Below are 55,569 nucleotides of genomic sequence, written 5' to 3'. Positions count from 1 at the left end.
GCTACGCCGAGGCCCGCGACCTCTCGCTCCGCACCGCCGCCACGGCTCTGGCCGTCGAGCGTGTCGCCGAGGCGCACCGCCTCCGCGGCCTGTACCCGTGATCGCGCGCCACCAGCGCACACCGAACGAAACGGACATCCCGAGCATGACCACTGCAACGCAGGAATCCGCACTCCTCGACCAGGTCGCCGACGGCCTGTACATCGGCGGCGAGTGGGTCGCCGCCGAGGGCGGGAAGACCTTCGAGGTCCGCGACCCGGCCACGGGCGACGTGATCAAGACCATCGCCGACGCGTCGGCCGCCGACGGCATCCGTGCGCTCGACGCCGCCGTCGCCGCGCAGGAGTCGTGGGCCGCGACCGCGCCGCGCGAGCGCGGCGAGATCCTCCGCCGCGCGTTCGACACGCTCATGGAGCGTGCCGAGGACTTCGCCCTCCTCATGACGCTCGAGATGGGCAAGCCGCTCGCCGAGGCGCGCGGCGAGGTCAAGTACGGCGGCGAGTTCCTCCGCTGGTTCAGCGAGGAGGCCGTGCGCATCACCGGTCGCTACGGCTGGAACCCCGAGGGCACCGGCCGCATCGTGGTCGCCCAGCGCCCCGTCGGCCCGTCGTACTTCATCACGCCGTGGAACTTCCCGCTCGCGATGGCGACCCGCAAGATCGCGCCGGCGCTCGCCGCGGGCTGCACCGTGGTCGTCAAGCCCGCCGCCCTCACGCCGCTCACGACCATCGCGTTCGTGCAGCTGCTCGAGGAGGTCGGGCTGCCGAAGGGCGTCGTGAACGTCGTCACCACGACGAGCTCGTCGAAGGTCTCGGCTCCGATCATCGCCGACCCGCGCCTGCGCAAGCTCTCGTTCACGGGCTCGACCGAGGTCGGTCGCAAGCTCATCGAGCAGTCGGCCCAGGGCATCCTCCGCACCTCGATGGAGCTCGGCGGCAACGCGCCGTTCGTCGTCTTCGAGGACGCCGACCTGGACAAGGCGGTCGAGGGCGCGATGGTCGCGAAGTTCCGCAACATCGGCCAGGCCTGCACGGCCGCGAATCGCTTCATCGTGCACGAGTCGGTCGCCGCCGAGTTCGCGCGCCGCGTGACCGAGCGCGTCACGGGCATGAACGTCGGCCGGGGCACCGACGACGACGTGCACATCGGCCCGCTCATCGACGACGACGCGGTCGCGTCGACGCACGAGCTCGTGACGGACGCCGTCTCGAAGGGCGCCACCGTCCTCGCCGGCGGTTCGGCGATCGAGGGAGACGGCTCGTTCTACGCGCCGACCGTGCTCGGCGACGTGTCGGCCGACGCCCGACTGCTCCGCGAGGAGATCTTCGGACCGGTCCTCGGCATCACCACGTTCGCCGAGGAGGACGAGGCCGTGCGCCTCGCCAACTCGACGGAGTACGGCCTCATCTCCTACGTGTTCACGCAGGACCTCGCCCGCGGACACCGCATGATCGACCGGCTCGACACGGGCATGATGGGCCTGAACACGGGCCTCGTCTCGAACGCGGCCGCCCCCTTCGGCGGCGTGAAGCAGTCGGGCATCGGCCGCGAGGGCGGCTTCGAGGGCATCCACGAGTTCCTCGACACGAAGTACACCCTGATCCCGGCCTGACCGCCGGGTCGACGGATGCCGCGGCCCGCGCCGCACGCGCGCCGCGAGCCGCGGCATCCGCCCCACTCTCCGCTCCGATCCGGAGCGCCGGCACCACGCACAGAAAGCACTCCCACCATGGAACGCATCGAGACCGACGTCGTCATCGTCGGCGCAGGCGCCTCGGGCCTCACGGCCGCCACCGAGCTCGTGAAGGCGGGGCGCGGCGTCGTCGTGCTCGAGGCCCGCGACCGCGTCGGCGGCCGGCTCTGGACGGGCGACGTCGACGGCGCAATGCTCGAGATCGGCGGCCAGTGGGTCTCGCCCGACCAGGACGCGCTCATCGAGACGCTCGACGAACTCGGGCTCGAGACCTACGAGCGCTACCGCGAGGGCCGGAACGTCTACATCGCCGAGGACGGCGAGCGCCGCCTCTTCGAGGGCGAGATCTTCCCGGTCCCCGCGAAGACCGAGGGCGAGATCGTCGGCCTCATCGAGAAGCTCGACCAGCTCGTGGCCGAGATCGACCCCGAGGCGCCGTGGGCCCACCCGCGGGCCAAGGAGCTCGACGAGATCTCGTTCGCCGAGTGGCTCGGCACGCAGACCGACGACGAGGAGGCGAAGCTCAACATCGGCATGTTCATCGCCGGTGCGATGCTCACGAAGCCGACCCACGCGTTCTCCGCGCTGCAGGCGCTGCTCATGGCGGCGTCCGCCGGCTCGTTCTCGAACCTCGTCGACGCCGACTTCATCCTCGACAAGCGCGTCGTGGGCGGCCTCCAGCAGGTGCCGCTGCGGCTCGCCGAGCGCCTCGGCGACGCGGTGAAGCTCGGGCAGCCGGTGCGCACGATCCGATGGAACCCGGAGTCGCCCGAGGCCGGCGTCACCGTCGTGAGCGACGGCTTCGAGGTGCACGCGAAGCAGGTCGTGCTCGCGCTCGCGCCGATCCTCTACGACCGCATCTCGTACGAGCCGCCGCTGCCGCGCCTGCAGCACCAGATGCACCAGCACGTCTCGATGGGCTTCGTCATCAAGGTGCACGCCGTCTACGAGACGCCGTTCTGGCGCGAGCAGGGGCTGTCGGGCACCGCGTTCAGCCCGTACGAGCTCTCGCACGAGGCGTACGACAACACCAACCACGGCGACACCCGCGGCACGCTCGTCGGCTTCGTCTCCGACGAGGCCGCGGACGAGGTCTTCCGCCTCAGCGCCGAGGAGCGCAAGGAGCGCATCCTCGAGTCGCTCTCGCACTACTACGGCGAGCAGGCGAAGCACCCGGTCGTCTACTACGAGTCCGACTGGGGCTCGGAGGAGTGGACCCGCGGCGCGTACGCCGCGAGCTTCGACATGGGCGGCCTCGCGCGGTACGGCGCCGACCTCCGCACGCCGGTCGGTCCGATCCGCTTCGCCTGCTCCGACATGGCGGGCAAGGGCTACCAGCACGTCGACGGCGCCATCCGCATGGGCCGGCTCGTCGCGTCGCAGATCCTCCAGGGGCCGGCGTGAGCCGGTCCGGCGCCGATCGTCGGGTGCTCGTCGGCTACACCGCATCCGATGCGGGTGCCGACGCGCTCGCCCTCGGCGGCCGGATCGCGGCCGCGACCGACGCGCTCGTCGAGGTCGTCATGGTGCTGCCGATCGAGGCGCGCGGCGGCGTCGTGCCCCGCGACCCCGGGTACGAGCGCCACGTGAAGGAGCGCTCGCAGGCGTGGCTCGCCGAGGCATCCGCGAAGCTCGGCGCCGGCGTCCCGCAGTCGCTGCACATCCGCTACGCCGAGTCGTTCGCCGAGGGCCTCCTCGCCGCGGCGCACGAGTTCGACGCCTCGCTCATCGTCGTCGGGGCCGCGCGCGGCGGCCTGTTCGGCCGCACCCGCATCGGGTCGGTCGCGAACGAGCTGCTCCACTCGGCCGACGTGCCCGTCGTGATCGCCCCCGTCGGCAGCCGCGAGATCGCGATCGCGCAGGGCGTCACCCGGATCACCGCGGCCGTCGGCAGCACGCCCGGCCCGGTGCTCGAGGCCTCCGTCCGCCTGGCCGGTGCGACCCGGGCGCCGCTCCGGCTGCTGTCGCTCGTGCCGGTCGACCTGCCTGCGGGGGTCGACACCTCGCTCGTCGAGCTCACCAGCGTCGTCGGTGCCCAGCAGGTGCTCGACGACGCCCAGGCGGCGCTGCCGGCCGGCATCGAGGCGACGGCGGTCGTCGCCGCGGGCGACACCATCGAGGAGTCGGTCCGTGCGCTGGAGTGGCACGACGGCGAGGTCGCCCTCGTCGGCTCGAGCCGCCTCGCCGCGCCCAACCGGCTCTTCCTCGGTTCGACGGCATCGAAGATGCTGCGCGAACTCCCGGTACCGCTCATCGTGGTGCCGAGCGAACCACGAAAGACGACGCAATGACGCACTCGCACGAGCCGCACCCGCATCCTCCGCACACCGCGCCGCACGCGCCGATCGAGCCGCAGGAGTTCCTCGACGCGCCGCTGACCACCGCGAGCGCGACCGTCGACGGCGGCCTCTCCAAGAAGGGCCTCTCGGCCGGCTCCGTCGGCCTCATCGGCGCGATCGTCATCGGCATCTCCTGCATCGCCCCGGCGTACACGCTGACCGGGTCGCTCGGTCCGACCGTCGCCGAGGTCGGGTTCCAGCTGCCGGCGATCTTCCTGCTCGGCTTCATCCCGATGCTGCTCGTCGCGTTCGGCTACCGCGAGCTCAACAGCGCGATGCCCGACTCGGGCACGTCGTTCACCTGGGCGACCCGGGCCTTCGGCCCGTGGACCGGATGGATGGCCGGCTGGGGCCTCATCGCCGCGACGGTGGTGGTGCTCTCGAACCTCGCCGGCATCGCCGTGGAGTTCTTCTACCTCGCCATCGCGCAGGCGTTCAACAACCCCCAGGTCGCCGAGCTCGTCGACAACCCGTTCGTGAACGTCGCGACCTGCCTCGTGTTCATCGCGGGCGCGACGCTCATCTCTTACCGCGACATGCAGACGACGCAGAAGGTGCAGTACTGGCTCGTCGGGTTCCAGCTGCTCGTCATGATCGGGTTCGGCGTCGCCGCGTTCTGGCACGTCGCCAACGGCACGGCGTTCGACGCGACGGAGGTCCAGCTCAGCTGGTTCAACCCGCTCGAGGTCGGCTCGTTCACGGCCATCGCCGCGGGCCTCTCGGTCTCGCTGTTCGTGTTCTGGGGCTGGGACGTCACGCTCACGATGAACGAGGAGACGAAGGGCTCGCACACGACGCCCGGTCGTGCGGCGACCCTCACGGTCACGATCGTCGTCGCGATCTACCTCTTCGTCGCGATGGGCGCGCTCGCGTTCGCGGGGATCGGCGCCGAGGGCGTCGGCCTCGGCAACTCCGACATCCAGGAGAACGCGTTCTTCTACCTCGCCGGTCCGATCCTCGGTCCGCTCGCGATCCTCATGTCGCTCGCCGTGCTGTCGAGCTCGGCGTCGTCGCTCCAGTCGACGTTCGTGTCGCCCGCCCGCACGCTCCTCGCGATGGGCCACTACGGCGCGCTGCCGGAGAAGTTCGCGCGGGTGAGCCCGCGGTTCTTCACCCCCGGATACGCGACGATCGTGTCGGCGGTCGTGGCCGCAGCGTTCTACGCGATCATGCGGTTCGTGAGCGAGGACGTGCTGTGGGACACGATCACCACGCTCGGCATCATGATCTGCTTCTACTACGGACTCACCGCGTTCGCGGCGGTCTGGTACTTCCGCAGGACCTGGTTCGCGAGCGCCCGCAACGTGTTCTTCCGCCTGATCGCGCCGCTCGTCGGCGGTCTCATCCTGACGGTGCTGTTCGTGACCACGCTGATCGACAGCATGGACCCCGACTACGGCTCGGGCTCGAACATCGGCGGCGTCGGCCTCGTGTTCATCCTCGGCGTCGTGATCCTCGGCATCGGCGTCGTGATCATGGTCTGGCAGCGGGTCGCCCGTCCGGCCTTCTTCCGCGGCGAGCGGCTCTCGCGAGCGTCCGCCGATTGAGCCCGTACGGGCGGCGGTCCTCACCCCGCGGCCCGTGCGCGAACGCGAACCGCCCCGCCGGCGACACCCGGCGGGGCGGTTCGGCCGTCCGGTCGCTACTCGCCCATCGGGGCGGGCGCGGCGCCCGTGTACATCGCGTAGACGAGGTCGGCTGCGGCCGCCGCGGTCGCGGGGTCGGCGCCGGCTGCGACATCCGCTCGCGCCCATTCGTCGGCGCTCGCCCGCATGAAGGCGAGGCCCTCGTCGGACTGCAGCCACTCGGCGGAGTCGTCGGGCCGGACCTCGCGCGTCGTGAAGTGCAGGCCGAGGCCGAGCAGCGCGCCGTCCCACCCGATGCCGGTGGGGGAGGGGCCCATCTGCGCCCACATCTCGTCGGTGACGTCGGCGGCGCGCGCGACGTGCTCGAGCTCGAAGCGCGTGTGCTCGGCGTCGACCTCGGCGAGCCGGACCGTGATCCAGGTCGTGCCGCCGCCGTACTCCCAGGTGGCGGTGAACGAGTTCGGCGCGTCGCACGCGGTGACGGTGCCGCCCGCGTTGCCCTCGAGCTGGTAGGTGCCGCCGAGGCGCAGGTCGCCGCTCACCGGCAGGAACCAGCGCGGGATGCGATCGGCCGTCGTGAGCGCGTCCCACACGTCGTCGATCGGCGACGGGTAGGTCTGGGCGAGGGTCTGCACGCGCATGCGCTCGCCGTCGCGCTCCTCGGTGACGACGCCGCGGTCGACGGCGTCGATCTGTGCTCGGATGTCCATGTCAGTGCTCCTGCTCGGGTGGGTGCGGTGCCGCGTCGGCGGCTGCCGCGAGCCGGCGGTTGCGCCGACCGCGCGCGAGTTCGGTGCCGAGCGCGTCGAGTCGCGGCGCCCAGAACCGCTCGAACGGCGTGAACCACTGCGCCGCCTCGGCGAGCGGCTCGGGATCGAGCGCGTAGAGGCGGCGGGTGCCCTCCGCTCGTACGTTCGCGAACCCGGCCTCGCGCAGCACGCGCAGGTGCTGCGAGACGCCGGGCTGGCTGATGCCGAACTCGGCCTGCACAATGCGCCCGACGTCGCCGGCGGCCAGTTCGCCGTCGGCGAGCAGCTCGAGGATCCGGCGGCGGACCGGGTCCCCGAGGATGTCGAGCGCGTGCATGCCGGCAATTATTCGCTCGTCACTTATATAAGTCAAGGGTGAACGAATACGCGGGACATTCCGCCCGATGGGCGCGCTGGGTGGGGCATCGGGCGGAATATCCCGCGAAGGCGGGCGCCGGGCGGACGCCCGGCGTGGGCCGGGCGCGACGACGACGCGCGAGGCGGCCGGACGAAGGCGGCCTGACGGGTCAGGCGACGGCGCGCGTCACGGTGTCCGTCTCCTCCGCGGGGCGCGACTCGGCCTCGTACGCGGTGCGACCCGAGACGACCGTGCGGATGACGCGTGCCTCGAGCAGCGCGTCGTCGCCGAGCTCGAACGGGTCGCGGTCGATCACGGCGAAGTTCGCCGCGAGGCCCGGCGCGATGCGCCCCCGCGTGCCGTCCTCACGGCACGAGTACGCGGCGTCGCGCGTGGCGTGGCGCACGGCGTCGACGAGCGGAACGGCGTACTCCGGGTGGTTCGCCGGGAACGAGTCGTCGAGTGCCGAGCGACGGGTCGCGGCGACGTAGAGGTTCGGCAGCGCCTCGTGCGGCGCGGTCGGCGCGTCCGTCGAGAACGCGAGGACGGCACCGGCGTCGGTGATCTCGGTCCAGGGGAAGCCCCGGTCGGCCCGTTCGTCGCCGAGCATCGCCGCCCAGTTCGCCCAGATCGCCGGATCGGCGTGCACGGGCTGCATCGACGCGACCACTCCGAGCCGCGCGAGCCGCGCGACATCCGCCCGGTCGACGAACTCGAGGTGCTCGATCCGGTGCCGGCGGTCGCGGTCGCCGTTGACGGCGTGCGCGTGCTCGAGCGCGTCGAGCGCGATGCCGCTCGCGGCGTCGCCGATCGCGTGCATCGCGACCTGGAGCCCCGCGGCGTCGGCGGCGGCGACCACGGGCTCGAGCGCTTCGAGCGGCCAGATCGGCTCGGCGTTCGTTCCGTCGACGTACGGATGCCGCATCGCGGCCGTGCATGCGTCGATCACGCCGTCCAGGACGAGCTTGATCCCGGCGACGCGGAGCCATGGGGTCGCCACCTCGCTCGCGAGTTCGACCGCACGCGCGACCTGCGCGAGGTTCGCATCGGCGTCGCCGGTGTTCGCCACGAACCAGTGCGCGACGACCCGGATCGGCAGGGTGCCGCCGCGACGATCCGCCGCACGTCGGAACGCCGCGAGCCCGAGGTCGTCGAACGCCATGTCGACGACTCCCGTGACGCCCGCCGCGAGGTAGGCGGCGATCGTCCGCTCGACGGCGGCGTCGCGGTCGGCGTCGGTCGCCTGCTCGGCGAGGTGCTCCCAGGCGTACTGCTGCGCGGCGGTCTCGTAGAGCAGGCCGTCGGGCTCGCCGTCGGCGTCGCGGCCGATGCGGCCGCCGATCGGATCGGGGGTGTCGCGCGTGATCCCGAGCTCGGCGAGCGCGGCAGAGTTCACCCAGCACGAGTGGTAGTCGTTGGCGTCGAGGTAGACCGGCACGTCGGGCAGCACTGCGTCGAGCATGGCCGCCGTGGGTGCGCCGCCGGGCACCGAGTCGAACAGCCAGCCGCGCCCGAGCACGCGCGGCGCGCCGGGGTCGGCGGCGCGCGCCGCGAGGAGCCTGGCCCGGATCTCGTCGAGCGAGCGCGCATCGGTCAGGCCGACGCGGCCGAGCGCCTCGCCCATCATGACGAGGTGCGTGTGCGCGTCGATGACACCGGGCAGGACGAGCCGCCCGTCGAGGTCGACGACCTCGACGTCGCGGTCGCCGTCGGCGACGGCGTCGGAGGTCCCGCGCGGTGCGCCGGCGGCGGCGCGCACGTCGGCCTCGGAGCCCACGGCGAGGATCGTGCCGTCCGCGACGGCGATCGCCTCGGCCCACTCGGGCTCGTCGGCGGTGAACACCCGCGCGTTCACGTACACGGTGCGGTTCATGCGCGGACCTCCTGCGCGTCGGCTGCGGTGACCCGCGCGGCCGCGGCATCCGTCGTCGTCTCCGCGGCCTGCGCCTCGCGCGAGAACCGCGCCACGAGCACGACCGGGGTGATGAGCGCGAAGCTCGCGATGCCGAGCACGATGCCGAAGCCCGTGAAGCCCAGCGCCTCGACGAGCGCGGCCCCGATCACCGGCGTGAGCGCCGATCCGACGAGGTAGACAGCCAGCAGCGGGCCCGACCACCGACCGTCGGCGTCGAGCGCCGCGGCGGTCGACACGAAGTAGAGGAACGCGACGGCGTAGATCGTGTTCCACGCGATGAACACCACGATGAACGCGGTCGGGTCGGTCACGGTCGACTCGACCATCTTCAGCACGCCACCCGCGGCCAGCAGGATCGCGAGCGGGAGTGCCCGCCCGAACCGGTCGCCGACGACCGTGATCAGGATCGCCCCGAGGATGCCGCCCGCGGTCGCGCCGCTCAGCGCGATGCCGAGGCCCTCGGCCGTCAGTGCGGCCTGCTCGGCGCCCATGACGCCGGCCATGGCCCAGAGCGAGTCCTCGCTCACGGCCCAGAGGGCGAAGCAAACGAGCAGCGCGAGCCCGGCGATGGTCACGCGTCGCGAGCCCGTCGAGGGTGCGGTGACGGATGCCGCAGCAGCGCCGGGCGCGCCCGCGTCGGCGATCGCGGCGGAGGCGACCGGGGCGAGGATCGGCGCGGCGGGCAGCCAGGCCGTCGTGGCGAGCATCGCGAGCGAGAACGCGGCGAGCACGCCGAACACGCTCGCCGGCGCGAGGCCGATCATCGGCACGATCGCGAGGATCACGGTGATCACGGCGCGGTTGGCGAGGCCGTTGATGCCCGCCACGCGCTCGGGGTTGACGAAGGCGGCGAGCGCCGCGCCCGACGAGGCGACCGCCCCGCCGGCGCCGATGCCGCCCGCGATGAGGCCGGCGACCACTGCGGCCGGCACCGGGACGAATGCGGCGACGCCGAAGCCGGCGGCCGCGATCACGAGCCCGATGCGGGCGACGGCGAGTCGGCGGGGCCCGGCGCAGAGGCGGGCGACGACGAGGCCGGTGATCGCGGTGGCGAGGAGCGTGGCGGTGACGATCCAGCTGGCGGTGAGGACGTCGGTGCCGAGCGCGGCCTGCAGCGCCGCGATCATGTACGGCGAGAGGTTCACGCCGAGGTAGCCGGCGATGCCGATGCCGAAGGTCGCGACGGCGCCCGGCAGTCGGAGCGGCACGCGCGTGGTTGGGGTGTGGTCGGTCACGGGATGTCTCCAGTCGAGGGAGTGCACGTCAGTGTGCGAGGGAGGGGAATTCGAGGTTCGCCGGGTGCGGCATCCGCTCTAACGAATGGTGTTCGTTTATTATTCACCCCCACCCGTCGGTTGGGAAGGGGTGATTCGGAATCCGCTCCGACGTCGCCCTAGGCTGGGCGCGACGAGGAGGTGCGCATGCCGAGGCCGAAGGTCCCGCTGCTGTCGGCCGACCGCATCGCCGACGCCGCGCTCGAACTCGTCGACTCGGGCGAGCCCTTCGGGGTCAACGCGCTCGCCCGCTCGCTCGGCGTCACGCCGTCGTCGCTCTACAACCACGTGCGCGGGCGCGACGAGATCGTCGAACTCATCCGCGGTCGCATCGCCGCGCAGTACCTTCCCGAACCGCCCGCGGGCACCTGGGACGAGATCGTCGCGGCGACCCTGCGCGCCCAGCGGCGCATGTACGCCGAGCACCCCAACGCGATCCCGCTCATCGTCGGCAAGACGATCACCGACCCGCTTGTGATCGCCAGCTACGACAACCTCGCCACGGGCCTGCTCGACGCCGGCTTCCCCGACGACGAGGTGCTCACGGTCGTCGCGATCCTCGACTCGTTCGCGCTGGGCTTCGGGCTCGACCTCGCCTCACCCGACGACATCTGGCAGCCGCCGGGGCCGACGCGCACGCTCGGGAGACTGCTCGCAGGAGCCGAGCGGGGCGCCGCCCGGTCCGACCGCGCGTTCGAGGAGGGGCTCGAGTTGCTGCTCGACTCGCTGCGCCTGCGGCTCGCGCGGCTCCGCGAAGCCGACTGACGCCAGCGGGCCGGGGTTCCGCGCGCCGCCGCCGACGGCTAGCGTGAACGAGGGCGCCCGAGGGCGGGTGCGCCGGGGGGAAGGACGGCCCGTGGCCTCGTACGACGACATCATCGCGAACATCCCGATCGCCGACCTCGCTGCACGCCTCGGCGTCGACGAGGCCAGCGCGCGAGCGGCGGTCGACCAGGCGCTGCCGGCCCTGCTCGGGGGAATGGGGGCGAATGCGCAGGATGCCGCGGGCGCGGCTTCGCTCGAGCGCGCCGTGCAGCACCATCCGCCGCAGCTGTTCGAGGGCGGCGTGAACCTCGACGAGGTCGACGAGGGCGACGGCGAGAAGATCGTGCACAACGTCTTCGGCGCGAACACCGACCAGGTCGTTCAGAAGCTCGGATCGAGCGGCGGGAAGGCCGAGCCCGGGCTGGTCCAGAAGCTCCTGCCGATCCTCGCGCCGATCGTGCTGAGCTTCCTGGCGGGGCAGTTCGCCAAGCGCCAGCAGGGGTCGTCCTCCGACGCATCGACCGGCGGTGGCGGCGGCATCGGCGACCTGCTCGGCGGGCTGCTCGGCGGCGCGGCCGGCGGTGGGGCATCCGGCGGATCGGCCGGCGGGCTCGGCGGACTCGGGGGCCTCGGCGACCTGCTCGGCGGGCTTCTCGGCGGCGGCAAGCGCTGACGTCCGGGCCGCGAGGCGTGCTGCGTAGACTGGCACGGTGCCAGTGAACCCCGAGCTGCAGGGGCGCGAGTTCGCGCCGACCGCGCCGTACCTCGTCGGCCGTGAGAAGGTGCGCGAGTTCGCGCGCGCCGTGTTCGCGACCAACCCGATCAACCACGACGTCGACGCGGCGCGGGCGGCGGGCCACGCCGACATCGTCGCGCCGCCCACGTTCGCCGTCGTCGTGCAGGAGCACACGCTCGCGCAGCTGCTCGCCGAGCCCGACGCGGGCATCGACTTCACGCGCGTGGTCCACGGCGACCAGCGGTTCACCTCGACGCGCGCGATCGTGGCCGGCGACGAACTCACCGCGACCCTCACCGTCTCGAGCGTCAAGACCCTCGGTGCACACTCGATGGTCACCGCCGAGTCCGTGATCACCGATGCGGAAGGCGCCCACGTCGTCACCGCGATCTCCACCCTCGTCGTACGAGGAGACGACTGATGCCCGAGACCGTCGCCGCCCCCGCGGCCCCCGACTTCGACGCGCTCGCCGTCGGCGACGTGGTCGCCGAGCGCGAATTCCACCTGACCCGCGACTCGCTCGTCCGCTACGCGGGCGCCTCGGGCGACTTCAACCCGATCCACTACCGCGACGACGTCGCCGCATCGGTGGGCCTCCCGGGCGTGCTCGCGCACGGCATGCTCACCATGGGCCTCGCCGTGCAGCCCGTCGTCGACTGGGCGGGCGACCCCGCACGCGTCCTCGACTACCAGGTGCGCTTCACCCGGCCGGTCGTCGTCGACCCCGAGGCGGGGGCGGACGTCTCGGTCTCGGCGAAGGTCGGCCAGCTCGACGCCGAGGCACGCGCCGTCCGCGTCGACCTCACCGTGGCCTTCGAGGGTGCGACCGTGCTCGGCAAGGCGCAGGTGCGCGTGGTGCTCGCCTGACATGAGCGAGTCAGGCACCTCCGACGGCCGCGCCGGGCACGCGGCGTCCGGCGCTCCGGCCGGCACCGCCGAGCAGCACGGCGTCCCGTTCGCCGACCTCACGACCCTGCGCGTCGGCGGCCCGATCGATCGGCTCGTCACGGCGAACCGGCAGGGCGAGCTCGTCGAGCTCGTCCGCGAGGCCGACGAATCGGGCGAACGGTGGATGGTCCTCGGCGGCGGCTCGAACCTGCTCGTCGGAGACGACGGCTTCCACGGCACCGTGATCCGGATCGCGACGAAGGGCATCGAGGTGCTGCCGGGCACCCAGCCCGGGAGCGTGCACCTGCGCGTGCAGGCCGGCGAGGTCTGGGACGAGCTCGTGGCCTTCACCGTCGACCGCGGCTTCTCGGGTCTGGAGGCGCTGAGCGGCATCCCCGGCTCGGTCGGCGCGGCACCCGTGCAGAACATCGGCGCGTACGGCCAGGAGCTCTCCGACGTGCTCGTCGCGATCGAGTTCCTCGACGAGGGCGCCGAGCATCCCCGCCGCATGTCGGCCGACGAGCTCGAGCTCGGCTACCGCACGTCGGTGCTGAAGCAGGGCCTCGCGGGCGTCGTGGTCTCGATCGAGGTGGCACTCCACGACACGACCGCCGAGCGCGAGGTGCTCGGCCAGGCGCTCGGCACGCCCGTCGCGTACGCGCAGCTCGCGGGCGCGCTCGGCGTGCAGCTCGGCGACCGCGTGCCGATCGCCGACGTGCGCGAGGCGGTGCTCGCCCTCCGCTCGGGCAAGGGCATGGTGCTCGACCCCGACGACCCCGACTCGGTGAGCGCCGGGTCGTTCTTCACGAACCCGATCGTGACCGAGCGCGTCGCGCGGACGCTGCCCGGCGACGCCCCGCGCTGGTACGTCGAGCCCGACGAACCCGACGAGGTCGTCCTGCTCGCCGAGCTCGAGGCGCAGTCGCCGCTCGACGCGTTCCTCGCCCACCAGGCGGAGGTCGAGGCGGCCGAGGTGCGTGCGCACGCCGAGCCGGGTGCGCCGCTCGTCAAGCTGTCGGCCGCGTGGCTCATCGAGCACAGCGGCATCCGTCGCGGTTTCGCCCTGCCGGGCTCGCGCGCGGCGATCTCGTCGAAGCACACGCTCGCCCTCACGAACCGGGGCGGCGCGACCGCCGATGAGCTCGCGCAGCTCGCGCGCTTCGTGCAGGGTCGGGTGCAGGCCGAGTTCGGGATCGTGATGCACCCGGAGCCCGTCCTCGTGGGCGTCGAGCTCTAGCGTGCGGTGACGGATGCCGCGGCCCGGGCCTCGGCCCGCGGTCGCATCGGCGGTCGTCGCGGTGCTTCAGCGCGTCGCGTCCGACGCGGAAAGCGCCGCGGGACGGTAGACGTCGATCGCACCCGGTACCACCCGGATGCGCGTGCGATAGCCAGGCGCCGACAGGTGGGCGGATGCCGCGGCCGGCGCCTCCAGCGCGACCTCGCCGTCGTGCACGAACCCGGGCGGCTGTCCGTTCCGCGGTCGCACGTCGACCTCGAGCTCGGTGGTCGTGAAGGCCTCGACGCGCTCCGGCACGAGCCGGAACCGACGCAGCACCGCCGCCGTGCGCTGGCCGAACGCCAGGGCCGCGATCGCGCCCGTCCGCGAGCCGCGGTGCAGCACCCGCACGTCGAGCACGCCGTCGTCGAGCTCGCGCCGCTGGAGCGGCGCGTGGATGCCGCGGTCGTTGCGGCCGACTCCGACGAAGAGCGCCCAGACCTCGGCCCGGCGTCCGCTGATCACGACCGCGACCGGCTCGGAGCGTCGCAGCACGCGTTCGGCGGCGAAGAACCCGGCGAGCCACTTGCCGAGTCGGGGCCGCACGCGCTCGCGCAGCGCGATGACGTCGGGGTAGACGCCGACCGACGCGGCGTTCATGACCGTGATCGGCGGCGCGTCGCCGAAGGCGAGCTCGGCGACATCCGCCCGCACGCCCTCGCCCGCCTGCAGCGCGTCGACCGCGTCGTCGGCGGAACCCAGGCCCGCCGTGCGCGCGAAGTGGTTGAAGGTTCCGCCCGGCACGACGAGGAGCGGCACCCCGGCGGCCCGCGCCACGTGGGCGGCCGCGGCGACCGATCCGTCGCCGCCGCTGACGCCGACGATCCGCGGCGGCACCGGCCGCGCGAGGGCCTCGGCGAGGGCGGTCGCCGGGTCCTCGCCCGGATCGAGGACGTGCAGCTCCGCGCGCGGGAGCCGGGTGCGCAGGACGTTCGCGGGGTCTGAGCGGACGACGCTCGTGCCGGCCGTCCGGTTCAGGACGACGAATACGCCCTCGCCGTCGGGGGAGGCGGGGAGGGCCCGATCGCGGCCCGCCGCAGCGTCGGCAGCCGCACGCGGACGCGAACGTACGATGCGCTGCGAACGTGTCGCCGTTCGACCGGATCCCATCGGCCCAGCGTACGGGGGTATCCGGGCTCGGAACCACGCCTCGCGGAACCCCACGTCGCCGGACACGCGCGGACCCGCTTCCCCGAATGGGGGATACCGGAAACGGAGGAAAGATCACTATCTTTCCAAGAGAACGGGAACGCGAGGGCCGTCGCGGAGCACCCGGGGATTTGGGGTCATCGATGTTCCCGCTCCGCCGGCGCGCGATCGCGCTCGCAGTGTCCACCACGCTGGCCGCAGCGTCACTCGTCGTCGCAGGCCTTGGCGCCTCGCCTCCGCCGGCATCCGCGACGCACTTGCCGGGTGCGTCTGTGGACTGCTACAACGGCGGGTACGACGGATGGCTCGGAAACGCGAACATCGGGGCCATCGGCGACGTCTACGACCGGGACGTCGAAGCCGGCCAGCTCTCGTCGGGCCCGCTCTACAACTCCCTCGACTTCACCTCCTTCAGCCGTGGCGTGCTCGGAAACGACTACCTGGCCGACATCGACGGCGACAAGCCGCTCAGCTCCGAGTTCTACCGTGCCATCCTGTGGAGGGCACCGGACCACGCCAAGACCTTCACGCTCCGGGCGGACGGAACCTTCGCATACGTCCCCCAGGACGGGTACTACGGCGCGGACAGCTTCCAGTACGTCTACTCGAAGACCGCCATCGGCAGCCCGTGTTCCAACGTCGCCACCGTCCACATCGCCGGCATCGACCGCATCCGAGTGCGGAACGACTCATACACCGCGTACAAGGACACGCCGCTCGACGTCGGCAAGTTCGTCTGCGGATCCACGTGCGGGGTCCTCGAGAACGACCTTTTCGCGAATGCCGCGTCCGTGGTCGAATCGCTCTATTACACCGGCGTCCAGTTCTCCTACTCCACGCCGGTCGGTGCGTTCACCGCATTCCCGACGAACAAGGGCGGGTTGCTGACCCAGGTGGGCAGCAACGGCTCGTTCGTCTACACCCCGCCCGCCGGCTACACCGGGTCGGACTTCTTCGACTATCGCGCCCAAGGCGCATCGTCGGGTGGGGCCCAGTTGTCCCTCGGCCCACTGCGGGACAACTATGCCCGCGTCACGATCGACGTCGTCGATCCGCCCGCCCCCGACGTTCCGAAGGGTGCGCCCGACCGCGTCGACGTCACCGAGGACACGCCGATCACGATCGCCGCGAGCACCCTGCTCGCCAACGACCCGAACGGGTCGTACATCACGTACGTCAGCGGCGCCCAGATCGACGGGCAGTTCTTCGTCCGCACCGCTCACGGAACGCTCGAGATTCCGTGGACCGGCTTCATCCCCGGTGTTCCGTTGAACTACATCACGAACAGCATCACGTACAAGCCCGATCCGGACTTCGCCGGAGTCGACCGGTTCAGCTATTACGTCGCCAACAACGCCATCGATGGCCCGTCGACGCCGGTCGAGGTGTTCCTCGTCGTCGCACCGGTGGCCGACCCGCCGGCGCCGCAGGACGACGTCGCGACGAGCCCGGAGGACACGCCGATCACGATCGACGCGGCGGCGAACGACTACGATGGCGACGGCGACCTCGCTCCGGTCTCGCTCGTGAAGGATCCGTGCACCGCGGCTCCCTGCGATCCGGCCACCGTCGAGCAGGAGCTGCACGGCGTTTGGGTCGTGAACGGCGACGGCACGGTGACGTACACGCCGGAGGCCGACTTCGTCGGCGACGCGACGTTCCCCTACGAGATCGCCGATGCGCTCGGAGCGGCGGGGCACGCGCGCATCACCGTCACCGTCGTATCCGACGACGCCGTGGACGACCGCTTCGACGCCGTCGAGGACCAGACGCTCGAGGTGCCGGCGCCGGGCGTGCTCGGCAACGACGACGCTCCGGCAGCCGTCGACCAGCCGACCGTCATCGAGGAACCCGAGCACGGCACGCTGGACCTCGCCGACGATGGCTCCTTCACCTACGTGCCCGAAGCGGACTTCACCGGCACCGACTCGTTCACCTACGAGGCGGGAGGCGATGCGGCAGGCGTGACGCTCGACGTCGGCGAGGTCAACGATGCCCCGGTGGTATACCTGCTGCCGTACTGCGACTCGTCGATCCTGTTCGTCATCTGCCTGGGTGCCCACGACGATCGCGATCTCGTCGAGGGAGAGACCGCGCAGCTCCGCGGCAACATCACCGATGTCGAGTTCGACGGCGGCACGTTCGTCATCGACTGGGGCGACGGCACGGAGACGACCGGATCGTACCCCTGCGACGGCGAGGAGTGTCCGTTCACCCTCGAGCCGACGTGGACCGACTGGCTCTGCGTCGGGCCGGACTGCGGGCTCGGTCCGCTGTACTTCGAGTTCGAGCACGCGTACCGCGACGATCCGGACGGCTCCGGGAACTACTTCCCGATCACGATGACCCTCACCGAGGCGGACGGCACGGCCGGCAGCGAGTCGACGACGGCGCGCGTGCTGAACTCGCCGCCGACCCTGGCGCTCGCACCGAACTGCGCGGCACCGGCCGGCGGCGTGTGCATCGGCAACTCCTCCACCCTGTCCGGCGAGCCCGGTGACCTCTTCCGCATCGGCGGCAGGCTGGTGGATGCGGGCCTCGACGAGGGGACGATCTCGATCGACTGGGGCGACGGAACCGATGCCACGATCCTGGACTTCGGTTGCGGAGGCGGGACGACCTGCCCGACGCCGTCGGAGCAGGGGTTCCTGTGCCCGCTCGACATCTTCGCGTCGCCCGCGTGCGGGTACTTCGCCGCGACGCACGTCTATGCGTCGGGCGGCGCCCGCACCATCACGGTCAGCATCGACGACGGCGACGGCGGAACCGTCGAACGGACCGCCGTGGCGACGGTCGCGTACGTGAACGGGCCGCCCGAGGTATCCGACGGCACCGCCCAGACCGGCGAGGACACGGCGATCGACATCGACCTCGCGGAGTTCGTACAGGATGCGGAGACCGCCGACGGCGACCTGACGTTCGAGCTGATCGGCGAGCCGTCAGCGGGCTCGGCCGTGCTCGACGGCTCGATCGTGACCTACACGCCGGACGCCGACGCCAACGGCGTCGACGCCTTCGAATACCGCGTCACCGATCGCGGCGAACCGGACGACTGCGGCGAGCCCGGTGCCGACTGCGCGGCGCCGGTCGATGCGATGGGATCGGTCGAGGTCACGGTCACCGCAGTGAACGACGAACCGGCCTTCAGCGGTGGCGTCGACGTCGAGGCGATCCCCGACGGCGTACCGGTGACGGTTCCGGCATGGGCCACGGCGATCTCTCCGGGTCCGGCCGACGAGGCGGGGCAGGCCATCGCGTTCCAGCTCGAGGTCGACGACCCGTCGCTCTTCGCGGAGGACGGCCTGCCGACGGTCTCGGCGGATGGAACGCTCACGTTCACCCCGGTGCGCGGGGGCGTCGCCCACGTCACGGCGGTCGCGGTCGACGATGGGGGCGGCGACGCGCCCGATGACGACACGAGCGCCTCGTTCGCGTTCGTCATCACGATCGACCTCCCGCCGGTCGTGACCGCGCCGGGGCACGTGACCGGGACGTACTCCGATCCCCTCTCGTTCGAGGTGTCGGCCCTCGACCCCGAGGACGGCAGCGACGGCGTGACGCTCGAGGTCGACGGCCTGCCGGCCGGGCTCGTCGCGAGCGGCGACGCCACCGGCATGACGATCGCCGGTTTGCTCACGGCGGAGCCCGGCACGTACCCCGTCGGCCTCCACGCGTGCGACGCGCACGGAGCATGCGCCGACGTCGTGGTCGAGGTCGTCGTCGAACCCGAGGCAGCGATCGTGAAGATCGCGGCATCGACCCCGTGGGTCGTCCCGGCCGACGCGACCGGCGCGGCGCCCGTGATCGCGCTCTCGGCGAAGGTCACCGAGGACGGCGACCGTCGATGGGGCGATCCGACCCTGGTGGATCCCGACGACCTGAGCGCCAGGCTGGTGTCGAGCACGACCGGTTACGAGGCGACCTGCGCCCCGCGGATCGTCAAGACGACCGCCGCCCGTGGGAACGCGGCCGGAACGCTCGACATCGCGTGCGACCTGGCCGCGGGTGTCCCGGTCGGCGTGTACGACCTCACCGTGTCGATCGGCGGGTGGTTCGCGGGCAGTGCGAGCGCGGTGCTCACGGTGTCCGGCGGCTCGGCGTCGACCACGACGAACACGGGGTCGGGCACCGTGGCCCTGCCCGGGGGCGGCATCGGCGAATTCGCGTTCTCGGTCGCGGCGAGCGGGCGCAAGGGCGTCGACGGCTCGTGGAGCTACGTCGAGCGCGACGCGAACGGTGCCGTGATCCGCTCGATGGCGTCCACGTCGATCACGGCGTTCGCCGTCACCGAATCCGGTGGCGTGCGCACGATCGAGATCTCGGGCAAGGCCGACCTCGACGGCGTCGGCGGGTTCGCCTTCCGTGCGACCGCGGTCGACGGCCCGACGGATGCCTACGGGCAGGCGATCACGAGCACGAAGCGCACCGTGCCGCCGTCGCTCAGCTTCACGAGCCTCGAGCTGACCGGAGGTACGATCACGCTGCCCTAGCGTCCCGGCATCAGAGCAGCCCGAGTTCCATGGCCCGGGTCACCGCACGCGTGCGGTCGCTCACCTCGAGCTTCTCGAAGACGTGGATGAGGTGCGTCTTCACGGTGGCCTCGCCGATGTGCAGCGCCCGCCCGATCTCGGGATTCGATCGGCCCCCGGCGACGAGGCGGAGCACCTCGAGCTCGCGCGGCGAGAGCGTGGGGCCCGGTGCCGCGGTCGCCGCCGCCCCCGAGCGCACGCGCGCGACGAGCTTCGCCGCGATCGACGGTGCGAGCACGGTCTCGCCCGCGGCGACCGAGCGGATGCCGGCGAGGATCTCCTCCTGCGGCGCAGCCTTCAGCAGGTACCCGCTCGCACCCGCCTCGATCGCGGCGAGGATGTGGTCGTCGGTCTCGTAGGTCGTCAGCACGAGCACGCGCGTGACGGCGGCGTCGGCGGAGGCCAGGATGCGCTCGGTCGCGGCGGCGCCGTCGAGCACGGGCATCCGGAGGTCCATCAGCACGAGGTCGGGCCGCAGCTCGGTCGCGAGGGCGACGGCCTCGGCGCCGTCGACGGCCTCGCCGACGACCTCGATCCCCGGCTCGGATTCGAGGAGCCCGACGATGCCCGCCCGGACGATGGGGTGGTCGTCGGCGACGACGACGCGGATCGGTTCGCTCGCACCGGCGCTCATGCCTCCGCTCCCGTCGGCTCGTCGCGTCGTGCGTCGTCGCGGGTCGCCGGGACGACCACGCGCAGCACGGTCCCTCCGTCGCGGCCGGGTGCGAACTCGAGGCGCCCGCCCACGAGCGCCACGCGGTCGCGCATGCCGGCGAGCCCGAAGCCGTTCTCTCCCGGGGCGGCATCGCCGGGTCCGACGCCGTCGTCGCGCACCGCGAGCACGATCTCCGGCGGCGTCCCGGCCGCCGTGACCACGATCTCGGCCGCGCTCGCGTTCGCGTGCTTGCGCACGTTCGCGAGCGCCTCCTGCGCGCTGCGCAGCAGCACGACCTCGAGTTCGCGGTCGAGCCCCGAGGCATCCGCCCGCACCGTCACTCGCACGCCGGTCTCGCGTTCGAACGAGTTCGCGAGCCGACGCAGCGCCTCGCCGAGCCCGGCCTCGGGATCGACCGGCGCGAGCGACGCGACGAGCCCGCGCGCCTCGGTGAGCGCGTCGCGCGCCATCTGCTCCATGAGTTCGACGTCACGACGAGCGGATGCCGCGTCTGCGCCCTCGACCGCGGCCAGACGTCGTCCGGTGCGCTGCGCGACCATGACCATGCCCGTGAGGCTCTGCGCGATCGTGTCGTGGATCTCGCGCGCGAGCCGAGCCCGTTCGTCGGCGACGCCCGCGTCGCGGTGCATCGCCGCGAGCTGCCCCTGCGCGGCCTGCAGTTCCTCGAGCAGGCGGGCCCGCTCCTCGCCGAACTGCGCGATCCGGGTGATCCAGAGGCCGAGCGCGATGCTGAACCCGACCGACAGCGCGGCGACCGCGGTGCCGACCACGAGGCCGGCCGGCCACTCCCGCACCGCGTAGCCGAGCACGATGGCGACGGCGATGGCGAGGTTCGCGACGATCGCACTGCGGGTGGTCGGCGAGGTCGACCAGACGAACGGGTACAGGAACGCCTGGAGGATCGCGAACGACGGCTCGATCGCCGTGCCGACCGCGAGGAGCACGGCGTAGGCGATCGAGATCGCCAGATGCGTGCGGGTCGTCGCGACCGGCACGCAACGGCGACCCCAGATCAGGTGGATGAGGAGGAACGCCCCCGCGACCGCCCAGACACCGACGTCGTCGGCGCCGAACGGCGGGTCGAGCAGTGAGATCGCGGCGATCACGACCGCGACCGCGACGGCCGCGGCATCCCACCACCGCACGTTCTGCATGGACTCAGGCTCCCACAGGGCTCGCGTGCCGCGCAGTGCTCACGCGTCGCGCCGGATCCACCGGAACGTGAGGCGGCTGAGGACGAGGCCGATCACGAGCCAGGCGAGGAGCGCGACGGCGACCCAGCCGAGGTCCCACGCCTCGTTCTGCTCGAGCACCGCGAAGTCCTCGGGCAGGAACACGGCACGCATGCCCTGCGCCATCCACTTCAGCGGGAACAGGCTCGCGACGTTCTGCATCCACTCGGGCAGTTGGTAGAACTGCAGGTAGACGCCCGAGATGAACTGCAGCACGAGCAGGATCGGGATGACGACCGCGGCCGCCGACTTGCCCGACCGCGGCACCGACGAGAGCGCGATGCCGAGCAGGGCCGAGGTCCCGACGCCCAGCACGAACACCCAGGCGAAGGTCACCCACTTCTCGGGCTCGGTGGGCAGCGCGATGCCGAAGATCGTCGCGGCGGCCACGAGCAGCAGGGCGGCCTGCAGCACGCCGGTGACGAACACCTGCCCGATCTTGCCGATGAAGTACGACACCGGCGAGAGCGGTGTCCCGCCGAGGCGCTTCAGCGTGCCGTCGCTCTTCTCGATCGCGATGTCGATCGCGAGGTTCTGGACGCCCGAGAGCAGCATGCCGGCGGCGAGCAGCCCCGGCAGGTAGTAGGCGCCGACCGAGATCCCCTCGGTGCCCGGGCCGGGCTGGATGTCGCCCGCCGAGCTGAACGCGGCGGTGAAGATGCCGAGCATGATGAATGGGAAGAGGAAGGTGAAGAACACGGCGTCGGGCGAGCGGAAGTAGCTCTTCACCTCGTAGCCGATGCGGGAGGCGCCGACGGCGAGGCGCCCGGGGCGACGGATGCCGGCCGCCGAGCCGACCTTCGTGCTGGGGTCGGTGGAGCTCAGGTCGGTGGCGCTCATGCTCGGGCCTCCTCGGTCTCGCGGGTCTCGGCGCCGGCGGCGCGGACCAGTTCCAGGTAGATGTCCTCGAGGCTCGGACGGATGACCTCGAGTTCGGCGGGCTCGGTGCCCAGGTCGCGGGCGACGGATGCCACGATCTCCGCCGGTCGTTCGGTGCGGATCTCGCGCGCGGCACCGTCGCGGTCGCGCCAGCGGACGATGGGTACGCGCGCCTCGGCGCCGCCCAGCTCGTGCACCGGGCCGACGTCGACCAGCTTGCCGCCGATGATGATGCCGGCCCGGTCGCCGAGCTGTGCGGCCTCGTCGAGGTAGTGGGTCGTGAGCAGGATGGTCGTCCCCTCGCGCTTCAGCGAGCGGATCAGGTCCCAGAACTCGCGTCGGGCCTCGGGGTCGAAGCCCGTCGTGGGCTCGTCGAGGAACAGCAGCTCGGGCCGGCCGATGATGCCGAGGGCGACGTCGAGGCGTCGGCGCTGTCCGCCCGAGAGCTTCGCGATGCGCGTGCGCGCCTTCTCGTCGAGCCCGACCGCGGCGATCACCTCGTCGACGTCGCGGGGGTGCCGATAGAGTCCGGCGAAGTGGGCGAGCTGCTCCCGCACGGTCATCGCGCCGCTCTCGGTGCCCGACTGGAGCACGATGCCGATGCGCGACTTCCACTCGAGGTCGCCGCGCGCGGGGTCGACGCCGAGCACGCTCGCGTCGCCGCCGGTGCGCAGGCGGTAGCCCTCGAGGATCTCGATCGTGGTCGACTTGCCCGCGCCGTTCGGCCCGAGGAGCGCGAACGTCTCGCCGCGGGCGATCTCGAGGTCGATGCCGTCGACCGCGGCGACGTCGCCGTACTGCTTGCGGAGCCCGCGGATGCTGACTGCTGGGGAGGTGTCCATACCTCGAGCCTCCTCTTCGACGGGGCCGACCGGAAGCCGTGGAGCGGTCGATTCCGCCATCCACCGATCGGTGGATGCCACGGACCTCACCGCGCTCGCACTTCCGGATCGGTCCCGGTGGAGTCAGGAGGACGCGAGTTCGGCGAGGCGCCGCTCGAGGAAGCGACGCTCGGGCGCAGTGCGCGCGAGCGCGATCGCCTCGCGGTAGCGGGCGGCCGCGGCATCCGTCCGGCCCTGCCGGCTCAGCAGGTCGGCCTGGGCGGCGGGCAGCAGGTGATAGCCGTCGAGCCGGCCGGATGCCTCGAGCAGCGCGAGGTCGTCGAGACCCGCCTGGGGCCCGAACGCCATCCCGCGCGCGATCGCCCGGTTCAGGGCGACGAACGGCGAGTCGGCGAGCATCGCGAGGGCGTCGTAGAGGGCCACGATGGCGGGCCAGTCCGTCTCGTCGGGCGTGCGGGCGCGGGCGTGCGCCGCCTGGAGCTCGGCCTGCAGGCGGTACGGCCCGGGCACCGAGCCATCCGTCGGCGTACCGAGCACGGCGAGGCCCTCGGCGATCTCGGCGCGGTCCCAGGTGGAGCGATCCTGTTCGGCCAGCGGCACGAGGTCGCCGTGCTCGTCGACGCGAGCCGCCGACCGCGCATGCTGCAGGAGCATCATCGCGAGCAGTGCGCGGGCCTCGTCGGCCCCGGGCATGAGGGCGACGACGAGCCGGGTGAGCCGGATGGCCTCCACGGCCAGGTCGAGGCGTTGCAGGTCGTCGCCGTGCGAGGCGAGGTATCCCTCGTTCGCGATGAGGTAGAGCACGGCGAGCACGCCGTCGAGCCGCTCGGGCAGCAGATCGGCGGTCGGCACGCGGTACGGGATGCCGGCGTGCCGGATCTTTCGCTTCGCGCGCGAGATGCGCTGGCCCATGGTCGGCTCCGGCACGTGGAACGCGCGGGCGATCTCGGCGGTGTCGAGCCCGCCGACGGTGCGCAGCGTGAGTGCGACGCGCGATTCCATCGGCAGCGCGGGGTGCGCGCACGTGAAGACGAGCCGCAGCCGGTCGTCCCATTCCGGCTCGCCGGAGAGGGCGTCGCCCGCGAGGTCGGCCGGGTCGACCGGTCCGTCCGCGCGTCCGGAGAACTCCTCCATCGCGATCCACTCCCTGACCTTGTCGGCCTCGACGCCGCGTCGGCGGAGCCGGTCGAGCGCGAGGTTGCGTGCCGCGGTCGTGAGCCACGCGCCCGGGTTGCGGGGGAGGCCGTCGCGCGGCCAGGTCTCGACGGCGCGCGCGAACGCGCCGGCGGCGGCGTCCTCCGCGACGTCCCAGTCGCCCGTGACGCGGATCAGCGTCGCGACCACGCGCGCCCATTCGCTCGCGTACACGTCGCGCAGCGCCGCGGCGACCTCGGGCGCGAGCGGGTCCGGCCCGCCTGCGCCCGTGGCGCCGTGATCCGGCGAGCCGGCCGCCCGACCCGTCAGCGCGCGACCCCCGCGAGGGCCTCGGCGGCCGGCGGCTCGAGGCGCACGAACCGGTCGGCGCGCTCGCGCGCCTCACGCTCGCGCGAGTCCTCGTGCACGTCGAACGGCCACAGCGGCCGCAGCTCGATCGCCCCGCCACGCGCCATCGGATGCTTCGACGCCACCTCGATGGCCTCCGCGAGACCGCCCTGCACCTCGATCAGGTCGAAGCCGGCGACCCACTCCTTCGCCTCGGCGAAGCCGCCGTCGGTCACGAGCACCTCGCCGTGGCGACGGCGCACGAACGTGGCATCCGCCGGCGGGCGCAGCACCTGGCCGAAGCGTCGCACGCCGCGGCCGTCCATCTCGTCCACCCAGGGGTCGACGCCCCCGTCGTCGCCGTCGTCCCCGCGCTCGCCGCCCGGCTCGACGACCACGAGCATGAGGTAGCGCCGCCCGCGCGGCGCCTCGTCGGCGAAGCCCGCCGGCACGATCCGGCCGTCGGGGTCGGCGTCGGGCCACTGCATGAACGGGCGGATCTCGACGCGGCCGAACGAGGCCACCGGGTGCTTCGACGCGATCTCGATCGCCTCGTCGAGATCGCGGGCGTCGATGACGTCGAAGCCGCCGATCGACTCCTTCGACTCGGTGAACGGCCCGTCGACCACGAGCACCTCGCCGCCGCGCACGCGCACGGTCGTGGCATCCTGCTCGGGTCGCAGCCGCTCGCCGTACTCGGAGACGCCGCGCGCCTCGACGTCGTCCACCCATTCGCCGACGTTGTCGTCGGCGGGCACGTAGGGCAGTGCGTCGGTGCCCTCGGCGTAGAACAGTGCGTACTCCATGACGGAATCCCTTCTCTCGGTCACGCTACGCACGTACGACGAACGGCGGAACCCGGTTTCGACACGTCGAGTGTCCGATTCCTGAGAGGGCGACGTCGTGCCGACGACATCCGGTGGACACCCGCGGGGCTCAGGCGCCGACGAGCAGGCGCGGGTGCTGCGCCTCGACCACGTTGGGGTGCGCGCGCAGGCGGCTCTTCAGCCAGTTCTCGCCGAAGACCGCGTGCAGCGGGTTCGCGGGGTCGTCCGTGACGCCGGGCGCCTCGGCGGCGAGCGCCGGCGGCAGCTCGATCGTCGGGATCGTCGCGTCGAGCGACGGACCGTGGAAGTAGGGGATGGAGATGCGCTCGGTGCCGGGCTCGGGGGAGACGACGCGATGCAGCGTCGCCTTGAGGTAGCCGCCGGTGGCGATCTCGAGGAGCTCGCCGATGTTGACGACGAACGAGCCGGCCGGGGGCGTGACGTCGATCCACTCGCCGTCCTTCTCGACCTGGAGGCCCGCCTTGCCCTCCTCCACGGAGAGCAGCGTGAGCACCCCGAGGTCCTTGTGCGCACCGACGCCCTGCGCGGGCTGCTCGGCCTCGACGCCGGGGTAGCGCACGACCTTCATGTACGGCGACGGCGTCGCGAAGGCGGCATCGAAGATGTCGGATGGCGCGCCGAGCGCCTCGGCCCAGGCACGGAGCAGTCGCGTGCCGACCTCGTCGAGGCGGCGGATCCACTCCTCGGCGACCTCGCGCAGCTCCGGGAGCGCGTCGGGCCACAGGTTCGGTCCCTGCAGCACCTGGTAGTCGGGGGTGTCGGGGCCGACGGGAACGGCGGGCCGCTCGGCGCCGATGTCGATCTGCTCGCGGATGTCGACGCGGCCGAGCGTGCGCTCGCCGCCCATCCGGGTGTAGCCGCGGAAGTGCGGGCTCTTCACGTTCTCGATCGCGAGCTTGTGCGACTCGGGAAGCGCGAAGAAGGCGCGGGCGACCTCGTAGGCGCGATCGATGAGCTCGGCCGGCACGCCGTGGCCGACGAGCGAGAAGAAGCCGACCTCGTGGGTCGCGCGGCGGAGGTCGTCGCGGAAGGCCGCCTGCTGATCGGGGGTGCCGTTGAGGAGGGAGAGGTCGAGGACGGGGATGCCGGACATGTGCTGGTCCTTTCGAGGTGCCGGGAGGGTGGTGCGCCGACGATGCGGCCCCGGCATCCTTCGACGTCGGCCCGTGGCATCCGGTTCGGGCTGCCCCTCGTGGTCGAGGGTGCTTCGAGACGGATGCCGGTGGGCTGACGCGGACGCGTCGGATGCGGCGTGAGCTGGGCTGCGGTCGGCGGCGCGTGAGGAATCGCGCCCTGGGATCGTCGGGGAGGACGATCGCCTAGCGGCGACAGCAGCGACAGGTGTTGGAGCTCACGATGGCCGACACGCTAGCACGGGTGGGGCCGAGCACCGCAATCCCCCGTTCAGGCCGGGAGCACGAGCGAGACGGCGATCGCGAGCATCACGACCGCGATGATGCCGTCGAGCACGCGCCATGCGCGCGGGCTCGCGAGCACGCGGCCGAGGAGGCGCGCGCCGTACGCGAGGCCGAAGAACCACACGGCGCTCGCGATCGCGGCGCCGAGGGCGAAGGTCCATCGGGCATCGCCGTGCGTGGCGCCGACCGAGCCGAGCAGCACGACGGTGTCGAGGTAGACGTGCGGGTTCAGCCAGGTGAGCGCGAGGCAGGTGAGGACCACGGGGAGCAGCGCGGTGCGCGCGGGTCGGATCGTGGACGCGGTCGCCGTCGTTGCGGGTCGGCCGCCGGGCGGGGGGCCGTCGCCGTCCACGGAACCGGCCCGGGAGTCGGCGATCACGCCGGACCCGTCCTCGACCACCGTGAGTCCCTCGTCGGTACCGCGCAGCGCTCGCCGCGCCGCCAGGACGGCGTACCCGACCAGGAAGATCGCCCCGGCCCATCGGGCGACGCCCACGAGCCACGGCATCGCCTGCAGCATGGCGCCCATGCCGCCGACGCCGGCGACGATGAGCAGTGCGTCGGAGACCGTGCAGATCGCGGCGACGACGAACACGTGCTCGCGACGGATGCCCTGACGCAGCACGAACACGTTCTGCGCGCCGATCGCGACGATGAGCGAGAAGCCGAGGCCGAGGCCGGCGGCGAGCACGGAGAGTTCCACGCCCTCGAAGCTAGGCCGATCAGATGGTGAAAGCCAGCTCAGGATTCTTCATGGGCATTAGCATCTCTTCATGCAGATCCCACTCGATCTCGCTCGCACGCTCGCGGCGGTGGTCGACGGCGGCACGTTCGAGGCGGCCGCGGCCGAGCTGCGCGTCACGCCCTCGGCGGTCTCGCAGCGCGTCAAGCAGCTCGAGCAGCGCCTCGGGCGCGTGCTCGTCGTGCGCACGAAGCCCGTGCGCCCGACCGAGGCCGGCGCCGCCGTGGTGCGACTCGCGCGACAGCTCGCGCTGCTCGAGCACGACGCGCTGGCCGCCTTCGGCGGCGACGACGCGGCATCCGCTCGCCCCACGACCGTGCCGCTGGCCGTCAACGCCGACTCGCTCGCCACCTGGTTCCTGCCCGCGCTCGCGCGCATCGCGGAAGCGCACGCGGTCGTCTTCGACCTGCACCGCGACGACCAGGACTTCACGGCGGGCCTCCTCGAGTCGGGCACCGTCATGGGCGCCGTGACCTCGCAGTCGACGCCGGTGGCCGGATGCCTCGTGCGCCCGCTCGGCATCATGCGCTACACCGCCGTCGCGACGCCGGACTGGGTCGCGCGCTGGTGTCCGGACGGGGCGGATGCCGCCTCCCTCGCCGTGGCGCCGCGAGTCGACTTCGATCGGCGCGACGACCTGCAGGGCGAGTACCTGCGGCTCATCGGGGCCGACGCCGGCGACCCGCCGCGTCACTTCGTGCCCGCGTCGAACGACTTCGCGACCGCGATCAAGCTCGGGCTCGGCTGGGGGCTCCTACCCGGCTTCCAGTCCGATGCCGAACTCGTCGACGGCCGGCTCGTCGCACTCGGCGGACCGCCCGTCGACGTGCCGCTGCACTGGCAGCAGTGGAACCTCGGATCGCCGCTCCTCGAGGCGATCGCCGACGGCCTGATCCGCGACGCTCGACGCGCGCTCGAGCCGGCGGCGGCCCTGTGACCGGACGAGCCGGTCACTCGTGACCGCCTCGCCCGGTCACCCGTCACCGGTCGAGGCGGCAGAGGGTCGCGCACCGGCCCGTTCCGACCGCTGATCAGAGGTTCTGCCCGATGTCCCACAGTCGGTCGGGGCGCCCGTCGATCGCCTCGGACACCGCCAGCGCCTGGTCGTCGGAGAGCGACGCCACGTAGTCGACGACGCCCCGCCCCACACCCAGGTCGCGCACTTCGGACGCCTCGGGAACCGGCACGCCCTCGGGTCGGGCGGTGCGCAGCTGCGCATACCCGTCCGTCGCGATCTCGACGAGCTCGCGGAGCCGCTGGGGCACGCGATCCCGATCATCCTCGTCGCGCAACCACGCCGTGAGGCCCTTCACGGCGCGCGTGATCACGCGGCTGAGACCGCGTTGGTACATCACGATGTCGGAGCGGTCGAGGATGAAGTGCCGGTGCACGAACTTCAGGATCTCGACCTCGTGCCAGGCGCGCTCGTCGAGGGTCACGAGCCCGGCCCGCACCACGCCCTCGGGCGCCGGCACGACCGACGACTGGAGGTGGTCGATCCACCGGTTCGTGAACGACGACAGCGCCCGCTCGGCCGCGATCGAACCGTCGAACGGGCTCGCCAGGAGCCCGTCGACGAGGTCGTCGGCGACCACCCCGACCGCGGCGCGGAACGCCTCGTCGCCCGCGATCCACGGGTCGGTCGCGTGCATCTTCCGGCGCAGCGCCTCGAGGGCGCTGCCGGGCGGCGCGCTGCGCCGGGCGAGCTCCTCGTCGTCGAGGTCGCGCAGCTGCAGGCCCGACTCGATCCAGCCGCGGAACTCGCGCGCCACGGCGCCCTGGCCGAGCAGGCCCGCGCGGTGGAAGTCGTCGACATCGTGGATCGAGTAGGCGATGTCGTCGGCGAGGTCCATGATCGAGCACTCGAGCGACTGACGGAGCGGCGGATGCCCGTCGCGCGCCCCGAACAGGTCGGCCGCGTCGATCCCGTAGGCCGAGAACTTCAGCACGTCGATGCCGCGGTCGGTACGACGGATGCCGCGTGGCAGGGGCCCGTCGCCGAGCGCCGAGACGTCGACGTGGCGGGTCCAGGGGTACTTCGCCACGGCGCTCCGCACGGCGGCAGTGAGGTTGAGCCCGCGCTGCGCGACCTCGCTCACATCGAGCGTCGTCAGGATCCGGTAGGTCTGGGCGTTGCCCTCGAACCCGTCGGGGAGGCCCAGCGTGTCGCGGGCGAGCCGGTCGAGCACGCGTTCGCCGAGGTGCCCGAACGGCGGGTGCCCCAGGTCGTGCGCGGACGCGGCCGCCTGCACGACCACGGCGTCGCAGCCGTGCGCGAGCGCGAAGTCGCGCGTCGGCGACGAGGCATCCGTCAGCTTCACCGCGATCGCGCGCGCGACGGCCGTCACCTTGATCGAGTGGGTGAGCCGGTTGTGGATGAGCGGGCCGGCACCCGGCTGGCCGATGACCTGCGTCACGGCCGACAGGCGCGAGAAGTAGGGCGAGAAGCGCACCCGCTCGAGGTCCAGGCGGAACTGCGAGTGCTCGCCGACGACGTCTGCGCTGCTCCTCGGTTCGGGCGTGCGCCGCGCGGCGCGATCCATCGGCGGGATCACGGTCAGGAGAAGAGCTCCTGGAGCCGCTGCACGCCCTCGAGGAGGGGTGCGTCGCCGAGCGCGTAGCTGAAGCGCAGGAAGCCGCTCGGACCGAACGCCTCGCCGGGCACTGCCGCGACCTCCGCCTTCTCGAGCATGAGGTCGGCCAGCTCGAGCGACGTGGTGGGCGTCGCGCCGGCCCACTCGCGGCCGAGGAGGCCCGTGACGTCGGGGTAGACGTAGAACGCGCCCTCGGGCACGGGCACCGTCATCCCGTCGATCTTCGACAGCTCGGCGACGATCGTGCGGCGACGCCGGTCGAACGCGCGGCGCATCTCCTCGACGGGTTCCTGGGGCCCGGTGAGGGCCGCGATCGCGGCGCGCTGCGAGATGTTCGACACGTTCGACGTGAGGTGCGACTGCAGGTTCGCGGCGCCCTTCATGACGTCGGCGGGTCCGACCATCCAGCCGAGGCGCCATCCGGTCATCGCGTAGGTCTTCGCGACGCCGTTCACGAGGATCGCCTGCTCGGCGAGCCCCGGGACGGCTTCGACGATCGAGATCGCGCGGGGCGGGGCGGCCTCCGGGTCCTCCGCGTAGGTGAGGTTCTGGTAGATCTCGTCGGTCACGACCCAGATGCCGTGCTCGAGGGCCCACTCGCCGATGGCCTTCACCTGCTCGGGCGGGTACACCGCGCCGGTCGGGTTCGACGGCGACACGAACAGCAGCGCCCGCGTTCGCTCGGTGCGGGCCGCCTCGAGCTGCTCGACCGTGACGAGGTAGCCCTGCTCCGATCCGGCGAAGACGTCGACCTGGCGACCGCCCGCCAGCTTGATCGCCTCGGGATACGTGGTCCAGTACGGCGTGGGCACGAGGACCTCGTCACCGTCGTCGAGCAGCACCTGGAAGGCCTGGTAGACGGCCTGCTTGCCGCCGTTGGTGACCACGACCTGGTTCGCGCCTGCAGCGAGGCCGGAGTCGCGCCGGGTCTTCGCCGCGATCGCCTCGCGCAGGTCGGGCAGGCCCGCCGCCGGCGTGTAGCGGTGGTTCCGCGGGTCGCGCACCGCCTCGAGCGCGGCCTCGACGATGTGCGCGGGCGTCGGGAAGTCGGGCTCGCCCGCGGCATAGGAGATCACGGGCCGCCCCTCGGCCTGGAGGGCCTTGGCCTTGGCGTCGACCTTGAGGGTCGCGGACTCGGCGATGGCGGAGATGCGGGCGGAGAGACGGCGCTGATCGGTCACGATCCCAGCCTACGGCGCGGGCGCTCGCGCGTCAGCGGGCGACCGCCCGCTCGCGGACGCTCGTCCGGACGGATCGTCCGGTGCGCGCCGATCGTCCCGGCGCGAAGCGGGGCGGTCGACGCGCATGCTCCGGGATGGGTCGGGGCGAGAGGGACGCCGCGGCGGTGTTCCCCCGAGCCGCGGCGTCCGGCGCCTGCCCCCACAGGCGCGCTCCCCGAAACCTGCGTGCGCCGCCGGAGCGGCTCACACCCATCACGATACGCCGATCGCCGAGCGGGCGCGCGGGACGTACGTCCCGTGTCCTCGCCCCGCGTCGGCCGTAGCCGGCCCACGGTTTGGCGCACCTTCCCACGTCGCATACACTTGGTGAGGTTGTTGAAGTCAGCCAAGATCAAACGCGCCTTCGAGGCAGGTGAACAGCCCGTCGCGAACGTGGATCGAAGCGGCTTCGACCCGAGGTGATCCGGTGGACCGGGTCCCTAGGGCGGTGGCTCAATTGGTAGAGCAGCGGTCTCCAAAACCGCAGGTTGCAGGTTCGAGTCCTGTCCGCCCTGCGAGTCGGCCGGCGATGGCCGACCCATGAAAGGTGTACGAGGTGGCTCGGAAAGTACTCGACGAACCCAGCGAGGATGTCGTCGCCAACGCCAAGCGCGAGAGCGCGGCGCGGCGCAACCCCTTCGCCCGGATCGCCCTGTTCATCCGACAGGTCATCGGCGAGCTGAGGAAGGTCGTCACGCCGACGCGCAAGGAGCTTGCGAGCTTCACCGCGGTGGTGCTGGTCTTCGTGGCCATCATGATGGCGATCGTCTGGGGGCTCGACCAGGTCTTCGGATGGCTGGTCCTGTACGTCTTCGGAACGCCGGGGGTCTGATCGGGCCGTCGGCCCGACACCTGCCCGCCGGTCACCCGGTGGCACGGCAGAAAGAAGGATTGAGGAAGTGTCGAAGAACGAGCGACAGGACGTCGACTGGGCGACCGCCGCCGAGCAGTCCTCCGAAGAGGACGAGGCGCAGGAGGGCAACTCGCTCGAGCGCGATGAGGATTCGGCGGAGCCGGCCGAGCACCGCGCCGTGCACGTCGTCGACGACGAGGGCAATGACGTCGACCTCGACGCCGTCCTCGACGCGATCGCCGAGGCGACCGATCCCGAGGCCGACGCGGTCGTCGACGACGCCCTCGAGATCGACTCCGCCGACGAGGCCGAGGCGGCGTTCGACGCCGTCACCGAGGAGGACGAGGACCACGACCCGTACGAGGCGTTCCGCAACGAGCTGCGCTTCCTCCCGGGCAAGTGGTACGTCGTGCATTCCTACGCCGGCTTCGAGCGTCGCGTGAAGGCGAACGTCGAGCAGCGCCGCGAGACCATGGCGATGGCCGACTACATCCACCAGGTCGAGGTGCCGATGGAGGATGTCGTCGAGATCAAGAACGGCCAGCGCAAGATGGTCACGCGCGTCCGCGTGCCCGGCTACGTGCTGGTCCGCATGGAGCTCAACGAGGAGAGCTGGTCGGTCATCCGCCACACTCCCGGCGTCACGGGCTTCGTGGGCAATGCCCACAACCCGACGCCCCTCCGCTTCGAGGAGGCCTTCAACATGCTGAAGAGCCTCGTCGACATCAAGGACGTCGCGCCCGCCAAGGGTGCGAAGGGCGCCGCAGCGGGCGGCGCCGCACGCCAGATCCCCGCCGAGGTCGACTTCGAGATCGGCGAGACGATCACCATCAAGGACGGCTCGTTCGCGGGCCTTCCCGGCACGATCAGCGAGATCAAGCCCGAGAGCGGCAAGCTCACGGTCCTCGTCTCGCTCTTCGAGCGCGAGACCCCGGTCGAGCTCAGCTTCGACCAGGTCACCAAGCTCTAGGGGCTCTCAGGGCCCCCGCAGCAACCCTCCGGTATCATCGGAGGGTTGTGCTGCGTCCAGGACACACGCACAACAGGCCACCGCGACCGGAACCGCCGGGATCGCGGGAGAGTGCCCCGCTCGGGGCGTTCGAACAGAAAGAGAGAAATCATGGCACCGAAGAAGAAGGTCACTGGTCTGATCAAGCTTCAGATCAAGGCCGGCGCCGCCAACCCGGCCCCGCCCATCGGCCCGGCCCTGGGTCAGCACGGCGTGAACATCATGGAGTTCTGCAAGGCCTACAACGCGGCCACCGAGGCTCAGCGGGGCAACGTCATCCCCGTCGAGATCACGGTCTACGAGGACCGCTCGTTCACCTTCATCCTGAAGACCCCGCCCGCCGCCGAGCTCATCAAGAAGGCCGCCGGCGTCGCCAAGGGCTCGGGCGTCCCGCACACCACCAAGGTCGGCAAGATCACGCCCGCCCAGGTTCGCGAGATCGCCGAGACGAAGATGGCCGACCTCAACGCCAACGACCTCGACGCCGCGTCGAAGATCATCGCCGGCACCGCCCGCTCGATGGGAATCACGGTCGAATAGGCCTTCCCACGGCTCGCCCCGTCGCTGCGCGCACCGGGCACGGCCGTGACGGATGCCACGCGGCATCCGTGCACCAGAACTCTCATTCGTGGCAGCGCCCGCCAGGCGCGATGACCACACTCTCGCTAGGAGAACCAACATGGCACAGAAGTCCAAGGCCTACCGGGCCGCGGCCGAGAAGATCGAGGCCGGCAAGTACTACACCCCGACCGACGCCGTCGCGCTCGCGAAGGCGACCGGCTCGGCGAAGTTCGACTCGACCGTCGAGGTCGCGCTGAAGCTCGGCGTGGACCCCCGTAAGGCCGACCAGATGGTGCGCGGCACCGTCATCCTCCCGCACGGCACCGGCAAGACCGCCCGCGTCATCGTCTTCGCGACCGGCCCCGCGGCCGAGGCCGCGATCGCCGCGGGCGCCGACGAGGTCGGCGGCGCCGAGCTCATCGAGAAGGTCTCCGGCGGCTACACCGCGTTCGACGCGGCCGTCGCCACCCCCGAGCTCATGGGCCAGGTCGGCCGTCTCGGCAAGGTCCTCGGCCCGCGCGGCCTCATGCCGAACCCCAAGACCGGCACCGTGACCCCGAACCCGGCCAAGGCCGTCGAGGACATCAAGGGCGGAAAGATCGAGTTCCGCGTCGACAAGCACGCGAACGTGCACTTCGTCGTCGGCAAGGCCTCGTTCACGCAGGAGCAGCTGAACGAGAACATCAGCGCTGCGCTCGAGGAGGTCGTGCGCCTCAAGCCGTCGAGCGCCAAGGGCCGCTACATCCAGAAGGGCGCCGTGTCGACCACGTTCGGCCCCGGCATCCCGCTGGACGTCAACGCCATCTGAGTCTCCTGACTCGTCACGAAGGGCTCGCCGGTTCGCCGGCGGGCCCTTCGCCGTTGCGGGGGCGGCGCGCACGGCGGTACGTTCCGCCACGACGGCCGAGGGTTCCGGGGGCAGCCCGGCGGGCCGCCGGGGAGCGGAGATGACCTCGCCGAGCTCGCTGGATGCCGGTCGCGCCGCGGCGGCCGATCGACGTTGGGCTGACGCGGTCGAGTACCTCGGTCGTGCCGACGCGGCCGGTGGGTTCGGGGCATCCGACCTCGAACTGCTCTCGACGGCCGCCCTCCTGCGCGGTGAGCCGCCGCTGGCGGTGGATGTCGCGTCGCGCGCGTGCCGGTGTGCTCACGGACCGTGAGGTCGAGGTGCTCCGGCTCGTCTCGACCGGACTGACGAGCCGCGGGATCGCCGAGCGTCTCTCGCTCAGCGAGAAGACCGTCGCGCGGCACCGCAGCAACATCTTCGGCAAGCCGGGCCTCTCGTCGCGCTCAGCGGCGACGGCGTACGCGTACGAGCACGGGCTCGTCCGACCTGCCGGTCCCTCCGCTTCCCCGGGATCGTCCGCACCGCATCCGGTGCGGTCCGGCGCGGCCGGCCCGCTCCAGTGCATCGTTCTGTCCATGCTCCGACGCACCGGATGGGTGATCCGGCCGACGCGGTGGAGGCCCGCCCGTCCGTACCGTGATGCCGAGGGTCCGGCTCCGAGCCGGATCCGGAGACGGGGGCCATCATGGATGCCGAGGACACGCCTCGTCGGGCAGCAGACCTGGCGAGCGGGCTCGAGGAGCACGACACGGTCGTCGTGGGCGGCGGTCAGGCCGGTCTCACGATCAGTTCCGCACTCGCGGCCCGGGATCGCGATCACGTGGTCCTGGACGCGCACGATCGGGTCGGTCAGGCGTGGCGGCGGCGCTGGGACTCGCTCCGGCTCAACACGCCGGCCAAGTACGACGCGCTGCCGGGAATGGCACTCGGCGACGACCCGTACGCCTTCCCCACGAAGGACCAGTTCGCCGACTACCTCGAGCGGTACGCCGCTGCCCGGGCCCTCCCGGTCGTCGGCGGTGCCCGGGTCGCCGGGCTCGATGCGATCGACGACCGGTACGTCCTGACGACGGCGGACGGTCGGCGATTCGCAGCGTCGAACGTCGTGATCGCGACCGGCGCCCAGCAGGTGCCGCGCGTGCCGACCTTCGCCGGCGGGCTCGCCGCTCGCATCGTGAGCCTGCATTCCGATGCATACCGCAATCCCGGGCAGCTCGCCCAGGGCCGCGTCCTCGTCGTCGGCTTCGGCAACTCGGCGTCGGAGATCGCGCTCGACGTCTCGAGGGCGCGCGAGACCTGGATCTCGGGTCGTCCGAGCGGGGAGCTGCCGTTCCGCCACGGACGTGCCGCTGCACGATTCGGATTCCCGGTCGTCCGCTTCGTCGGCCTGCACATCGCGACGGCCGACCGATCGCTCGGGCGACGCATCCTCGCGCGCGAGCACGGCCGCGCTGAACCGCTCGTCCGGGTGCGCCGCCGCGAACTCGCAGCCGCCGGTGTGCGGATCGTGCCGCGGACCACCGGGATCGAGGGCGGCCGCCCCGTCGTCGACGGGGTCGCCCTGGACGTCGCGAACGTCATCTGGTGCACGGGGTTCGAGGAGGACTACGGCTGGGTCCACCTGCCCGCGTTCGAGGGCGGCGGCCGCCCCCACCACGAGCGCGGCGCCGTCGTCGGTGCGCCGGGCGTGTACCTGCTGGGGATGCACCTGCTGCAGTCGGCGGGCTCGGGGACGCTCATCGGCGTCGGCACCGACGCGCGACGGATCGCGCAGCGCATCGCCGCGACGCCGGTCGCGACGAGCACCGATGCCCATCGCGCGCGGTCGTACGCGAATGAGGGTCGGGGGGCGTGAGGGCCCGTGGCGGCCTTGCCGCCCGGTGGGGTGCGCGGTACCGTTCGCGAAGGGGCGGCTCCCGACGGCCGATCGGTCGCACGTGAGAGCCGCCGGGCCGATGGTCGCATCGACGAGTCTGGAACAGGCGCGCGCCGCATACGCGGAGCGACGATGGAGCGATGCCGTCGACTGGTTCGACCGCACGGAGGGTGGCCGAACCGCGCTCTCAGGAGAGGACCTGGACCGGTTCGCCACGGCGGCCGACCTCGTCGGCCTCAGCGAGCGCGTCATCGAGTTGCGCACGCTCGCGCACGAGGCGCACCTCGCCGCCGGACGCCCCGACCGCGCGGCGTACTCCGCGGTCTGGGTCAGCCTCGAGTGCATGAACACGGGCAATCCCTCGCAGGGGATGGGCTGGCTCGCGCGTGCGACGCGGCTCATCGAGCGCCTCGACGAACCGGGTTCCGCCGCCGGATTCGTACTCGTGCCGCAGGCCTTGGGCTCGCTCTACGCGGGTGAGGCGGGTCGAGCGCTCGAATTGTTCGGCCGGGCGGCCGAGATCGCCGAACGCACGCGGGATCCGGACGTGGCCGCCCTCGCCCTGCTCGGCAGCGGCCAGGCGACCGTCATGGCCGGCGACCCGACGACGGGGGTCCGGATGTTCGACGAGGCCATGGTCTCGGTCACGGCGGGCGAGGTCGGTCCCGTGCCATCCGGGATCGTGTACTGCGCGGTCATCGGATACTGCCACCTGACCTTCGAACTCCGACGCGCGGTGGAGTGGACGCGCGCCCTCGACCGATGGTGCCGCGACCAGCCGTCGCTCGTGGCGTTCAGCGGACAGTGCCAGGCCCACCGCGCCGAGCTGTTCCGCCTGCACGGAGCATGGGCCGACGCGATGACGGCGGCGAAGCTCGCCGAGGAGCGACTGCTCGCGGGCGACGTCGGCGCAGCGTTCGGCGCGCACTACCAGCAGGCCGAGGTGCTGCGTCTGCGGGGAGCGTTCGACGAAGCCGAGGCGCGGTACGCGAAGGCCGCCGAATCGGGATGGGACCCCGAACCCGGGCTGGCCCTGCTCCGCCTGGACGAGGGCCGCGCTGGGCTCGCGCAGAGCCTGATCCGACGCAGCGCGGAGAGCGCCGACGACGCGACGCGTTGCCACATGCTGCCCGCGATCGTGAGCATCGAGGCGGCCGCCGGCGACCTCGATGCCGCGCGCGCCGCAGCGGACGAACTGGCGGCGATGGAGCGGAGGAACGCGTCGGTCATGCTGCGAGCGATCGTCGCCTACGCCGACGGGGAGGTCCGACTCGCCGCCGGCGACCCCGCCGGTGCGTTCACGCGCCTGCGGGCCGCCCGCGAGGCCTGGGTCGAGGTCGGGTCGCCGTACGAGGTCGCGCGGAGCCGCGTGCTCATGGCGCGGGCGCGCCGCGAGCTCGACGAGGACGAGGCCGCGGAGCTCGAGGAGGAACTCGCCGAGGCGGCGTTCGCGGAACTCGGCGCAGAGCCGGCGCTCGCCGCGCTCGTACGGGAACGCGGCGGAGGCGGCCGAGGAGACCATCCGCTGACCGGTCGGGAGGTCGAGGTGCTGCGATTGGTGACGCGGGGGATCACCAACCGCGAGATCGCGTCGGAACTGCACCTCAGCGAGAAGACCGTCGCTCGGCACCTGAGCAACATCTTCACCAAGCTCGACGTCCCGAGCCGGGCCGCGGCGACGGCGTACGCCTTCGAGCACCACCTCGTCTGAGCGCCGGCCGCGGCATGGGTAATACGACCCATCGGTGCCGCGCGCGAGGTTGCGTGCTTCTCCCGACGCGGCGGGAACCGTGCCGCGCGTAGCGTCGCGGACATGGATGTTCCGGTGCTCGCAGGGATGGTCGCAGCCGTCGTGTTCGCGACCGCGAACCTGCCGATGGTGTGGAAGGCCCTCCGCACCCACGACGTGGGCTCGTACAGCCTCGGGAGCATCGCGATGATCAACGGCGCGAACGTCGTGTACTCGGTGTACGTGTTCAGCCTGCCGCTCGGGCCGGTCTGGCTGCTGCACTCGTTCTACCTGGTGGCGTCGGCGATCATGCTCGTGCTCTGCGTGCGGCAGTTCCGACCGCGCAGGCGCGCCGAGGCGCCGGGTGCCCGGGGCGTCCCGAGCAGCCGGCCCTCGGGTGCGGCGATCAGCCTGTGATCGCGCTCAGTGGGTGATCGCGTCGTGGTGCGCGCGCATCGCGGGGCGGATGGCGAGGCCGGCGACGACCACGACGATCGCGCCGCAGATCCACGACATCCACGCGGGCCCGAAGGCCCCCGTCTCCACGTAGCGGCCGACCCACGGCGAGACGATCAGCAGCAGGCCGAGTCCGCCCTGCACGTACTCCATCGCCACCATGCCCGGCCAGGCCAGGTTCACGACGCCGGAGACGACGAGCAGTGCGCCGAGCACCACCATCATCGAGACCGATGCCCCCATCGGAGTGAGGAACATCGTCGACAGTGCGACTGCCAGACCGGCGGCGATCGCCACCCAGTCTTCCCATCGCGTCCACTTCTTCATAGAAACCAACCTCCTTCAGGTGGCGGCTCCCATATCTGGGTGTCACCTCGACGGTATTCCCGACCGACCGTCCGGTCAATGGACCGAAGTCCCACCTCGACCGACCCATCCCGCGAGTGGCCCGGAGCCCCGGGGCGGCGTACGCTCGACGCGTGGTCGCGGCGAGCCGCCTCGGCCGCCGGCAGGCCGTCGGATGTCACCTCAGCACGCAGCATCGGAACCGACCCTCCTCGTGGTCGGGGGCCGGTGGGGAGGGCGACGCCTCGCGGTCCCGCCCGGCACGACCGTCGTCGGACGCGACCCGTCGTGCGGGATCGTCCTCGACGTCGAGGGGGTGAGCCGTCAGCACGCTCGGCTCGTGCGCGCCGGCGACACCGTCACCATCGAGGACGCGGGTTCCACCAACGGCACGTCGGTCAACGGCGCGAGCGCCGGTCGGCCGCTGGAGCTCCATCACGGCGACCTCGTCGGGCTCGGCTCGCTCGAGCTGTCGTACCTCGGACCCCGGGAGCGGCCCATCCCGCGCGTCGCACCGCGCCGCGGTACGGTGCGGATCGGGCGTGCGGTCGTCGTCGGCGGGCTCGTGACCCTGATGCTCCTCGGGGTCGGCGTGGTGGTGCAGGTCACCACCGGCCTGGGCGGGATCGCGCCGTGGATCGCCGCACCGCTCACCGGGATGGCGGCCGCGCTCGCGCAGCTCGCCAAGGACGCGCTGCGTCGGGTGCCCGACCCGCCGCCGACCTCGGTCGTCGGGGGTGTGCCGGGCGCCGTGGTCACGCCACGCGGCGGCGCCTCGCCGTCGGATCCGGCACCCGCCGCATCGGCCGCGACCGCGCCGATGGGCTTCGAGGTCCCCAGGCGCAGCCGCGGCCTCCCGGTCTTCGTCGCTGCGATCGTCACGGTGCTCGTGCTCGGCGTCGGGGGAGCCGCGCTCGCGTTCGGCGTCGCGACCCTGAGCGGGACGTTCACCGGCGACCAGCCCGCTCAGTCGACCGCGCCGTGACGTCCCACGGCCGAGCGGCGACGGGCGACGTCGGGCCGCGGCATCCGCTCGTCGTCGTCAGCTCAGGACACGGAAGCCGCGCTCGCCGGTGGGCGCGAGGTCGGCGGTGCTGAGCGAGGTGACGTCGGCGCCGGGCGGACCCTCGTCGAGCCAGGCCAGCATGGCGGCGACGGATGCCTCCTCGCCCTCGATCTCGGCCTCGACCGCGCCGTCGTTGCGATTGCGGATCCATCCCGAGATCCCGAGGCGCTGCGCCTCGACGCGCGCGCTGAACCGGAAGCCGACCGCCTGGACGCGGCCGTGGACGATGACGCGCTGCCGGATCATGCGACCCCCCTGCGACGAGGGTAGACCGGGTGCGCGCCGGCCGCGCGGATGCCGCGCCCGAGCCGCCCGCGTACGATGACGGCCATGGGGGAGGTCACCGAGTACGTCGCCGGGCTGCACGAGCCGGCGCGATCGACCATCGAGGGCGTGTACTTCATCGCGCGCGAGGTGGTGCCCGACGCCGAGGAGGGGCGCAGCTACGGCATGCCCGCCCTGCGCCATGCGGGCAAGCCGCTTCTCGCGGTCATGGAGGCGAAGGCGCACATCGGGTTCTATCCGTTCAGCCCCGCGGTCATCGATGCGGCCCACGACGTGCTGGAGGGGTTCGAACGCAGCAAGGGAACCGTCCGCTTCACCCCGGAGCATCCGCTGCCGGAGGAGGCCGTGCGCCGCCTCGTGAGCCTGCGCCGCGACGAGATCGACGCGGCATCCGGCCGCCGCCGCGCGTGAGCGCCGACGACCGGTCGCGACTGCTCGGCGCCGCGGTCGACCGCGTCCTCGCGGACACCCTTCGCGACGTCGCCGCCCGCGTGGCCGAGGGCACGGTCGCCGACTACATCCCCGAGCTCGCCGACGCCGATCGCGACGCGTTCGGCGTCACCATCGCGAGCGTGCTCGGCCGGACCTACGGCGCCGGCGACGCCGACGCCGCATTCACCATCCAGTCGGCGTCGAAGCCGTTCGTGTACGCCTTCGCGTGCGAGGAGGTCGGCGCGGACGCGGTGCACGAGCACATCGGCGTGGAGCCGAGCGGCGAGCCGTTCAACGCGATCAGCCTCGACGAGCGCGGTCGGCCCGAGAACCCGTTCATCAACGCCGGCGCGATCGTCACGACGTCGCTCGTGCCCGCGGACGACGCGGACGAGCGGTTCCGGCGCATCCGCGACGCGCTCTCGCGCTTCGCGGGGCGGGAGCTCGACGTCGACGACGACGTGTACCGGTCGGAGGCGGAGACCGGGCACCGGAACCGCGCCCTGGCGGGACTCGCGCTCGCCGCCGGCTCGCTCGCGACCGACGACGTGGACGCCGCGACCGACCCGTACTTCCGGCAGTGCGCGCTGCGCGTCACCACGGCCGACCTCGCCCTGATGGGGGCCACGCTCGCGAACGGCGGCGTGCACCCCATCACGCGCGAGCGCGTGGTCGGAGCGCGTGCGGCACGCGACACGCTCTCGGTGATGGCCACCTGCGGGATGTACGACCGGTCGGGCGCGTGGGCGTTCCGCGTCGGCATGCCCGCGAAGTCGGGGGTCGGCGGCGGCATCGTCGCCGTGCGGCCGGGCGAGTTCGGCGTGGGCGTCTACTCGCCGCCCCTCGACGAGGCGGGCAACAGCGCCCGCGGGGTCGCGATGCTCGAGGCGCTCGCCGACCGGTTCGGGCTGCACATGTTCGACCACGTCGTCGAACCGGTCTCGCCGGTCGCGGAGGTCGACGTCGACGCCGAGGCCGGGACCGTCACGTTCGACCTGCGCGGCGAGCTCGACTTCGTCGCGGCGGAGCAGATCGTGCACGACGTCGGTCGGGTCCTCGAGCACACCGGTGCCCGGATCGTCCGGCTCGACTTCGGGGACGTCACCGCGGTCGCGGGGATCGCGGAGCAGTTGCTCGGCGCGACCGCCGCCGCGGCGGAGGCGGCGGGCGTCGAGGTGCACCCGGTCGGCGCGCCGGGCGACGTGCTCGAGCAGTTCGGCGTCGACGACCGGAACTGACCACGCGACGACGGCGAAGCGCCCCGAGGCAAGATGCCCCGGGGCGCTTCGTGGTCCGTGACGGCCGACCGCGCGCCGTTCCGGACCGGAACCGAGTCGCCCCTCTCGACCCGGAGGCCGATCAGGCGACGGGCTCGCCCGCTGCGGCGGTGTCGGTCCGGACCGTGGCGGCGCCGTGGGCCCGAAGCCGCTCGGCGACGTCGATCGCGTCGCCGGCCGGTGCGTCCGAGAGGCGATCGGGGCGGGCGAGGAACAGGTAGAGCAGACCCGTGCCGAGGACGATGCCGAGGCCGATGAGCACGATCCAGTCCGTGACCGGGTCGCCGGAGGTGCCGGGCGTCGCGAGCAGGATCATCGCGAACACGCCGTAGGCGAGCGCGACGATGTTCACGACGAGGCCCCAGCGGCCGAGCGAGAACGGCCCGGCGGGCTTCCAGCCGCGGAGCCGCTGGCGGAGCGCGGCGAGCACGACCATCTGGAACGCGACGTAGATGCCCAGCACGGCGAACGCGGTGACCGGGTAGAGCAGGTCGGCGTTCAGCCAGACGAGCACCGCGATGATCGCGGGCACCGTGCAGGCGACGATGAGCGCGTTCGCGGGGACCTTGCTGCCCTCGGTGACCTTCGACAGCCAACGGTGGCCGGGGAGCATGCCGTCGCGCGCGAACGAGAACAGCAGGCGGCTCGCGGCGGCCTGGAGGCTCAGCACGCACGAGAGGAACGCCGTGATCGCCACGACGAGGAAGATCTTCGCGCCCACCGGGCCGAGGGTCGACTCGAGGATGGCCGGGATGGGGTCCGCGTCCTCGCCGGCGACGATGGCCTGCAGGTCGGGTGCGGCGAGCACGTAGCCGCCGAACGAGAAGAGCGCCGAGACGCCGCCCACGAGGATCGTCAGGATCATCGCGCGCGGGATGCGCCGGGCCGGGTTCTCGACCTCCTCGGCGACGTCGCCGCACGCCTCGAAGCCGTAGAAGAGGAACAGGCCGGCGAGCGCCGCGCCGACGAACGCGGCGAGGTAGGTGCCGTCGCCCTCGACGCCCATGGTGTCGAAGAACACCGAGAACTCCTGCTTGCGCTGGAAGATCAGCAGGTAGAGGCCGAGGCCGATGACGCCGATGAGCTCGGCGGCGAGGCCGATGCGCGCGATGCGCGCGAGCCACTTCGTGCCCGAGAGGTTGATGAGCAGCGCGACGAGCAGGAGCCCGAGGGTGATCCACAGCGTCGTGTCGGCCGTGTGCTCGAGGCCGAACAGGCTGGCTGCGAAGCCCGAGCCGTACTCGGCGACCGCGGTGATCGTGACGATCATGGCCCAGATGTAGACCCACGCGGCCATCCAGGCGTAGCGGCGGCCCCACAGGCGTCGCGCCCAGGGGTAGATGCCGCCGTGGATCGGGTACTGGGAGACGACCTCGCCGAAGACGAGCGACACGAGGAGCTGGCCGGCGCCGACGATGACGATCCACCAGATCGACGGCGGCCCGCCGACGGTGAGCGCGAGCGCGAACAGCGAGTAGACGCCGACGAGCGGCGAGAGGTAGGTGAAGCCGAGGGCGAAGTTCGCCCAGAGGCTCATGGAGCGGTTGAACGAGTCCTGGTAGCCGAGGACCTCGAGGTGCTGCGCGTCGCCGAGTTCGGCTCGCTTCGCGGGTTCGGACATCTCTGCCTTTCGTGATCATCATCGATCGCGCCAGTCCCACCCCTGGACGCTGGTGTGGCGCCATGCTGCCATACCTTCGGCTCTATATCTATAGAACCGGATGATTTTCTCGAAGCGGATGTCTCGGGACCGCGCACCACGCACGAGCCCCCGGTCACGGGGACCGGGGGCTCGCGGGATCGGGTGTCAGCCGAGGACTCGGCGTCAGCCGATGCGGATCATCTTCTTGTTGACGAACTCGTCGGCGCCGAAGCGGCCGAGCTCACGGCCCGAACCGGAGCGCTTCACGCCGCCGAAGGGCAGCTCGGCGCCGTCGGCGAGCACGAGGTTCACGAAGACCATGCCGGCCTCGATCGCGTCGGCGACGCGCATCGCCTGCTCCTGGTCGGTCGTGTAGACGTACGAGCCCAGGCCGAACGGGATGTCGTTCGCGAGGCGCACGGCCTCCGCCTCGTCGGCGGCGCGGTAGACCTGCGCGACCGGGCCGAAGAACTCCTCCTTCGAGGCGGGGTTGTCGCTCGAGACATCCGTCAGCACCGTGGTCTGGAAGAACGCGCCCTCGCGCGAACCGCCGTGCACGAGCGTCGCGCCGTGCTCGACTGCGCGCTTGACCTGCTCGTCGAGGCCCTCAGCGGCCTTGAGCGACGACAGCGGGCCGAGCGCCGAGTCCGACGAGGTCGGGTCGGTCGCCTCGACCTCGGCGATCTTCGCGGTGAACTTCTCGAGGAAGGGCTCGTAGAGCTCGTCGATGACGATGAAGCGCTTGGCCGCGTTGCACGACTGGCCGTTGTTGTCGAGGCGCGCGTCGACCGCGTTCTGCACGGTCGCGTCGAGGTCGTCGGTCGAGAGCAGGATGAAGGGGTCGGAGCCGCCGAGCTCGAGCACGACCTTCTTCAGGTGCTTGCCCGCGAGCTCCGCGACCGCGGCGCCGGCACGCTCGGAGCCGGTGAGCGAGACGCCCTGCACACGCGGGTCGGCGATGACGGTCGCGATCTGGTCGTGCGACGCGTAGACATTGACGTAGACGCCCTCGGGGGCGCCGGCGTCGCGGAAGATCTGCTCGATCGCGGCGGCCGACTCGGGGCACTGCTCCGCGTGCTTCAGGATGATCGTGTTGCCGATGATCACGTTCGGGCCCGCGAAGCGCGCGACCTGGTAGTACGGGAAGTTCCACGGCATGACGCCGAGGAGCGGGCCGAGCGAGCTGCGGCGGATGATCGCCGAACCCTCGCCGTCGAGCAGCGCGACGGGCTCGTCCTTCAGGAACTCGGCGGAGTGGTCGGCGTAGTACTCGTAGATGGCGCCGGCGAAGTCGGCCTCGGCGAGCGCCTGCTCGATGGGCTTGCCCATCTCGCGCACGATGATCTCGGCGAGTTCCTGGCGGCGCTCGACGTGCAGTTCGCCGACACGGCGGATGAGCGCGGCGCGCTCCTCGACGGTCGTCGTCTTCGACCAGGTCGCGTGCGCATCGGCCGCCGAGGCGATGGCCGCCTCGAGCTCCGCGTCGGTGATGGTCGGGAACGTCTTGACCGTCTCGCCCGTGGCGGGATTGGTCACGGCATAGCTCATGGGGTTCTCCTTCTCGGGTGCACACGCGCCAGAGCCCGTCTGCCGCGGTGCATACGCTCGTCCGTCAAAGATATAACAACGGATGATTTATTTCGAGGCGGATGCCGCGGGCCGGACGAGCACCCGGAACGGCGTGCCCGCGCACGGTTCCCCGTTCGCCCACGTCCCCGCCAGCTGGCCGACCTGCAGGGTGGGCTCGGTCGAGAGGACGACGCGGCCGTCGGCGTTCACGAGTGCGAGCGGCTCGGGCACGTCGAGGAAGGCGGCGAGGAGCTCCTGCTCGAGGCGGCGGACCGCGACATCCGCTCCCACCACGCCGACCATCCGCGCGTCGTCGTCGCCGCTCGTGCGGGCGTGCACGGGCATCGTCAGCGTCAGGATGTAGTCGCACGTGCAGAGGTGGTCGACGTACGGGCCGGTCACGTGCGCGTGCCGCGTCGTCGCCGGGATCGCGTACCACTCCAGCGCCCGGAAGTCGCGCAGGTACTCGGTGTAGCCGCGCGTGGTGAGGTCGAGTCGCGTCGGTTCGGTCGTCGAACCGAGCACCGGGTTCGCGTCGAGCGGGCCGAGCCACCAGGCGAAGTGCACGTCGCGGCCGCGCACGATCTCGCCGTCGGCGATGAAGCCCGCGCCGACGAGCAGCGGGTCGTCCTCGACGATGCGCGGCATCACGAGGTCGGCGACCGCGGTGTCGAGGTCGGCCGGTCGCACCTCGGGCGAGGCGGCGATGACCTGCTCGATGGGCGCACGCCACGCGGCGAGCTGGTCGAAGACCCCGGTGAAGAGCCCGGCGACGGTCGCCGCGACCTCACGCGCTGATCGGCTCATCGAGGCTCCCTCCCCGTTCGACCCGGGCTTTCGCGGCGAGGAGCTGCTCGGAGAGCACGCGCACGAGGGCCGAGGCCGCGTCGCGCGCCTTCGCCGGTCGCCCCGCCGTCACGGACCGCACGATCGCGCGGTCGCACGCGACGACCTCGGCGCGCGCCGCGTCGTCGTCGAGTCCGAGCAGGAGGAGCGGCCCGAACTCGGCCTGGAGTCGGATCTGCTCGCGGACCAGACGGGCCGACTGGCTGAGCACGGCGACCTCGAGGAAGAAGCCGCCCTGGTTGGTGCGGGCGGATGCCGCGGTGCCGAAGTCGGCGGCGGCGAGCCACGCCCCGAGACGTGCGCCGTCGCCCTCGGCCGCGCGTTCCGCGGCCCGCTCGGCGGCACCCGCGAGGATCGCGCCGAAGTAGACGGCCATGTCGCTGAGCTCGACCTGCGCGAGCCCGCGCAGGCGGGTGGTGAGGAGTGAACGGTGACCGCCCACGTCCTCCACGACGAAGCTGCCGCCGTCGCGGCCGCGCCGGGTCTCGACGAGGCCGGCCTCGCGGAGGATGCCGAGCCCCTCGCGCACGGTGATCAGCGCCACGCCGAAGCGGCGGGCGAGCTCGGGTTCGCTGGGCAGGCGCTCGCCGGGGTGCAGGACGCCCAGGACGATGCCGTCGGTGAGGCGCTGCGCGACCTGCTCGGCGCGGCCCTGGTCGGCGAGCTGGGCGAACACGGCCTCGCGCGCTCCAGGACCCACCCTCGCTTCCATGCGACTCAGGCTAGCCGAGCCCGAGAGGGCCGACTGGCGCCGCGCCGCAAAATCATTCAATATAGGAAGAATTCCATCGCGGCCGACGACGGCCGCCTCCAGCGAGGGCGGATGCCATGCACGAGCGAACCACCGGGCCGCTCGCCGGCGTGCGCGTCGCCGACTTCTCGCGGGTGCTCGCCGGCCCCTACGCGACCATGATGCTCGCCGACTTCGGCGCCGACGTCATCAAGATCGAGCCGCCCGCCGGCGATGACACCAGGCACTGGACCCCGCCCGTCGATGCGACCGGCCGCGCCACGTACTTCGGCGGCGTGAACCGCAACAAGCGCTCGATCGCGCTCGACCTGACGGATGCCGCGGGTCTCGCCGAGGCGCGCCGGCTCGCGGCATCCGCCGACGTGGTGATCGAGAACTTCCGGCCGGGCGTCATGGCGCGGTTCGGACTGGCGTACGACGACGTGCGATCGCTGAATCCGGCCGCCGTCTACTGCTCGATCACGGGCTTCGGCACGGGCGAGGGCGCCGCGCTCGCCGGATACGACCTGCTCGTGCAGGCCGTCGGCGGCCTCATGAGCATCACGGGCGATCCCGACGGCGAGCCGTCGAAGGTCGGTGTCGCGCTCGTCGACGTGCTGACCGGGCAGAACGCCGTCGCCGGGATCCTCCTCGCCCTTCGCGAACGCGATCGCACCGGGGCCGGATGCCTCGTCGAGGTGAACCTCCTGCAGAGCCTGCTCTCGGCGCTCACCAACCAGGCGTCGTCGACGCTCGCGACGGGCACCCCGCCACGCCGGCTCGGCAACCAGCACCCGAGCATCGCGCCCTACGCCGTGTTCCGCGCGGCCGACCGCGAACTCGTCATCGCGGTCGGCAACGACCGGCAGTTCCGCGCGCTGGCCGGCGTGCTCGGACTGCACGACCTCGCCGACGACGCCCGCTTCCTCACCAACGCCGACCGGGTGGCGCATCGCGACGAGCTTCGGGCGATGCTCGAGCAGGCGCTCGCCGGGGCATCCGCCGCGCACTGGATCGACGCGCTCGCCGCCGCGGGCGTGCCCGCGGGGCTCGTGAACGACGTCGCCGAGGCGATCGCCTTCGCCGAGGCGCTCGGCCTCGACCCCGTCGCCGAGACGCGCGAGGCCGACGCCGCGGGGCCGGCGCACCGCTCCGTCGCCGACCCGATCCGACTCTCCGTCGGCGGGGCCGTGTACCGCACCGCTCCGCCGGGGCTCGACGCCCATCGCGGCGCGGACTGGCTTCCACGCGACTGAGCGCGAGCCGCCGCCGACCGCACCGACCGCCCCGACCGGGCCCCAGGACCACACGAAAGGACCGACATGACCGCCACCGAGACCGAGGCGACCGTGACCGCACCCCGCATCGACGCGGTGTTCGACGTCGACGCGCTCCTCACCGAAGAGGAGCTCGCCTGGCGCGACCGTGCGCGCCGGTTCGCGCAGGAGCGCATCGCGCCCATCATCGAGCAGGACTTCGAGGACAAGGTCTTCCGCCGCGAGCTCGTGCGGGAGGCGGGCGAGCTCGGCTTCCTCGGCATGCACCTCACCGGCTACGGATGCGCCGGCGCCGGCGCGGTCGCCTACGGCCTCGTGTGCCTCGAGCTCGAGGCGGCCGACTCGGGCTGGCGCACCTTCGTGTCGGTGCAGGGCTCGCTCGCGATGAGCGCGATCCACAAGTACGGCTCGGAGGAGCAGAAGCAGCGGTGGCTGCCCGGCATGGCCGCCGGCGAGCTGATCGGATGCTTCGCGCTCACCGAGCCGCAGGGCGGCAGCGACCCGGCGGCGATGACGACCACCGCGCGCCGGGAGGGCGAGGAGTGGGTGCTCGACGGCGTGAAGCGCTGGATCGGGCTCGCCTCGCTCGCCGACGTGGCCGTCGTCTGGGCGAAGGTCGACGACCCGTCGGGCGATGACCACGGCGTCGTGCGCGGGTTCCTCGTGCCGACCACGACGGCGGGCTTCACGGCGACGCCGATCGACGGCAAGCTGTCGATGCGTGCGTCGGTGCAGTGCGACGTGACGTTCGAGGGCGTCCGACTGCCTGCCGACGCGATGCTGCCGGGCGCTCGCGGGCTCTCGGGCCCGTTCGGATGCCTCAACGAGGCGCGCTACGGCATCGTCTGGGGGGCGATGGGAGCGGCCCGTTCGTGCCTGGAGTCGGCGCTCGGCCGCTCGATCACGCGCGAGGTGTTCGGCAGGCCGATCGGCGCGAACCAGCTGATCCAGGCCAAGCTGGCCGACATGCTCGTCGAGGTCGAGAAGGGCATCCTGCTCGCGCTGCACCTCGGCCGCCTCAAGGAGCGCGGAGCCCTGACGCCCGCGCAGATCTCGGTCGGCAAGCTCAACTCGGTGCGGGAGGCGCTGCGCATCGCGCACGAGGCGCGCGCGATCCTCGCGGGCGACGGCATCACCAACGAGTTCCCGGTCATGCGCCACGCGGCGAACCTCGAGTCCGTCCGCACGTACGAGGGCACCGACGAGGTGCACCAGCTCGTCATCGGCCGCGCGCTCACGGGCCTCAGCGCCTTCTGAGGCGCGGCGCGGGCCCCGCCCGGGCCACGAGGGTAGGGTCCGGGGCGGGCACCGCGCGAGGGCGCCCGTCGACGAGGGTATGCCGAACGATGGTTCGCAGGCGGCGTTGGCGTCGTTCGGCATCCTCTCGTGGCACGTGCGCGCGAGCGCACGGGCGATTGTGGGGAACCGACGAGCGGCGAGCGGATGCCGCGGCCGCGCGCCACACTGGACCGATGCGCATGACCCCTCGACGACTGGCCATCGGCATGAGCCTCTGGGCTCCGAACCTGTTCAGCGGCATCCGGGTACGGCGCTTCGCGCCGGACTGGACGAGCGCCGAGGTCGCGCTGCACGTCAACGCCTTCACACGGAACTACGTGAAGACGGCGTTCGGCGGCTCGATGTCGGCGATGACCGACCCGTACTTCTTCATGCTCGTCCGCCACCAGCTCGGCGGCGAATTCGTCGTTTGGGACACGCGCGGCGAGATCGAGTTCGTGAAGCCGGGTCGGGGCGTGCTCACCGCCCGGTTCGAGGTGCCGCGCGAACGCGCCGAGGACCTGCGCCGGCGCGCGCACGGCGGTGCGAAGGTCCTCGAGTGGTTCGAGACCGACATCGTCGACGCCGACGGCGACGTGGTCGCGCGGGTCCGGCGCGAGGTGTACGTGCGCGAGAAGCGTCGGGTCACCGACGCCCGCGCGACCTGAGTGCGGCGCGCGGCTGCGCGGCCCGTGCCGCGTTTCCGCCCGCGATGCCGGGACCGCTGGGGGGCAGGTACCGCGTGGCCGGACGCCGCGAGGCCGGCACCCTGGGCGGGTGCCGGCCTCGCTCGGCTCGGCGCGGGGGGCGCCGGACCGGTCAGCTGTTGATGCCAGGGATGACGAGCCAGTGGTTCACGAGCACCAGCCAGATCGCGACGAGCACGAGGGCGATGATCGTGAGGGTCATGCCGAGGCGTCCGCGCATGACGAGCGCGACGACGAGCACGACGAGCGTCGCGACGCCGAGCACCAGCGATCCGAAGGGGATGCCGGGCAGGAACAGCGACAGCACGAAGAGTCCGGCGACGATGATCTCGATGATGCCGATCACCGTCGAGCCGCCGCGTGCGCGCAGGCGCCAGATGCCGTCGACGATCGCGAGGACGCCGCCGACGAGGGCGATGAGGAGGAGCCAGGAGAGCGTGATCATTCGGGTTCCTTCGTTCTGCGGGGGCAGTGCGACGAGGGGATCCGCCCCTCGACCGCGCCAGCCTAGCCACGTGGAAATCGCCGCCGCCGCCCATTGCGCAGCGGGCGCCCGAACGTGTATGCCCGCGCGCGCATGTGCGTGCCCCCCACCCCGGGAGCCGCCGGGTTCCGACCCGGATCGGGGTCGGATCGGGGCGGATCGGAAATGAAATCCGGGGTCATCGGGTTTCACCACGTGGCCCCGGCCGTGCTGGACTCGTCCGCACCCGCCCGGGGCCCACTGCCGTCTCCGGCAGCCGGCACGATCCCGCCGGGCACTTCCACGTCACGATCGGAGCACCACGTATGACCCGCACTCGCACCCGCACCCTGCTCGGCCTCGCCGCCGCATCCGCCGCCGTCCTCGCGCTCGCCGCGTGCTCGACGAGCGACGGCGCATCGGGCGGGGCGGATGCCGCGGGCGACGAGTACGGCCTCGTGCAGGCCGGAACGCTCACGGTGGCGACCGAGGGCACCTACCGTCCGTTCAGCTACCACGAGGACGGCTCGGGCGACCTCGTCGGCTACGACGTCGAGGTGGCCGAGGCCGTCGCCGACAAGCTCGGCCTCGAGATCTCCTTCCAGGAGACGCAGTGGGACGCGATCTTCGCGGGCCTCGACGCGGGCCGCTTCGACGTGATCGCGAACCAGGTCTCGATCACGCCCGAGCGTGAGGAGCAGTACCTGTTCAGCACGCCGTACACGATCTCGCGCGGCGTCGTCGTCGTGAACGAGGGCGACACGTCGATCTCGTCGTTCGACGACCTCGCGGGCAGGACCACCGCGCAGTCGCTCACGAGCAACTGGTACGAGCTCGCGACCGAGTCGGGCGCGCAGGTCGAGGCCGTCGAGGGCTGGGCGCAGGCCGTGGCACTCCTCCAGCAGGGCCGGGTCGACGCGACGATCAACGACCAGCTGACCTTCCTCGACTACGTGAACACGACGCCCGACGCGGGCGTCGAGGTCGCCGCCGAGACCGACGAGACCTCGGAGAGCGCGTTCGCGCTGACGCAGGACAAGGACGCGCTCGTCGCCGCGATCGACGAGGCGCTCGCCGAGCTCGCCGCCGACGGCACGCTCGCCGAGATCGGCGAGAAGTACTTCGGCACCGACGTCACCGAGTAGCCTGTCGCCGTCCCAGGAAGGCGGTGACCCGTGAACGAGGGCCTGCAACTGTTCCTCGAGTCGTTCTGGCCGATCGTGTGGGGCGGGATCACGGGCACCATCCCGCTCGCCCTCGCATCGTTCGCGATCGGACTCGTGCTCGCGCTCGCCGTGGCGCTCATGCGGCTGTCGAAGAACCGCGTGGTGTCGGGCATCGCCCGGTTCTACATCTCGGTGATCCGCGGCACGCCGCTGCTCGTGCAGCTCTTCGTGATCTTCTACGGCCTGCCCGCCGTCGGGCTCGTGATCGACCCGTGGCCGAGCGCCATCATCGCGTTCTCCCTGAACGTCGGCGGGTACGCCGCCGAGGTGATCCGCGCCGCGATCCTGTCGGTCCCGAAGGGGCAGTGGGAGGCGGCGTACACGATCGGGATGTCGCCCGCGACGACGCTCCGCCGAGTCATCCTGCCGCAGGCCGCGCGCGTGTCGGTGCCGCCGCTGTCGAACACGTTCATCTCGCTCGTGAAGGACACGTCGCTCGCGTCGCTGATCCTCGTGACGGAGCTGTTCCGCGTCGCCCAGCAGATCGCGGCGTTCAGCCAGGAGTTCATGCTGCTCTACCTCGAGGCGGCGCTGATCTACTGGCTGTTCTGCCTCGCGCTCTCGGGCGGGCAGACGCGACTCGAGAGGAGGCTGGACCGCAATGTCGCCCACTGACGCTCCCGTCCCGCCCGCAGGCGGCGACGCGCTCCCGTCCACCGGAGATGAGGCGACGGATGCCCCGGTGCTGCTGTCGGCACGCGGCATCCGCAAGTCGTTCGGGTCGAACGAGGTGCTGCGCGGCATCGACTTCACGGTGCGGCGCGGCGAGGTCGTGACGCTCATCGGCCCGAGCGGGTCGGGCAAGACGACCGTGCTGCGCTCGCTCAACGGGCTCGAGGCGCCGGATGCCGGCACGATCGAGTTCGAGGGCGGGCCCGCCATCGACTTCGCCCGCCCTCCGGCCAAGGCCGACCGCTTCGCGATGCGAGACCGGTCGGCGATGGTCTTCCAGCACCACAACCTGTTCCCGCACATGACGGTGCTCGAGAACGTCGTGGAGGGACCGATCCGCGTGCAGCGGGTGCCCAAGGCACAGGCGCTCGCCGAGGCATCCGCCCTGCTCGAACGCGTCGGCCTGTCCGAGAAGCGCGACCAGTACCCGCACCAGCTCTCGGGTGGGCAGCAGCAGCGCGTCGGCATCGTCCGCGCGCTCGCGCTGAAGCCCGACCTGCTGCTCTTCGACGAGCCCACGAGCGCGCTCGACCCCGAGCTCGTCGGCGAGGTGCTGCACGTCATCAAGGAACTCGCGGACGAGGGCTGGACCATGGTCGTCGTGACGCACGAGCTGCAGTTCGCGAAGCAGGCCGCCGACGAGGTGCTCTTCATGGACGGGGGCGTCATCGTCGAGCGCGGTGCGCCGACGGACATCTTCACGAATCCTCGGGAGGAGCGCACGCGCCGGTTCCTCGACCGGATCCTGCGGCCGCTCGACTGAGGAGCGGGCGCCCTCGGCGTATCCCCGACGGGCGTGGAGGCGGGGCGACTACCGTGATGGCATGTCCGCGCGCGTCCTCGGCTCCGGTTCGGGGTCGGGGAGCGCCACGGCGCGTGTCGCAGCCGCCCGCGAACCCGGCCCCGAGGCCGAGGCCGAGGCGCCCCCGGCCGAGGCCGCCGTGCTCGCGGTCGACCCGGCGGCCCTCGCGCGGGCGACGAGGTCGCGGCGCGCGCTCGGCGCCTTCCGCCTCGCGATCGCCGTGGTCGAGATCGTCGCCCTGATCGGCAACTACCAGTACGTGCTCGAGTTCCCGCTGTTCGCATCGGTGAACTTCTTCAGCTACTTCACGATCCAGTCGGCGATGCTCGCCGTCGTCGTGCTGCTGGTCGCGGCGGTGTTCGCGCTCACGCAGCATCGCGACCCGCCGATGCTCGCCGCGTTCCGGACGGTCGTGACCGTCTACCTGCTCGTCTCGGGCATCGTCTTCGGGCTCATCGCCGTGCAGGCGTCGACACGCGACTACCGGCTCGAGGTGCCCTGGTCCGACACGCTCCTGCACTTCGTCGTGCCCGCGCTCGCCCTCGTCGCGTGGACGGTCGACGCCGTCATCGCGGTGAATCCGCCTGTGCCCTGGGCGACGATCGGCCTGGTACTGGTGTTCCCGGCCGGATGGCTCGTGTACACGCTCATCCGCGGCGCCGACATCGGGTGGTACCCGTACTTCTTCCTCGATGCCGGGCAGGTCGGCGGCTACCTCGGCGTGGCGGTCTACTGCGTCCTCGTCCTGCTCATCTTCGTCGGCCTGACCTCGGTGCTCGTCGGCGTGCACCGGCGGCTCGCGCGGCGCGGGGAGCGACGGCGGGCCGCCCGCTAGCGCGGAGCGAACGGCTCGAGCGACGCGAGCACCGCGTCGAGCGCGGCGTCGTCGTCGAGCTCTGCGATGCGCCGTGCGTGCTCGGCGGCCAGGATGCCGAGGAGGATCGGGCGCCGCGGATCCACCCCCACGTCGAGCCAGGCGGCGACCGTCGGGGTCGCGCCGACGAGCGTGAAGACGTTCGCGTCGCCGGCTGCGCCGTCGGTCGAGGCCCCGCCGTTGGCATCCGCGCGCCAGAAGGGCTCGTCGAACGCCAGCCACACGACGTCGGAGGCGCCCATGCCGAGCACGCTGATCGCACGCTGGTGCAGCAGCGGGAGGGGCGGGTCGAAGGCGATGGTGTCGGTCTTCAGCACGCCGACCGACGCCGTCACGATCACGCGGTGCATGCGGAGCGACTCGCCCGTGTCGAGGCGGAGGCCGACGCCGTCGTCGCCGACGGAGATCGTCGTGACGACGCTCGAGCCGGCGATCGCGAGGCCGTCGGCCAGGCGGTCGATCAGCGCGCTCCAGCCGCTCACCACGCGCGACGTCGGGCGCCACACCATGTCGGGGTCGAACCGCTCGGCGGAGACCCGGGTCGGCGCGGCGCCCGTCGTCGGCTCGACTCCGGTCGAGATCGCGTTCACGAGCCAATCGCGCGGGCTGAGGCCGTCGGCGCCCGGCTCGCCGGAGATGGGGACCGCGCCCGATCGGATGAGCGCGTTCGTGAGCGACACGTCGGCCGAGTTGCCCGCGGCCCATTCCTGCGCGGTCGCGATCGCCTCCCACCCGTCGGGCGAGGGCTCGGCGACGACGCCGTCGGGCGTCCGGACCTGGACCACCGGCGTGAACGGGCGCGTCGCGACCCCCGCCTCGGCGAGCACCGGCCGGAGCTCGGCGCCGTCGGAGGCGAAGACGCTGCCGAGGACCACCGGGCCGCCGAACGCGTCGTCCTCGACGGTGCGGAGCCGGCCGCCGAGCGTCGTGCCCGCCTCGACCACCACGACATCGAGTCCGGCGTCGGCGAGCGTGCGCGCGGCGGCGAGCCCGGCGATGCCGGCTCCGATGACCGCGATGCGGTCGCCCTCGTCTGCGAGGTCGGCGATCGTGCGCGCCGCGCGGACGCCCTCGGCGTAGGCGCCGTGGACGGTGCCGGGCGCGTCGGACGAGGTGCCCTCGCCCGCGATGACGAGCCGGTCGGCGATCGGGTCGGCGAGCGCCGCACGCAGCTCGGGTGTCGAGCCGACGGCGTCGAAGCTGAACGCGCCGCGCGTGAACGGGTCGCGGCTCCACCGCGAGCGCAGGAACGCCTCGGGGGTGGGAACGCCGCCCGCGCTCGGGGTGGGCCCCGGCGTGCGCGTCGGGGTCGGCGTCGGCGCCGGGTCGCCGTCGGTGCACGCGGCGAGCGTGACGGCGAGGCCGCCGAGCGTCGCCGCGAGGAACGCGCGCCGTGGCATCCCCCCGGCGGGTCCGCGTGCGTCCATGTGCCTCAGGCTAGCCGCTCGGGCTCGCACGGCCCGGCACGCCGGCGGGGGGGGGGGGCGCCCCCGGGGGGGGGGGGCCCCCCCCGGCGGCCGCGGGCGGCCGCCGGGGCGGCGGGCGCCGGGCGGGGCG

At 72.3% G+C, this 55,569-nt stretch carries 53 protein-coding genes, 1 tRNA gene and 1 pseudogene (1 of these 55 only partly in view); 32 read left to right on the top strand and 23 right to left on the bottom strand.

Going from position 1 to position 55,569, the window contains the following annotated elements:
* The 5 genes from ACSJD1_RS07510 to ACSJD1_RS07490 form a co-directional block, all read left to right on the top strand.
* Positions 1 to 101: the 3' end of a Glu/Leu/Phe/Val family dehydrogenase gene (locus ACSJD1_RS07510; RefSeq protein WP_438854701.1), read on the top strand. Its footprint begins 1,219 nt before the window's first position; only the last 101 of its 1,320 coding nucleotides appear in the window; the start codon falls outside the window, past its left edge; its stop codon occupies positions 99 to 101.
* Positions 102 to 145: 44 nt separating this feature from the next.
* The gene (locus ACSJD1_RS07505; RefSeq protein ID WP_438854700.1) at positions 146 to 1,612 is read left to right on the top strand and encodes an NAD-dependent succinate-semialdehyde dehydrogenase; all 1,467 of its coding nucleotides are present in this window, start codon (positions 146 to 148) and stop codon (positions 1,610 to 1,612) included.
* Between the two features lie 117 nt (positions 1,613 to 1,729).
* The gene (locus tag ACSJD1_RS07500; RefSeq protein ID WP_438854699.1) at positions 1,730 to 3,097 is read left to right on the top strand and encodes a flavin monoamine oxidase family protein; all 1,368 of its coding nucleotides are present in this window, start codon (positions 1,730 to 1,732) and stop codon (positions 3,095 to 3,097) included.
* Entirely contained in the window at positions 3,094 to 3,984 is an 891-nt protein-coding gene (locus ACSJD1_RS07495; protein ID WP_438854698.1) for a universal stress protein, read from the top strand. Before ACSJD1_RS07500 ends, ACSJD1_RS07495 begins: the two co-directional genes overlap by 4 nt.
* Positions 3,981 to 5,579 carry an APC family permease gene (locus tag ACSJD1_RS07490; protein WP_438854697.1) on the top strand — a complete coding sequence of 533 codons (1,599 nt, stop codon included), beginning with the start codon at positions 3,981 to 3,983 and terminating at the stop codon, positions 5,577 to 5,579. Before ACSJD1_RS07495 ends, ACSJD1_RS07490 begins: the two co-directional genes overlap by 4 nt.
* 95 nt (positions 5,580 to 5,674) lie before the next feature.
* Here ACSJD1_RS07490 and ACSJD1_RS07485 read toward each other — a convergent pair whose 3' ends face one another.
* From ACSJD1_RS07485 to ACSJD1_RS07470, 4 genes are all read right to left on the bottom strand, one after another.
* A complete protein-coding gene (locus tag ACSJD1_RS07485) occupies positions 5,675 to 6,328 on the bottom strand; it encodes an SRPBCC family protein (RefSeq protein WP_438854696.1) in 654 nt (217 codons plus the stop codon).
* A 1-nt stretch (position 6,329) separates the two neighbouring features.
* Positions 6,330 to 6,704, bottom strand: a complete 375-nt coding sequence (locus ACSJD1_RS07480) for an ArsR/SmtB family transcription factor (protein WP_438854695.1) — start codon at positions 6,702 to 6,704, stop codon at positions 6,330 to 6,332.
* A 190-nt stretch (positions 6,705 to 6,894) separates the two neighbouring features.
* Complete coding sequence (locus ACSJD1_RS07475; RefSeq protein ID WP_438854694.1) at positions 6,895 to 8,598, bottom strand: amidohydrolase; 1,704 nt, start codon at positions 8,596 to 8,598, stop codon at positions 6,895 to 6,897.
* The gene (locus ACSJD1_RS07470) at positions 8,595 to 9,875 is read right to left on the bottom strand and encodes an MFS transporter (RefSeq protein ID WP_438854693.1); all 1,281 of its coding nucleotides are present in this window, start codon (positions 9,873 to 9,875) and stop codon (positions 8,595 to 8,597) included. The genes ACSJD1_RS07475 and ACSJD1_RS07470 overlap by 4 nt, the downstream gene beginning before the upstream one ends.
* 186 nt (positions 9,876 to 10,061) lie before the next feature.
* Here ACSJD1_RS07470 and ACSJD1_RS07465 point away from each other — a divergent pair, with 186 nt between their 5' ends.
* The 5 genes from ACSJD1_RS07465 to ACSJD1_RS07445 all read left to right on the top strand — a co-directional run bounded on the left by ACSJD1_RS07465 (position 10,062) and on the right by ACSJD1_RS07445 (position 13,540).
* Positions 10,062 to 10,679, top strand: a complete 618-nt coding sequence (locus ACSJD1_RS07465) for a TetR/AcrR family transcriptional regulator (protein WP_438854692.1) — start codon at positions 10,062 to 10,064, stop codon at positions 10,677 to 10,679.
* Positions 10,680 to 10,770: 91 nt separating this feature from the next.
* Positions 10,771 to 11,352, top strand: a complete 582-nt coding sequence (locus ACSJD1_RS07460; RefSeq protein WP_438854691.1) for a DUF937 domain-containing protein — start codon at positions 10,771 to 10,773, stop codon at positions 11,350 to 11,352.
* 37 nt (positions 11,353 to 11,389) lie between these two features.
* On the top strand, positions 11,390 to 11,836 hold the full coding sequence (locus ACSJD1_RS07455) for an FAS1-like dehydratase domain-containing protein (RefSeq protein ID WP_438854690.1): 447 nt from the start codon (positions 11,390 to 11,392) through the stop codon (positions 11,834 to 11,836).
* Complete coding sequence (locus ACSJD1_RS07450; protein WP_438854689.1) at positions 11,836 to 12,282, top strand: MaoC family dehydratase; 447 nt, start codon at positions 11,836 to 11,838, stop codon at positions 12,280 to 12,282. The genes ACSJD1_RS07455 and ACSJD1_RS07450 overlap by 1 nt, the downstream gene beginning before the upstream one ends.
* Position 12,283: 1 nt before the next feature.
* A complete protein-coding gene (locus tag ACSJD1_RS07445) occupies positions 12,284 to 13,540 on the top strand; it encodes a UDP-N-acetylmuramate dehydrogenase (RefSeq protein ID WP_438854688.1) in 1,257 nt (418 codons plus the stop codon).
* A 66-nt stretch (positions 13,541 to 13,606) separates the two neighbouring features.
* Here ACSJD1_RS07445 and ACSJD1_RS07440 read toward each other — a convergent pair whose 3' ends face one another.
* Positions 13,607 to 14,689, bottom strand: coding sequence for a diacylglycerol/lipid kinase family protein (locus ACSJD1_RS07440; protein WP_438854687.1), 1,083 nt, complete (start codon positions 14,687 to 14,689; stop codon positions 13,607 to 13,609).
* Positions 14,690 to 14,871: 182 nt separating this feature from the next.
* Between ACSJD1_RS07440 and ACSJD1_RS07435 the strand changes: the two genes are divergently transcribed.
* On the top strand, positions 14,872 to 19,218 hold the full coding sequence (locus tag ACSJD1_RS07435) for an Ig-like domain-containing protein (RefSeq protein WP_438854686.1): 4,347 nt from the start codon (positions 14,872 to 14,874) through the stop codon (positions 19,216 to 19,218).
* A 10-nt stretch (positions 19,219 to 19,228) separates the two neighbouring features.
* Here ACSJD1_RS07435 and ACSJD1_RS07430 read toward each other — a convergent pair whose 3' ends face one another.
* From ACSJD1_RS07430 to ACSJD1_RS07395, 8 genes are all read right to left on the bottom strand, one after another.
* Complete coding sequence (locus ACSJD1_RS07430) at positions 19,229 to 19,891, bottom strand: response regulator (RefSeq protein WP_438854685.1); 663 nt, start codon at positions 19,889 to 19,891, stop codon at positions 19,229 to 19,231.
* Positions 19,888 to 21,087: a sensor histidine kinase gene (locus tag ACSJD1_RS07425; protein WP_438854684.1), complete on the bottom strand. Its 1,200-nt coding sequence runs from the start codon at positions 21,085 to 21,087 to the stop codon at positions 19,888 to 19,890. Before ACSJD1_RS07425 ends, ACSJD1_RS07430 begins: the two co-directional genes overlap by 4 nt.
* A 39-nt stretch (positions 21,088 to 21,126) precedes the next feature.
* Positions 21,127 to 22,005 (bottom strand): ABC transporter permease, encoded by an 879-nt coding sequence (locus ACSJD1_RS07420; RefSeq protein WP_438854683.1) that lies wholly within the window; start codon positions 22,003 to 22,005, stop codon positions 21,127 to 21,129.
* Complete coding sequence (locus ACSJD1_RS07415; RefSeq protein ID WP_438854682.1) at positions 22,002 to 22,886, bottom strand: ABC transporter ATP-binding protein; 885 nt, start codon at positions 22,884 to 22,886, stop codon at positions 22,002 to 22,004. Before ACSJD1_RS07415 ends, ACSJD1_RS07420 begins: the two co-directional genes overlap by 4 nt.
* A gap of 123 nt (positions 22,887 to 23,009) precedes the next feature.
* Positions 23,010 to 24,254, bottom strand: a complete 1,245-nt coding sequence (locus ACSJD1_RS07410; protein ID WP_438854681.1) for an RNA polymerase sigma factor — start codon at positions 24,252 to 24,254, stop codon at positions 23,010 to 23,012.
* Positions 24,255 to 24,346: 92 nt separating this feature from the next.
* On the bottom strand, positions 24,347 to 25,174 hold the full coding sequence (locus tag ACSJD1_RS07405) for a YciI family protein (protein ID WP_438854680.1): 828 nt from the start codon (positions 25,172 to 25,174) through the stop codon (positions 24,347 to 24,349).
* Between the two features lie 130 nt (positions 25,175 to 25,304).
* Positions 25,305 to 26,309, bottom strand: a complete 1,005-nt coding sequence (locus tag ACSJD1_RS07400) for an isopenicillin N synthase family dioxygenase (protein WP_438854679.1) — start codon at positions 26,307 to 26,309, stop codon at positions 25,305 to 25,307.
* 311 nt (positions 26,310 to 26,620) lie between these two features.
* Complete coding sequence (locus ACSJD1_RS07395; protein WP_438854678.1) at positions 26,621 to 27,337, bottom strand: LysE/ArgO family amino acid transporter; 717 nt, start codon at positions 27,335 to 27,337, stop codon at positions 26,621 to 26,623.
* A 70-nt stretch (positions 27,338 to 27,407) separates the two neighbouring features.
* Here ACSJD1_RS07395 and ACSJD1_RS07390 point away from each other — a divergent pair, with 70 nt between their 5' ends.
* Positions 27,408 to 28,313: a LysR family transcriptional regulator ArgP gene (locus ACSJD1_RS07390; protein WP_438854677.1), complete on the top strand. Its 906-nt coding sequence runs from the start codon at positions 27,408 to 27,410 to the stop codon at positions 28,311 to 28,313.
* Positions 28,314 to 28,407: 94 nt separating this feature from the next.
* Here ACSJD1_RS07390 and ACSJD1_RS07385 read toward each other — a convergent pair whose 3' ends face one another.
* Positions 28,408 to 29,931: a deoxyguanosinetriphosphate triphosphohydrolase family protein gene (locus ACSJD1_RS07385; RefSeq protein ID WP_438854676.1), complete on the bottom strand. Its 1,524-nt coding sequence runs from the start codon at positions 29,929 to 29,931 to the stop codon at positions 28,408 to 28,410.
* A gap of 2 nt (positions 29,932 to 29,933) precedes the next feature.
* Positions 29,934 to 31,151, bottom strand: coding sequence for a pyridoxal phosphate-dependent aminotransferase (locus ACSJD1_RS07380; RefSeq protein ID WP_438854675.1), 1,218 nt, complete (start codon positions 31,149 to 31,151; stop codon positions 29,934 to 29,936).
* Between the two features lie 481 nt (positions 31,152 to 31,632).
* Here ACSJD1_RS07380 and ACSJD1_RS07375 point away from each other — a divergent pair.
* From ACSJD1_RS07375 to ACSJD1_RS07330, 10 genes and pseudogenes are all read left to right on the top strand, one after another.
* A tRNA-Trp gene (locus ACSJD1_RS07375) sits at positions 31,633 to 31,705 on the top strand.
* A 41-nt stretch (positions 31,706 to 31,746) separates the two neighbouring features.
* A complete protein-coding gene (gene secE, locus ACSJD1_RS07370; RefSeq protein WP_438854674.1) occupies positions 31,747 to 32,022 on the top strand; it encodes a preprotein translocase subunit SecE in 276 nt (91 codons plus the stop codon).
* Between the two features lie 67 nt (positions 32,023 to 32,089).
* The gene (nusG, locus tag ACSJD1_RS07365; protein WP_438854673.1) at positions 32,090 to 33,013 is read left to right on the top strand and encodes a transcription termination/antitermination protein NusG; all 924 of its coding nucleotides are present in this window, start codon (positions 32,090 to 32,092) and stop codon (positions 33,011 to 33,013) included.
* A gap of 150 nt (positions 33,014 to 33,163) precedes the next feature.
* Positions 33,164 to 33,592, top strand: coding sequence for a 50S ribosomal protein L11 (gene rplK / locus ACSJD1_RS07360; RefSeq protein WP_154345526.1), 429 nt, complete (start codon positions 33,164 to 33,166; stop codon positions 33,590 to 33,592).
* 139 nt (positions 33,593 to 33,731) lie between these two features.
* Entirely contained in the window at positions 33,732 to 34,421 is a 690-nt protein-coding gene (gene rplA / locus ACSJD1_RS07355) for a 50S ribosomal protein L1 (RefSeq protein ID WP_438854672.1), read from the top strand.
* Positions 34,422 to 34,560: 139 nt separating this feature from the next.
* Positions 34,561 to 34,773: a hypothetical protein gene (locus tag ACSJD1_RS07350; RefSeq protein ID WP_438854671.1), complete on the top strand. Its 213-nt coding sequence runs from the start codon at positions 34,561 to 34,563 to the stop codon at positions 34,771 to 34,773.
* Positions 34,733 to 34,864: pseudogene (locus tag ACSJD1_RS07345) on the top strand (LuxR C-terminal-related transcriptional regulator); the annotation flags it as partial. The gene ACSJD1_RS07350 and the pseudogene ACSJD1_RS07345, both read left to right, overlap by 41 nt.
* Before the next feature lie 281 nt (positions 34,865 to 35,145).
* Positions 35,146 to 36,315 carry a flavin-containing monooxygenase gene (locus ACSJD1_RS07340; RefSeq protein WP_438854670.1) on the top strand — a complete coding sequence of 390 codons (1,170 nt, stop codon included), beginning with the start codon at positions 35,146 to 35,148 and terminating at the stop codon, positions 36,313 to 36,315.
* Positions 36,316 to 36,415: 100 nt separating this feature from the next.
* The gene (locus tag ACSJD1_RS07335; protein ID WP_438854669.1) at positions 36,416 to 38,047 is read left to right on the top strand and encodes a LuxR C-terminal-related transcriptional regulator; all 1,632 of its coding nucleotides are present in this window, start codon (positions 36,416 to 36,418) and stop codon (positions 38,045 to 38,047) included.
* A 102-nt stretch (positions 38,048 to 38,149) separates the two neighbouring features.
* Positions 38,150 to 38,482 carry a hypothetical protein gene (locus tag ACSJD1_RS07330; RefSeq protein ID WP_438854668.1) on the top strand — a complete coding sequence of 111 codons (333 nt, stop codon included), beginning with the start codon at positions 38,150 to 38,152 and terminating at the stop codon, positions 38,480 to 38,482.
* A 6-nt stretch (positions 38,483 to 38,488) separates the two neighbouring features.
* On the opposite strand, the gene ACSJD1_RS07325 is transcribed toward ACSJD1_RS07330, so the two are convergent.
* Complete coding sequence (locus ACSJD1_RS07325; protein ID WP_438854667.1) at positions 38,489 to 38,848, bottom strand: SPW repeat domain-containing protein; 360 nt, start codon at positions 38,846 to 38,848, stop codon at positions 38,489 to 38,491.
* A 193-nt stretch (positions 38,849 to 39,041) separates the two neighbouring features.
* Here ACSJD1_RS07325 and ACSJD1_RS07320 point away from each other — a divergent pair, with 193 nt between their 5' ends.
* The gene (locus ACSJD1_RS07320) at positions 39,042 to 39,851 is read left to right on the top strand and encodes an FHA domain-containing protein (protein ID WP_438854666.1); all 810 of its coding nucleotides are present in this window, start codon (positions 39,042 to 39,044) and stop codon (positions 39,849 to 39,851) included.
* A gap of 57 nt (positions 39,852 to 39,908) precedes the next feature.
* On the opposite strand, the gene ACSJD1_RS07315 is transcribed toward ACSJD1_RS07320, so the two are convergent.
* Complete coding sequence (locus ACSJD1_RS07315; protein ID WP_438854665.1) at positions 39,909 to 40,178, bottom strand: acylphosphatase; 270 nt, start codon at positions 40,176 to 40,178, stop codon at positions 39,909 to 39,911.
* An 84-nt stretch (positions 40,179 to 40,262) separates the two neighbouring features.
* Here ACSJD1_RS07315 and ACSJD1_RS07310 point away from each other — a divergent pair, with 84 nt between their 5' ends.
* Both ACSJD1_RS07310 and glsA read left to right on the top strand, forming a co-directional pair.
* On the top strand, positions 40,263 to 40,628 hold the full coding sequence (locus ACSJD1_RS07310; RefSeq protein ID WP_438854664.1) for an iron chaperone: 366 nt from the start codon (positions 40,263 to 40,265) through the stop codon (positions 40,626 to 40,628).
* The gene (glsA, locus tag ACSJD1_RS07305) at positions 40,625 to 41,887 is read left to right on the top strand and encodes a glutaminase A (protein WP_438854663.1); all 1,263 of its coding nucleotides are present in this window, start codon (positions 40,625 to 40,627) and stop codon (positions 41,885 to 41,887) included. Before ACSJD1_RS07310 ends, glsA begins: the two co-directional genes overlap by 4 nt.
* A gap of 121 nt (positions 41,888 to 42,008) precedes the next feature.
* Here glsA and ACSJD1_RS07300 read toward each other — a convergent pair whose 3' ends face one another.
* From ACSJD1_RS07300 to ACSJD1_RS07285, 4 genes are all read right to left on the bottom strand, one after another.
* Positions 42,009 to 43,547 carry an APC family permease gene (locus ACSJD1_RS07300; protein ID WP_438854662.1) on the bottom strand — a complete coding sequence of 513 codons (1,539 nt, stop codon included), beginning with the start codon at positions 43,545 to 43,547 and terminating at the stop codon, positions 42,009 to 42,011.
* A 204-nt stretch (positions 43,548 to 43,751) separates the two neighbouring features.
* Entirely contained in the window at positions 43,752 to 45,116 is a 1,365-nt protein-coding gene (locus tag ACSJD1_RS07295) for an NAD-dependent succinate-semialdehyde dehydrogenase (RefSeq protein WP_438854661.1), read from the bottom strand.
* Between the two features lie 87 nt (positions 45,117 to 45,203).
* A complete protein-coding gene (locus ACSJD1_RS07290) occupies positions 45,204 to 45,944 on the bottom strand; it encodes a PDC sensor domain-containing protein (protein ID WP_438854660.1) in 741 nt (246 codons plus the stop codon).
* Positions 45,925 to 46,695, bottom strand: a complete 771-nt coding sequence (locus ACSJD1_RS07285; protein WP_438854659.1) for a GntR family transcriptional regulator — start codon at positions 46,693 to 46,695, stop codon at positions 45,925 to 45,927. The genes ACSJD1_RS07290 and ACSJD1_RS07285 overlap by 20 nt, the downstream gene beginning before the upstream one ends.
* Positions 46,696 to 46,811: 116 nt before the next feature.
* Between ACSJD1_RS07285 and ACSJD1_RS07280 the strand changes: the two genes are divergently transcribed.
* The 3 genes from ACSJD1_RS07280 to ACSJD1_RS07270 all read left to right on the top strand — a co-directional run bounded on the left by ACSJD1_RS07280 (position 46,812) and on the right by ACSJD1_RS07270 (position 49,936).
* Positions 46,812 to 47,969, top strand: a complete 1,158-nt coding sequence (locus ACSJD1_RS07280) for a CaiB/BaiF CoA transferase family protein (RefSeq protein ID WP_438854658.1) — start codon at positions 46,812 to 46,814, stop codon at positions 47,967 to 47,969.
* A 66-nt stretch (positions 47,970 to 48,035) separates the two neighbouring features.
* Positions 48,036 to 49,247 (top strand): acyl-CoA dehydrogenase family protein, encoded by a 1,212-nt coding sequence (locus ACSJD1_RS07275; RefSeq protein ID WP_438854657.1) that lies wholly within the window; start codon positions 48,036 to 48,038, stop codon positions 49,245 to 49,247.
* A 215-nt stretch (positions 49,248 to 49,462) separates the two neighbouring features.
* On the top strand, positions 49,463 to 49,936 hold the full coding sequence (locus ACSJD1_RS07270) for a PaaI family thioesterase (RefSeq protein ID WP_438854656.1): 474 nt from the start codon (positions 49,463 to 49,465) through the stop codon (positions 49,934 to 49,936).
* Positions 49,937 to 50,087: 151 nt separating this feature from the next.
* On the opposite strand, the gene ACSJD1_RS07265 is transcribed toward ACSJD1_RS07270, so the two are convergent.
* Positions 50,088 to 50,420: a hypothetical protein gene (locus ACSJD1_RS07265; protein WP_438854655.1), complete on the bottom strand. Its 333-nt coding sequence runs from the start codon at positions 50,418 to 50,420 to the stop codon at positions 50,088 to 50,090.
* Between the two features lie 344 nt (positions 50,421 to 50,764).
* On the opposite strand from ACSJD1_RS07265, the gene ACSJD1_RS07260 reads away from it, so the two are divergent.
* The 4 genes from ACSJD1_RS07260 (at position 50,765) to ACSJD1_RS07245 (ending at position 53,973) form a co-directional block, all read left to right on the top strand.
* Positions 50,765 to 51,583 (top strand): amino acid ABC transporter substrate-binding protein, encoded by an 819-nt coding sequence (locus ACSJD1_RS07260; protein WP_438854654.1) that lies wholly within the window; start codon positions 50,765 to 50,767, stop codon positions 51,581 to 51,583.
* 30 nt (positions 51,584 to 51,613) lie between these two features.
* Positions 51,614 to 52,279: an amino acid ABC transporter permease gene (locus ACSJD1_RS07255; RefSeq protein WP_438854653.1), complete on the top strand. Its 666-nt coding sequence runs from the start codon at positions 51,614 to 51,616 to the stop codon at positions 52,277 to 52,279.
* On the top strand, positions 52,266 to 53,099 hold the full coding sequence (locus ACSJD1_RS07250; RefSeq protein ID WP_438854652.1) for an amino acid ABC transporter ATP-binding protein: 834 nt from the start codon (positions 52,266 to 52,268) through the stop codon (positions 53,097 to 53,099). Before ACSJD1_RS07255 ends, ACSJD1_RS07250 begins: the two co-directional genes overlap by 14 nt.
* 61 nt (positions 53,100 to 53,160) lie before the next feature.
* Complete coding sequence (locus tag ACSJD1_RS07245; RefSeq protein ID WP_438854651.1) at positions 53,161 to 53,973, top strand: Pr6Pr family membrane protein; 813 nt, start codon at positions 53,161 to 53,163, stop codon at positions 53,971 to 53,973.
* Here ACSJD1_RS07245 and ACSJD1_RS07240 read toward each other — a convergent pair.
* A complete protein-coding gene (locus ACSJD1_RS07240) occupies positions 53,970 to 55,439 on the bottom strand; it encodes a flavin monoamine oxidase family protein (protein ID WP_438854650.1) in 1,470 nt (489 codons plus the stop codon). The two genes, ACSJD1_RS07245 and ACSJD1_RS07240, sit on opposite strands and share 4 nt — an antisense overlap.
* Between the last annotated feature and the right edge of the window lie 130 nt (positions 55,440 to 55,569).

The sequence above is a fragment of the Agromyces excoecariae genome, assembly GCF_051715505.1.
Classification (GTDB): domain Bacteria; phylum Actinomycetota; class Actinomycetes; order Actinomycetales; family Microbacteriaceae; genus Agromyces.
This window is presented reverse-complemented; position numbering and strand designations above follow the sequence as displayed.

Bases quoted from the DNA above. Each gene is read 5' to 3' on its own strand.
- ACSJD1_RS07420 (WP_438854683.1), bottom strand. From the start codon at position 22,005: ATGAGCGCCACCGACCTGAGCTCCACCGACCCCAGCACGAAGGTCGGC.
- ACSJD1_RS07465 (WP_438854692.1), top strand. From the start codon at position 10,062: ATGCCGAGGCCGAAGGTCCCGCTGCTGTCGGCCGACCGCATCGCCGAC.
- ACSJD1_RS07260 (WP_438854654.1), top strand. From the start codon at position 50,765: ATGACCCGCACTCGCACCCGCACCCTGCTCGGCCTCGCCGCCGCATCC.
- ACSJD1_RS07475 (WP_438854694.1), bottom strand. From the start codon at position 8,598: ATGAACCGCACCGTGTACGTGAACGCGCGGGTGTTCACCGCCGACGAG.
- ACSJD1_RS07240 (WP_438854650.1), bottom strand. From the start codon at position 55,439: ATGGACGCACGCGGACCCGCCGGGGGGATGCCACGGCGCGCGTTCCTC.
- ACSJD1_RS07320 (WP_438854666.1), top strand. From the start codon at position 39,042: ATGTCACCTCAGCACGCAGCATCGGAACCGACCCTCCTCGTGGTCGGG.
- ACSJD1_RS07285 (WP_438854659.1), bottom strand. From the start codon at position 46,695: ATGGAAGCGAGGGTGGGTCCTGGAGCGCGCGAGGCCGTGTTCGCCCAG.
- ACSJD1_RS07400 (WP_438854679.1), bottom strand. From the start codon at position 26,309: ATGTCCGGCATCCCCGTCCTCGACCTCTCCCTCCTCAACGGCACCCCC.
- ACSJD1_RS07425 (WP_438854684.1), bottom strand. From the start codon at position 21,087: ATGCAGAACGTGCGGTGGTGGGATGCCGCGGCCGTCGCGGTCGCGGTC.
- ACSJD1_RS07450 (WP_438854689.1), top strand. From the start codon at position 11,836: ATGCCCGAGACCGTCGCCGCCCCCGCGGCCCCCGACTTCGACGCGCTC.
- ACSJD1_RS07295 (WP_438854661.1), bottom strand. From the start codon at position 45,116: ATGAGCTATGCCGTGACCAATCCCGCCACGGGCGAGACGGTCAAGACG.
- ACSJD1_RS07270 (WP_438854656.1), top strand. From the start codon at position 49,463: ATGCGCATGACCCCTCGACGACTGGCCATCGGCATGAGCCTCTGGGCT.
- ACSJD1_RS07350 (WP_438854671.1), top strand. From the start codon at position 34,561: ATGACCTCGCCGAGCTCGCTGGATGCCGGTCGCGCCGCGGCGGCCGAT.
- ACSJD1_RS07480 (WP_438854695.1), bottom strand. From the start codon at position 6,704: ATGCACGCGCTCGACATCCTCGGGGACCCGGTCCGCCGCCGGATCCTC.
- ACSJD1_RS07415 (WP_438854682.1), bottom strand. From the start codon at position 22,886: ATGGACACCTCCCCAGCAGTCAGCATCCGCGGGCTCCGCAAGCAGTAC.
- ACSJD1_RS07485 (WP_438854696.1), bottom strand. From the start codon at position 6,328: ATGGACATCCGAGCACAGATCGACGCCGTCGACCGCGGCGTCGTCACC.
- ACSJD1_RS07440 (WP_438854687.1), bottom strand. From the start codon at position 14,689: ATGGGATCCGGTCGAACGGCGACACGTTCGCAGCGCATCGTACGTTCG.
- ACSJD1_RS07250 (WP_438854652.1), top strand. From the start codon at position 52,266: ATGTCGCCCACTGACGCTCCCGTCCCGCCCGCAGGCGGCGACGCGCTC.
- ACSJD1_RS07335 (WP_438854669.1), top strand. From the start codon at position 36,416: ATGGTCGCATCGACGAGTCTGGAACAGGCGCGCGCCGCATACGCGGAG.
- ACSJD1_RS07265 (WP_438854655.1), bottom strand. From the start codon at position 50,420: ATGATCACGCTCTCCTGGCTCCTCCTCATCGCCCTCGTCGGCGGCGTC.
- ACSJD1_RS07325 (WP_438854667.1), bottom strand. From the start codon at position 38,848: ATGAAGAAGTGGACGCGATGGGAAGACTGGGTGGCGATCGCCGCCGGT.
- ACSJD1_RS07430 (WP_438854685.1), bottom strand. From the start codon at position 19,891: ATGAGCGCCGGTGCGAGCGAACCGATCCGCGTCGTCGTCGCCGACGAC.
- ACSJD1_RS07390 (WP_438854677.1), top strand. From the start codon at position 27,408: ATGCAGATCCCACTCGATCTCGCTCGCACGCTCGCGGCGGTGGTCGAC.
- ACSJD1_RS07435 (WP_438854686.1), top strand. From the start codon at position 14,872: ATGTTCCCGCTCCGCCGGCGCGCGATCGCGCTCGCAGTGTCCACCACG.
- ACSJD1_RS07275 (WP_438854657.1), top strand. From the start codon at position 48,036: ATGACCGCCACCGAGACCGAGGCGACCGTGACCGCACCCCGCATCGAC.
- rplA (WP_438854672.1), top strand. From the start codon at position 33,732: ATGGCACAGAAGTCCAAGGCCTACCGGGCCGCGGCCGAGAAGATCGAG.
- ACSJD1_RS07290 (WP_438854660.1), bottom strand. From the start codon at position 45,944: ATGAGCCGATCAGCGCGTGAGGTCGCGGCGACCGTCGCCGGGCTCTTC.
- ACSJD1_RS07330 (WP_438854668.1), top strand. From the start codon at position 38,150: ATGGATGTTCCGGTGCTCGCAGGGATGGTCGCAGCCGTCGTGTTCGCG.
- ACSJD1_RS07315 (WP_438854665.1), bottom strand. From the start codon at position 40,178: ATGATCCGGCAGCGCGTCATCGTCCACGGCCGCGTCCAGGCGGTCGGC.
- ACSJD1_RS07500 (WP_438854699.1), top strand. From the start codon at position 1,730: ATGGAACGCATCGAGACCGACGTCGTCATCGTCGGCGCAGGCGCCTCG.
- rplK (WP_154345526.1), top strand. From the start codon at position 33,164: ATGGCACCGAAGAAGAAGGTCACTGGTCTGATCAAGCTTCAGATCAAG.
- ACSJD1_RS07405 (WP_438854680.1), bottom strand. From the start codon at position 25,174: ATGGAGTACGCACTGTTCTACGCCGAGGGCACCGACGCACTGCCCTAC.
- ACSJD1_RS07245 (WP_438854651.1), top strand. From the start codon at position 53,161: ATGTCCGCGCGCGTCCTCGGCTCCGGTTCGGGGTCGGGGAGCGCCACG.
- ACSJD1_RS07445 (WP_438854688.1), top strand. From the start codon at position 12,284: ATGAGCGAGTCAGGCACCTCCGACGGCCGCGCCGGGCACGCGGCGTCC.
- ACSJD1_RS07340 (WP_438854670.1), top strand. From the start codon at position 35,146: ATGGATGCCGAGGACACGCCTCGTCGGGCAGCAGACCTGGCGAGCGGG.
- ACSJD1_RS07310 (WP_438854664.1), top strand. From the start codon at position 40,263: ATGGGGGAGGTCACCGAGTACGTCGCCGGGCTGCACGAGCCGGCGCGA.
- ACSJD1_RS07280 (WP_438854658.1), top strand. From the start codon at position 46,812: ATGCACGAGCGAACCACCGGGCCGCTCGCCGGCGTGCGCGTCGCCGAC.
- ACSJD1_RS07505 (WP_438854700.1), top strand. From the start codon at position 146: ATGACCACTGCAACGCAGGAATCCGCACTCCTCGACCAGGTCGCCGAC.
- ACSJD1_RS07300 (WP_438854662.1), bottom strand. From the start codon at position 43,547: ATGTCCGAACCCGCGAAGCGAGCCGAACTCGGCGACGCGCAGCACCTC.
- ACSJD1_RS07490 (WP_438854697.1), top strand. From the start codon at position 3,981: ATGACGCACTCGCACGAGCCGCACCCGCATCCTCCGCACACCGCGCCG.